Annotated in this window: 57 protein-coding genes and 3 pseudogenes; 49 read left to right on the top strand and 11 right to left on the bottom strand. The window is 46.9% G+C overall.

What is annotated here, in order from left to right; genetic code table 11:
* Positions 1 to 1,186 (top strand): Tn3 family transposase (locus ACQG0S_RS24205; RefSeq protein ID WP_426750914.1); only part of this gene is annotated, 1,186 nt, incomplete at its 5' end.
* Between the two features lie 290 nt (positions 1,187 to 1,476).
* Here the strand turns inward: ACQG0S_RS24205 and ACQG0S_RS24200 are convergent.
* Positions 1,477 to 2,457, bottom strand: coding sequence for an IS5-like element IS5 family transposase (locus ACQG0S_RS24200; RefSeq protein WP_000019402.1), 981 nt, complete (start codon positions 2,455 to 2,457; stop codon positions 1,477 to 1,479).
* Positions 2,458 to 2,691: 234 nt separating this feature from the next.
* On the opposite strand from ACQG0S_RS24200, the gene ACQG0S_RS24195 reads away from it, so the two are divergent.
* Genes ACQG0S_RS24195 through ACQG0S_RS24185 form a run of 3 tightly spaced genes read left to right on the top strand, consistent with a single transcriptional unit; the run spans position 2,692 to position 4,516 of the window.
* On the top strand, positions 2,692 to 3,504 hold the full coding sequence (locus tag ACQG0S_RS24195) for a subclass B1 metallo-beta-lactamase NDM-7 (RefSeq protein ID WP_032495622.1): 813 nt from the start codon (positions 2,692 to 2,694) through the stop codon (positions 3,502 to 3,504).
* 3 nt (positions 3,505 to 3,507) lie between these two features.
* A complete protein-coding gene (ble, locus tag ACQG0S_RS24190) occupies positions 3,508 to 3,873 on the top strand; it encodes a bleomycin binding protein Ble-MBL (protein WP_004201167.1) in 366 nt (121 codons plus the stop codon).
* Between the two features lie 4 nt (positions 3,874 to 3,877).
* The gene (locus ACQG0S_RS24185; RefSeq protein WP_004201168.1) at positions 3,878 to 4,516 is read left to right on the top strand and encodes a phosphoribosylanthranilate isomerase; all 639 of its coding nucleotides are present in this window, start codon (positions 3,878 to 3,880) and stop codon (positions 4,514 to 4,516) included.
* Positions 4,517 to 4,526: 10 nt separating this feature from the next.
* Here ACQG0S_RS24185 and ACQG0S_RS24180 read toward each other — a convergent pair whose 3' ends face one another.
* On the bottom strand, positions 4,527 to 5,558 hold the full coding sequence (locus ACQG0S_RS24180) for a protein-disulfide reductase DsbD domain-containing protein (protein WP_004201169.1): 1,032 nt from the start codon (positions 5,556 to 5,558) through the stop codon (positions 4,527 to 4,529).
* Between the two features lie 4 nt (positions 5,559 to 5,562).
* Positions 5,563 to 5,697: a divalent cation tolerance protein CutA gene (gene cutA, locus ACQG0S_RS24175; RefSeq protein WP_023408307.1), complete on the bottom strand. Its 135-nt coding sequence runs from the start codon at positions 5,695 to 5,697 to the stop codon at positions 5,563 to 5,565.
* 58 nt (positions 5,698 to 5,755) lie between these two features.
* Between cutA and ACQG0S_RS24170 the strand changes: the two genes are divergently transcribed.
* A complete protein-coding gene (locus tag ACQG0S_RS24170) occupies positions 5,756 to 6,460 on the top strand; it encodes an IS6-like element IS26 family transposase (protein ID WP_001067834.1) in 705 nt (234 codons plus the stop codon).
* Between the two features lie 33 nt (positions 6,461 to 6,493).
* Here ACQG0S_RS24170 and ACQG0S_RS24165 read toward each other — a convergent pair whose 3' ends face one another.
* A complete protein-coding gene (locus ACQG0S_RS24165) occupies positions 6,494 to 6,850 on the bottom strand; it encodes a S24 family peptidase (RefSeq protein ID WP_004199403.1) in 357 nt (118 codons plus the stop codon).
* 2 nt (positions 6,851 to 6,852) lie between these two features.
* Complete coding sequence (locus tag ACQG0S_RS24160) at positions 6,853 to 7,092, bottom strand: hypothetical protein (protein ID WP_001549892.1); 240 nt, start codon at positions 7,090 to 7,092, stop codon at positions 6,853 to 6,855.
* A 101-nt stretch (positions 7,093 to 7,193) separates the two neighbouring features.
* Between ACQG0S_RS24160 and ACQG0S_RS24155 the strand changes: the two genes are divergently transcribed.
* Complete coding sequence (locus ACQG0S_RS24155) at positions 7,194 to 8,414, top strand: ISL3-like element ISKox3 family transposase (RefSeq protein ID WP_417645277.1); 1,221 nt, start codon at positions 7,194 to 7,196, stop codon at positions 8,412 to 8,414.
* Between the two features lie 88 nt (positions 8,415 to 8,502).
* On the opposite strand, the gene ACQG0S_RS24150 is transcribed toward ACQG0S_RS24155, so the two are convergent.
* Positions 8,503 to 9,165: a recombinase family protein gene (locus tag ACQG0S_RS24150; RefSeq protein ID WP_001549893.1), complete on the bottom strand. Its 663-nt coding sequence runs from the start codon at positions 9,163 to 9,165 to the stop codon at positions 8,503 to 8,505.
* A gap of 380 nt (positions 9,166 to 9,545) precedes the next feature.
* Between ACQG0S_RS24150 and ACQG0S_RS24145 the strand changes: the two genes are divergently transcribed.
* The 4 genes from ACQG0S_RS24145 (at position 9,546) to ACQG0S_RS24130 (ending at position 11,429) form a co-directional block, all read left to right on the top strand.
* A complete protein-coding gene (locus ACQG0S_RS24145; protein WP_000516402.1) occupies positions 9,546 to 10,208 on the top strand; it encodes a division plane positioning ATPase MipZ in 663 nt (220 codons plus the stop codon).
* A 99-nt stretch (positions 10,209 to 10,307) separates the two neighbouring features.
* Positions 10,308 to 10,592: a hypothetical protein gene (locus tag ACQG0S_RS24140; RefSeq protein ID WP_001185481.1), complete on the top strand. Its 285-nt coding sequence runs from the start codon at positions 10,308 to 10,310 to the stop codon at positions 10,590 to 10,592.
* Positions 10,593 to 10,797: 205 nt separating this feature from the next.
* Positions 10,798 to 11,109 carry a hypothetical protein gene (locus ACQG0S_RS24135; RefSeq protein ID WP_000469598.1) on the top strand — a complete coding sequence of 104 codons (312 nt, stop codon included), beginning with the start codon at positions 10,798 to 10,800 and terminating at the stop codon, positions 11,107 to 11,109.
* 35 nt (positions 11,110 to 11,144) lie between these two features.
* Entirely contained in the window at positions 11,145 to 11,429 is a 285-nt protein-coding gene (locus ACQG0S_RS24130) for a hypothetical protein (RefSeq protein WP_001043731.1), read from the top strand.
* Between the two features lie 20 nt (positions 11,430 to 11,449).
* Here the strand turns inward: ACQG0S_RS24130 and ddp1 (ACQG0S_RS24125) are convergent, their stop codons facing one another.
* The 3 genes from ddp1 (ACQG0S_RS24125) to ACQG0S_RS24115 form a co-directional block, all read right to left on the bottom strand.
* Positions 11,450 to 11,803 (bottom strand): DNA distortion polypeptide 3, encoded by a 354-nt coding sequence (gene ddp1, locus ACQG0S_RS24125; protein ID WP_000877224.1) that lies wholly within the window; start codon positions 11,801 to 11,803, stop codon positions 11,450 to 11,452.
* A gap of 187 nt (positions 11,804 to 11,990) precedes the next feature.
* Complete coding sequence (locus tag ACQG0S_RS24120; protein ID WP_001074369.1) at positions 11,991 to 12,434, bottom strand: hypothetical protein; 444 nt, start codon at positions 12,432 to 12,434, stop codon at positions 11,991 to 11,993.
* Positions 12,435 to 12,442: 8 nt separating this feature from the next.
* Positions 12,443 to 13,456, bottom strand: a complete 1,014-nt coding sequence (locus tag ACQG0S_RS24115; RefSeq protein WP_001348704.1) for a replication initiation protein — start codon at positions 13,454 to 13,456, stop codon at positions 12,443 to 12,445.
* Between the two features lie 610 nt (positions 13,457 to 14,066).
* Between ACQG0S_RS24115 and ACQG0S_RS24110 the strand changes: the two are divergent.
* The 31 genes and pseudogenes from ACQG0S_RS24110 to ACQG0S_RS23960 form a co-directional block, all read left to right on the top strand.
* A pseudogene (locus ACQG0S_RS24110) lies at positions 14,067 to 14,219 on the top strand (DNA-binding protein); the annotation flags it as partial.
* Between the two features lie 589 nt (positions 14,220 to 14,808).
* Entirely contained in the window at positions 14,809 to 15,324 is a 516-nt protein-coding gene (locus ACQG0S_RS24105; protein WP_001025390.1) for a DnaJ domain-containing protein, read from the top strand.
* A gap of 58 nt (positions 15,325 to 15,382) precedes the next feature.
* A complete protein-coding gene (locus tag ACQG0S_RS24100; RefSeq protein ID WP_000792381.1) occupies positions 15,383 to 15,619 on the top strand; it encodes a hypothetical protein in 237 nt (78 codons plus the stop codon).
* Positions 15,620 to 15,678: 59 nt separating this feature from the next.
* On the top strand, positions 15,679 to 16,230 hold the full coding sequence (locus ACQG0S_RS24095; RefSeq protein WP_000662998.1) for a hypothetical protein: 552 nt from the start codon (positions 15,679 to 15,681) through the stop codon (positions 16,228 to 16,230).
* Between the two features lie 65 nt (positions 16,231 to 16,295).
* Positions 16,296 to 16,508 (top strand): hypothetical protein, encoded by a 213-nt coding sequence (locus ACQG0S_RS24090; RefSeq protein WP_004208549.1) that lies wholly within the window; start codon positions 16,296 to 16,298, stop codon positions 16,506 to 16,508.
* Positions 16,498 to 16,740, top strand: a complete 243-nt coding sequence (locus ACQG0S_RS24085) for a hypothetical protein (protein WP_000008707.1) — start codon at positions 16,498 to 16,500, stop codon at positions 16,738 to 16,740. The genes ACQG0S_RS24090 and ACQG0S_RS24085 overlap by 11 nt, the downstream gene beginning before the upstream one ends.
* 93 nt (positions 16,741 to 16,833) lie before the next feature.
* On the top strand, positions 16,834 to 17,172 hold the full coding sequence (locus ACQG0S_RS24080; RefSeq protein WP_001099725.1) for a hypothetical protein: 339 nt from the start codon (positions 16,834 to 16,836) through the stop codon (positions 17,170 to 17,172).
* A gap of 74 nt (positions 17,173 to 17,246) precedes the next feature.
* Positions 17,247 to 17,411 (top strand): hypothetical protein, encoded by a 165-nt coding sequence (locus ACQG0S_RS24075; RefSeq protein ID WP_000004083.1) that lies wholly within the window; start codon positions 17,247 to 17,249, stop codon positions 17,409 to 17,411.
* Positions 17,408 to 17,665 (top strand): hypothetical protein, encoded by a 258-nt coding sequence (locus tag ACQG0S_RS24070; RefSeq protein ID WP_004199355.1) that lies wholly within the window; start codon positions 17,408 to 17,410, stop codon positions 17,663 to 17,665. The genes ACQG0S_RS24075 and ACQG0S_RS24070 overlap by 4 nt, the downstream gene beginning before the upstream one ends.
* Positions 17,666 to 18,005: 340 nt before the next feature.
* Positions 18,006 to 18,551: a DNA distortion polypeptide 1 gene (gene ddp1, locus ACQG0S_RS24065; RefSeq protein ID WP_001348698.1), complete on the top strand. Its 546-nt coding sequence runs from the start codon at positions 18,006 to 18,008 to the stop codon at positions 18,549 to 18,551.
* A 2-nt stretch (positions 18,552 to 18,553) separates the two neighbouring features.
* On the top strand, positions 18,554 to 19,714 hold the full coding sequence (gene mobP1 / locus ACQG0S_RS24060; RefSeq protein ID WP_004199101.1) for a MobP1 family relaxase: 1,161 nt from the start codon (positions 18,554 to 18,556) through the stop codon (positions 19,712 to 19,714).
* A 352-nt stretch (positions 19,715 to 20,066) separates the two neighbouring features.
* Positions 20,067 to 20,576, top strand: a complete 510-nt coding sequence (locus ACQG0S_RS24055) for a transcription termination/antitermination NusG family protein (RefSeq protein ID WP_000455437.1) — start codon at positions 20,067 to 20,069, stop codon at positions 20,574 to 20,576.
* Between the two features lie 232 nt (positions 20,577 to 20,808).
* Entirely contained in the window at positions 20,809 to 21,453 is a 645-nt protein-coding gene (locus ACQG0S_RS24050; protein WP_000953538.1) for a lytic transglycosylase domain-containing protein, read from the top strand.
* A complete protein-coding gene (locus ACQG0S_RS24045) occupies positions 21,437 to 21,727 on the top strand; it encodes a TrbC/VirB2 family protein (RefSeq protein ID WP_000916156.1) in 291 nt (96 codons plus the stop codon). The genes ACQG0S_RS24050 and ACQG0S_RS24045 overlap by 17 nt, the downstream gene beginning before the upstream one ends.
* A 24-nt stretch (positions 21,728 to 21,751) precedes the next feature.
* Positions 21,752 to 24,505 carry a VirB3 family type IV secretion system protein gene (locus tag ACQG0S_RS24040; protein WP_015060057.1) on the top strand — a complete coding sequence of 918 codons (2,754 nt, stop codon included), beginning with the start codon at positions 21,752 to 21,754 and terminating at the stop codon, positions 24,503 to 24,505.
* Positions 24,506 to 24,514: 9 nt separating this feature from the next.
* Positions 24,515 to 25,285, top strand: coding sequence for a type IV secretion system protein (locus ACQG0S_RS24035; RefSeq protein WP_000716326.1), 771 nt, complete (start codon positions 24,515 to 24,517; stop codon positions 25,283 to 25,285).
* A 9-nt stretch (positions 25,286 to 25,294) separates the two neighbouring features.
* Positions 25,295 to 25,552 (top strand): EexN family lipoprotein, encoded by a 258-nt coding sequence (locus tag ACQG0S_RS24030; RefSeq protein WP_000759841.1) that lies wholly within the window; start codon positions 25,295 to 25,297, stop codon positions 25,550 to 25,552.
* 11 nt (positions 25,553 to 25,563) lie between these two features.
* Positions 25,564 to 26,619: a type IV secretion system protein gene (locus tag ACQG0S_RS24025; protein ID WP_000235886.1), complete on the top strand. Its 1,056-nt coding sequence runs from the start codon at positions 25,564 to 25,566 to the stop codon at positions 26,617 to 26,619.
* Between the two features lie 194 nt (positions 26,620 to 26,813).
* The gene (locus tag ACQG0S_RS24020) at positions 26,814 to 27,542 is read left to right on the top strand and encodes a virB8 family protein (protein ID WP_004199085.1); all 729 of its coding nucleotides are present in this window, start codon (positions 26,814 to 26,816) and stop codon (positions 27,540 to 27,542) included.
* Positions 27,543 to 27,547: 5 nt separating this feature from the next.
* Complete coding sequence (locus ACQG0S_RS24015) at positions 27,548 to 28,477, top strand: TrbG/VirB9 family P-type conjugative transfer protein (protein WP_000783386.1); 930 nt, start codon at positions 27,548 to 27,550, stop codon at positions 28,475 to 28,477.
* Positions 28,474 to 29,688, top strand: a complete 1,215-nt coding sequence (gene virB10 / locus ACQG0S_RS24010; protein ID WP_001295060.1) for a VirB10/TraB/TrbI family type IV secretion system protein — start codon at positions 28,474 to 28,476, stop codon at positions 29,686 to 29,688. Before ACQG0S_RS24015 ends, virB10 begins: the two co-directional genes overlap by 4 nt.
* Position 29,689: 1 nt before the next feature.
* The gene (locus ACQG0S_RS24005) at positions 29,690 to 29,887 is read left to right on the top strand and encodes a DNA-binding protein (RefSeq protein ID WP_000629109.1); all 198 of its coding nucleotides are present in this window, start codon (positions 29,690 to 29,692) and stop codon (positions 29,885 to 29,887) included.
* Positions 29,884 to 30,918, top strand: a complete 1,035-nt coding sequence (gene virB11 / locus ACQG0S_RS24000; protein ID WP_000650512.1) for a P-type DNA transfer ATPase VirB11 — start codon at positions 29,884 to 29,886, stop codon at positions 30,916 to 30,918. Before ACQG0S_RS24005 ends, virB11 begins: the two co-directional genes overlap by 4 nt.
* Positions 30,919 to 30,920: 2 nt before the next feature.
* Entirely contained in the window at positions 30,921 to 32,756 is a 1,836-nt protein-coding gene (locus ACQG0S_RS23995) for a type IV secretory system conjugative DNA transfer family protein (protein ID WP_000053822.1), read from the top strand.
* Positions 32,753 to 33,145 (top strand): cag pathogenicity island Cag12 family protein, encoded by a 393-nt coding sequence (locus tag ACQG0S_RS23990; protein WP_000738524.1) that lies wholly within the window; start codon positions 32,753 to 32,755, stop codon positions 33,143 to 33,145. The genes ACQG0S_RS23995 and ACQG0S_RS23990 overlap by 4 nt, the downstream gene beginning before the upstream one ends.
* Positions 33,146 to 33,232: 87 nt before the next feature.
* Positions 33,233 to 33,547: a TrbM/KikA/MpfK family conjugal transfer protein gene (locus ACQG0S_RS23985; RefSeq protein ID WP_000754496.1), complete on the top strand. Its 315-nt coding sequence runs from the start codon at positions 33,233 to 33,235 to the stop codon at positions 33,545 to 33,547.
* An 85-nt stretch (positions 33,548 to 33,632) separates the two neighbouring features.
* Positions 33,633 to 33,959 carry a hypothetical protein gene (locus tag ACQG0S_RS23980; protein WP_004208538.1) on the top strand — a complete coding sequence of 109 codons (327 nt, stop codon included), beginning with the start codon at positions 33,633 to 33,635 and terminating at the stop codon, positions 33,957 to 33,959.
* Positions 33,956 to 34,450, top strand: coding sequence for a thermonuclease family protein (locus ACQG0S_RS23975; RefSeq protein ID WP_001215543.1), 495 nt, complete (start codon positions 33,956 to 33,958; stop codon positions 34,448 to 34,450). Before ACQG0S_RS23980 ends, ACQG0S_RS23975 begins: the two co-directional genes overlap by 4 nt.
* Positions 34,451 to 34,532: 82 nt before the next feature.
* Positions 34,533 to 35,795 (top strand): AAA family ATPase, encoded by a 1,263-nt coding sequence (locus ACQG0S_RS23970; RefSeq protein ID WP_000517490.1) that lies wholly within the window; start codon positions 34,533 to 34,535, stop codon positions 35,793 to 35,795.
* Between the two features lie 3 nt (positions 35,796 to 35,798).
* On the top strand, positions 35,799 to 38,126 hold the full coding sequence (gene topB, locus ACQG0S_RS23965; RefSeq protein WP_004199098.1) for a type IA DNA topoisomerase: 2,328 nt from the start codon (positions 35,799 to 35,801) through the stop codon (positions 38,124 to 38,126).
* 11 nt (positions 38,127 to 38,137) lie between these two features.
* The gene (locus ACQG0S_RS23960; RefSeq protein ID WP_001293458.1) at positions 38,138 to 38,593 is read left to right on the top strand and encodes an H-NS family nucleoid-associated regulatory protein; all 456 of its coding nucleotides are present in this window, start codon (positions 38,138 to 38,140) and stop codon (positions 38,591 to 38,593) included.
* 37 nt (positions 38,594 to 38,630) lie between these two features.
* Here ACQG0S_RS23960 and ACQG0S_RS23955 read toward each other — a convergent pair whose 3' ends face one another.
* Positions 38,631 to 39,281: a YkgJ family cysteine cluster protein gene (locus ACQG0S_RS23955; protein ID WP_000351937.1), complete on the bottom strand. Its 651-nt coding sequence runs from the start codon at positions 39,279 to 39,281 to the stop codon at positions 38,631 to 38,633.
* Here ACQG0S_RS23955 and ACQG0S_RS23950 point away from each other — a divergent pair.
* The 7 genes from ACQG0S_RS23950 (at position 39,271) to dqlB (ending at position 42,383) form a co-directional block, all read left to right on the top strand.
* Positions 39,271 to 39,537: a hypothetical protein gene (locus ACQG0S_RS23950; protein ID WP_032072053.1), complete on the top strand. Its 267-nt coding sequence runs from the start codon at positions 39,271 to 39,273 to the stop codon at positions 39,535 to 39,537. The genes ACQG0S_RS23955 and ACQG0S_RS23950 overlap by 11 nt on opposite strands.
* Before the next feature lie 16 nt (positions 39,538 to 39,553).
* Positions 39,554 to 39,733, top strand: coding sequence for a hypothetical protein (locus tag ACQG0S_RS23945; protein WP_023408316.1), 180 nt, complete (start codon positions 39,554 to 39,556; stop codon positions 39,731 to 39,733).
* Complete coding sequence (locus ACQG0S_RS23940) at positions 39,730 to 40,551, top strand: SprT-like domain-containing protein (RefSeq protein WP_000196235.1); 822 nt, start codon at positions 39,730 to 39,732, stop codon at positions 40,549 to 40,551. The genes ACQG0S_RS23945 and ACQG0S_RS23940 overlap by 4 nt, the downstream gene beginning before the upstream one ends.
* Before the next feature lie 109 nt (positions 40,552 to 40,660).
* Positions 40,661 to 40,915, top strand: coding sequence for a hypothetical protein (locus tag ACQG0S_RS23935; RefSeq protein ID WP_000510385.1), 255 nt, complete (start codon positions 40,661 to 40,663; stop codon positions 40,913 to 40,915).
* Positions 40,916 to 40,932: 17 nt separating this feature from the next.
* Positions 40,933 to 41,208, top strand: a complete 276-nt coding sequence (locus ACQG0S_RS23930; protein WP_000557557.1) for a hypothetical protein — start codon at positions 40,933 to 40,935, stop codon at positions 41,206 to 41,208.
* Positions 41,205 to 41,483: a hypothetical protein gene (locus tag ACQG0S_RS23925; protein WP_001093608.1), complete on the top strand. Its 279-nt coding sequence runs from the start codon at positions 41,205 to 41,207 to the stop codon at positions 41,481 to 41,483. The genes ACQG0S_RS23930 and ACQG0S_RS23925 overlap by 4 nt, the downstream gene beginning before the upstream one ends.
* 804 nt (positions 41,484 to 42,287) lie before the next feature.
* On the top strand, positions 42,288 to 42,383 hold the full coding sequence (gene dqlB / locus ACQG0S_RS23920) for a DinQ-like type I toxin DqlB (RefSeq protein WP_000609145.1): 96 nt from the start codon (positions 42,288 to 42,290) through the stop codon (positions 42,381 to 42,383).
* A 251-nt stretch (positions 42,384 to 42,634) separates the two neighbouring features.
* On the opposite strand, the pseudogene ACQG0S_RS23915 reads toward dqlB, so the two are convergent.
* Positions 42,635 to 43,147, bottom strand: a pseudogene (locus tag ACQG0S_RS23915) (Tn3 family transposase); the annotation flags it as partial.
* Positions 43,148 to 43,290: 143 nt separating this feature from the next.
* Here ACQG0S_RS23915 and ACQG0S_RS23910 point away from each other — a divergent pair.
* Positions 43,291 to 45,122: pseudogene (locus ACQG0S_RS23910) on the top strand (Tn3-like element IS3000 family transposase); the annotation flags it as partial.

Raw genomic sequence — 45,122 nt, 5'->3', positions numbered from 1 at the left:
CAGAAGCCGTTCCCATGAATATGACCTGTTGGCAATTCTGGTCGGCAATGCAACCAATCAAGGCATTTACGGCATGGCACAGATCTCTGATCGTACCTATGATCAGCTCAGCACTATCCAGGCGAACTATCTTCGCCTGGAAACATTGAATGCTGCTAACGACAACATCAATAACGCGACAGCCAAGCTACCCATCTTCCGGTACTACAACATCCAGGAAGATGTGATCCACGCCAGTGCCGATGGTCAAAAGTTCGAAGCCCGGCGCGAGACCTTCAAAACCCGTTATTCGTCGAAGTACTTTGGCACTCAAAAAGGTGTTTCTGCCATGACCTTGATCGCCAATCACGCTGCGATCAACGCCAGAGTGATCGGCGCCAACGAACATGAATCGCACTACATCTTTGATTTGTTGATGAGCAATACGTCAGACATCATTCCGGATGTGCTCTCAACCGATACCCATGGGGTGAACCATGTGAACTTCGCGTTACTGGATCTGTTCGGATACCAGTTTGCCCCACGCTATGCCCAGGTTGGCAAAGTGATCAATGACATGTTTGATGTCAAGGAAGACAAAGAACACCGAATTCAGCTGTGCTTAAAAAAGCCAATCAATACCCATCGTATTGCGCAGCACTGGGATACCATCCAACGGATTGCAGTATCACTTAAGCAGCGGAAAACAACGCAAGCCACCTTGGTGAGAAAGCTCTCGGAGTACAAGCGCAATCACCCGCTGCTGGAAGCCCTGACGGAATACAATCGCCTGGTGAAAGCGAATTATCTACTGTGCTACATCGATGATGCCAGTTTAAGAAACTATGTTCAGCGCGCGCTGAACCGGGGAGAGGCCTATCACCAACTGCGTCGGGCCGTGAGCAGCGTCAATGGGGATCAGTTCCGGGGCAGTTCAGACGAAGAAATCCAGCTATGGAATGAGTGCGCTCGCCTGGTCACCAATGCCATCGTTTACTTCAACTCCAGGATACTCAGCCAGCTGTTGACCAGCTTCGAATACCAAGGAGATACCAAGAGAATAGATATCGTCAAACAGGCATCCCCTGTGGCCTGGCACAACATTAACCTCAAGGGGACTTACCACTTCGAATTGAGCGAAAAATTGCCAGATCTGGAGGAGCTTATGCGCTCAATCGAGGGATATTTACCCGTCAGCGAAAAGTAATACCCCTCTGGAGGCCACGGACGGCGCGGCCTCCAGAGCACTTTGTCGTTTTTGGACGGAAAATCCCTAGAACCCCATTATCTAAAAATACTTAATTGTCTTTTAACGTCGCTAAATTTTAAATAAATAAGTGAAGAGTGTTAGGGAAGGTGCGAATAAGCGGGGAAATTCTTCTCGGCTGACTCAGTCATTTCATTTCTTCATGTTTGAGCCGATTTTTTCTCCCGTAAATGCCTTGAATCAGCCTATTTAGACCGTTTCTTCGCCATTTAAGGCGTTATCCCCAGTTTTTAGTGAGATCTCTCCCACTGACGTATCATTTGGTCCGCCCGAAACAGGTTGGCCAGCGTGAATAACATCGCCAGTTGGTTATCGTTTTTCAGCAACCCCTTGTATCTGGCTTTCACGAAGCCGAACTGTCGCTTGATGATGCGAAATGGGTGCTCCACCTTGGCCCGGATGCTGGCTTTCATGTATTCGATGTTGATGGCCGTTTTGTTCTTGCGTGGATGCTGTTTCAAGGTTCTTACCTTGCCGGGGCGCTCGGCGATCAGCCAGTCCACATCCACCTCGGCCAGCTCCTCGCGCTGTGGCGCCCCTTGGTAGCCGGCATCGGCTGAGACAAATTGCTCCTCTCCATGCAGCAGATTACCCAGCTGATTGAGGTCATGCTCGTTGGCCGCGGTGGTGACTAGGCTGTGGGTCAGGCCACTCTTGGCATCGACACCAATGTGGGCCTTCATGCCAAAGTGCCATTGATTGCCTTTCTTGGTCTGATGCATCTCCGGATCGCGTTGCTGCTCTTTGTTCTTGGTCGAGCTGGGTGCCTCAATGATGGTGGCATCGACCAAGGTGCCTTGAGTCATCATGACGCCTGCTTCGGCCAGCCAGCGATTGATGGTCTTGAACAATTGGCGGGCCAGTTGATGCTGCTCCAGCAGGTGGCGGAAATTCATGATGGTGGTGCGGTCAGGCAAGGCGCTATCCAGGGATAACCGGGCAAACAGACGCATGGAGGCGATTTCGTACAGAGCATCTTCCATCGCGCCATCGCTCAGGTTGTACCAATGCTGCATGCAGTGAATGCGTAGCATGGTTTCCAGCGGATAAGGTCGCCGGCCATTACCAGCCTTGGGGTAAAACGGCTCGATGACTTCCACCATGTTTTGCCATGGCAGAATCTGCTCCATGCGGGACAAGAAAATCTCTTTTCTGGTCTGACGGCGCTTACTGCTGAATTCACTGTCGGCGAAGGTAAGTTGATGACTCATGATGAACCCTGTTCCATGGCTCCAGATGACAAACATGATCTCATATCAGGGACTTGTTCGCACCTTCCTTAGAGAAATTTGCTCAGCTTGTTGATTATCATATGGCTTTTGAAACTGTCGCACCTCATGTTTGAATTCGCCCCATATTTTTGCTACAGTGAACCAAATTAAGATCATCTATTTACTAGGCCTCGCATTTGCGGGGTTTTTAATGCTGAATAAAAGGAAAACTTGATGGAATTGCCCAATATTATGCACCCGGTCGCGAAGCTGAGCACCGCATTAGCCGCTGCATTGATGCTGAGCGGGTGCATGCCCGGTGAAATCCGCCCGACGATTGGCCAGCAAATGGAAACTGGCGACCAACGGTTTGGCGATCTGGTTTTCCGCCAGCTCGCACCGAATGTCTGGCAGCACACTTCCTATCTCGACATGCCGGGTTTCGGGGCAGTCGCTTCCAACGGTTTGATCGTCAGGGATGGCGGCCGCGTGCTGGTGGTCGATACCGCCTGGACCGATGACCAGACCGCCCAGATCCTCAACTGGATCAAGCAGGAGATCAACCTGCCGGTCGCGCTGGCGGTGGTGACTCACGCGCATCAGGACAAGATGGGCGGTATGAACGCGCTGCATGCGGCGGGGATTGCGACTTATGCCAATGCGTTGTCGAACCAGCTTGCCCCGCAAGAGGGGCTGGTTGCGGCGCAACACAGCCTGACTTTCGCCGCCAATGGCTGGGTCGAACCAGCAACCGCGCCCAACTTTGGCCCGCTCAAGGTATTTTACCCCGGCCCCGGCCACACCAGTGACAATATCACCGTTGGGATCGACGGCACCGACATCGCTTTTGGTGGCTGCCTGATCAAGGACAGCAAGGCCAAGTCGCTCGGCAATCTCGGTGATGCCGACACTGAGCACTACGCCGCGTCAGCGCGCGCGTTTGGTGCGGCGTTCCCCAAGGCCAGCATGATCGTGATGAGCCATTCCGCCCCCGATAGCCGCGCCGCAATCACTCATACGGCCCGCATGGCCGACAAGCTGCGCTGAGCCATGGCTGACCACGTCACCCCCAATCTGCCATCGCGCGATTTCGATGTGACAGAGGCGTTTTATGCGAAGCTGGGCTTTGCGACGAGTTGGAAGGATCGCGGCTGGATGATCCTGCAGCGCGGCGGTTTGCAGCTCGAATTCTTCCCCTATCCTGACCTCGACCCAGCTACGAGCTCGTTCGGCTGTTGCCTGCGGTTGGATGATCTCGATGCCATGGTGGCATTGGTGAACGCGGCGGGAGCCGAGGAAAAAAGCACCGGCTGGCCGCGCTTCAAAGCTCCGCAACTGGAGGCGAGCGGCCTGAGGATCGGCTACCTGATCGATCCCGACTGCACGCTGGTGCGGCTGATCCAGAACCCCGACTGACCGCATGCCCGCGAAAATCAAGATTTGCGGGATCAGCACACCCGAGGCGCTCGATGCGACCATCGCGGCGCGGGCGGACTATGCCGGGTTGGTGTTCTATCCAGCGTCGCCCCGTGCGGTTACGTCGAATGTCGCGGGCGCTTTGACATCGCGCGCAGCTGGCCAGATCGCCATGGTCGGTTTGTTCGTCGATGCGGATGATGCTGTCATCGCCGACGCACTGGTGGCAGCCAAGCTGAACGCGCTGCAGCTGCACGGTTCGGAATCGCCCGAACGCGTGGCCCAGTTGCGCGCGCGGTTTGGCAAGCCGGTGTGGAAGGCGCTGCCCGTCGCCAGCGCCAGCGATGTCGCACGCGCCGCAGCCTATGCCGGGGCGGCGGACTTGATCTTGTTCGACGCCAAGACCCCCAAAGGCGCGCTGCCCGGCGGCATGGGGTTGGCGTTCGACTGGTCGCTGCTGGCCGGATATCGCGGTGCCTTGCCGTGGGGGCTGGCAGGCGGGCTAAATCCGACGAATGTTGCCGAGGCGATTGCGCGCACCGGAGCGCCGCTGGTCGATACCTCCAGCGGCGTCGAAAGCGCGCCGGGCGTCAAGGATACCGACAAGATTACCAATTTCGCCTTTGCGGTGCGCTTGGCCTAAATCGCGTCGATCAATAGGCGTCGTTCAGCGCAAAGATCGGCTTGCGGGTGCGCCACTGCCCTCGGGTGAAGTCGGGAAAATCTAACGTGCGATTGCCCTCAGCAATCGATTGTTCCGACAGAGGCGTGATCGCGCTCCAGGCCAGCGCGTCGTAAATGTCGATTGGCATCGGGGCCTTGGCCTTCAGCGCCTCGACAAAAGCGTGGATCACGAACCAGTCCATCCCGCCATGCCCGGCCCCTGCCGCCAGATCGGCGTAGCGTTTCCATAGCGGGTGATCGTATTTCGCAAACCAGCCCTCGGCAGGCTCCCAGCGGTGCGGCTGTGGGCTCTTGCCCTCCAGATAGATCGACTTGTTGACGTCCATCCACAGCCCCTCGGTGCCTTGCACCCGAAAGCCGAGAGAATAGGGGCGCGGCAGCGAGGTGTCGTGGCACAGCATGATCGTTTCACCATTAGTGCAGCCGATCATGGTGTTGACCACATCACCCAGTGCGAATTTCACCTCGGCGTTGGGATGATCGGCAGAGCCGTTCTTGACGACATAATCATGCAGCCCGCGCGCCTTACAGCCGAAGCCGCCAGCGCCCGCTTCGCCCGGCAACGCGACCTTCAGGGTGCGGGTCTGCGGCGGGTAGCACACGCCGGCATCGGCGCAGCCCTGGTACTTCACGGTCAGGGTGGTCGCGCTCGCGCCGGCCGCGGGCGTGCCGGTGAGGGTGCCGAGCAATTCCTTGCGGTAGGTTTCGACGTCGCCGAAGAATTCGTCGCGGTAGGCCTTGCCCTTCGGCAGCGCCATGGTCGCGCCGGTGAAGGCGGCATCGGCCTTGACCGAGGTGCGGTGCCGGTACAGGTAATAGCCGTCGGCGATCCGCCAGCGCACCTCGATGCGGTCCGGCGCGGTGGCCTGCGCGGACAGGACGAAGACCTCGTCGACCGGCGGCAGTTCGAAGTCCTGGGCGACGGCCGAGGTCGCGGGCAGCGCAAGCAGCAGGGCGAGCCCGGCCAGCCAGCGGCGCAGGCGGATCGTGGATGCGGTCATTGGCTCAGTTTACCGGTCGGCTCTCGGCGGCCAGCCATTGCAGGTATTCGGGCAGGCCGGACGCGGCTTCGACCGCGAGCAGCTCCGGGAGTTCGTAGGGATGCAGTTGGCGCAGGCGTTCCTGCAGGGCGGGGGGCACTGTTGCAAATAGTCGGTGGTGATAAACTTATCATCCCCTTTTGCTGATGGAGCTGCACATGAACCCATTCAAAGGCCGGCATTTTCAGCGTGACATCATTCTGTGGGCCGTACGCTGGTACTGCAAATACGGCATCAGTTACCGTGAGCTGCAGGAGATGCTGGCTGAACGCGGAGTGAATGTCGATCACTCCACGATTTACCGCTGGGTTCAGCGTTATGCGCCTGAAATGGAAAAACGGCTGCGCTGGTACTGGCGTAACCCTTCCGATCTTTGCCCGTGGCACATGGATGAAACCTACGTGAAGGTCAATGGCCGCTGGGCGTATCTGTACCGGGCCGTCGACAGCCGGGGCCGCACTGTCGATTTTTATATCTCCTCCCGTCGTAACAGCAAAGCTGCATACCGGTTTCTGGGTAAAATCCTCAACAACGTGAAGAAGTGGCAGATCCCGCGATTCATCAACACGGATAAAGCGCCCGCCTATGGTCGCGCGCTTGCTCTGCTCAAACGCGAAGGCCGGTGCCCGTCTGACGTTGAACACCGACAGATTAAGTACCGGAACAACGTGATTGAATGCGATCATGGCAAACTGAAACGGATAATCGGCGCCACGCTGGGATTTAAATCCATGAAGACGGCTTACGCCACCATCAAAGGTATTGAGGTGATGCGTGCACTACGCAAAGGCCAGGCCTCAGCATTTTATTATGGTGATCCCCTGGGCGAAATGCGCCTGGTAAGCAGAGTTTTTGAAATGTAAGGCCTTTGAATAAGACAAAAGGCTGCCTCATCGCTAACTTTGCAACAGTGCCACAATGTGCGTAATGACCCCCCTGACCTCCAACCCGTCCTCATCGTCATCAGGTATAGCCCTGAAGTTATCCAGCTTATCGAGTTCCTGGAGACACCGCTTGGGGTGTAGTCGCAATCGCATGATCCTGAATTCTTGTTCCAGGACACAGAGCACCAAAGACCCGTCAACGGGCGTGCCCCCAAAATCTACTATGAGCAGCGCACCAGGCTTTATCCCTTCCCGGAAAGAGTAGGTATCACTTCGAAAAAAGAATACTCCCGGCGCTCCTGTATTACAGTGCTGATCGAGTGACAGCCTGTTTTCCTGGTAGTCGGTTGCTGGCGATGGAAAACCCATTTTTAACGGCCTCCGTTGGGGTTAAAAAGCATGAATGTCCGGTTCTCTCCTTCCTGAGTGGAAATGTCTTTAAAAACGGTCACGTAGGTTTCAATCCACTGATTTGCTTGGCGACAACTCCAGTGAAAATTAATCAGCGCAAGCTGGCTGACAAAGGCTTCTGTCGTAACTGTCTGACGACCGTTCGGCTCACGCTTAATGCTCGCACGCCAGGCTGAGTCAATTTCATAGTGTCTAGGCATGAAAAACCTCCGATCAATATAGCTGTATGCATATGGGTCTTCCCTTGTTGTGGTGGCTGAAGGCATGATAATGGTGTATTTAATCGCCAGAGGTCACCGCCATGGACGAAAAGTCCCTCTACGCTCATATTCTCAACCTGTCCGATCCGTGGCAGGTAAAGTCCCTTTCTCTCGATGAAAATGCCGGTTCTGTTACTGTCACTATTGAGATCGCTGAAAACACCCGGCTAGCCTGTCCGACCTGCGGTAAATCCTGTTCTGTTCACGATCACCGTCATCGTAAATGGCGCCATCTTGATACCTACCAGTTCACCACTATTGTTGAAGCCGATGTTCCACGAATTATGTGTCCGGAGCATGGCTGCCTGACGTTGCCTGTTCCGTGGGCTGGCCCCGGAAGCCGGTATACGTTGCTATTCGAATCGTTCGTTCTCTCATGGCTGAAAATCAGCACCGTTGATGCTGTCAGGAAGCAACTTAAGCTCAGTTGGAATGCGGTTGACGGCATTATGACCCGGGCAGTTAAGCGAGGTCTTGCCCGGATAAAAAAGCCATTATCCGCCCGTCATATGAATGTGGATGAGGTCGCCTTTAAAAAAGGACATCGTTACATAACGGTGATCTCCGATCGCGATGGTCGGGCGCTGGCCTTAACGGATGATCGCGGCACAGAGAGTCTTGCCGGCTATCTTCGCACGCTCACTGATGGGCAGTTGCTGGCTATCAAAACGCTCTCAATGGACATGAACGCGGGCTATATAAGAGCAGCGCGTATCCACTTACCCAGTGCGGTTGAGAAAATCGCCTTTGACCGCTTCCATGTGGCGAAGCAACTGGGCGAGGTAGTTGATAAAACCCGTCAGAATGAACATCCGCACCTCCCTGTTGAAAGCCGACACCAGGCAAAAGGAACCCGCTTCCTGTGGCAGTACAGCGATAAGTGGATGACCGAATCCCGGCAGGAAAAGCTGATGTGGCTGCGTGCACAGATGAAGCTGACGAGCCAGTGCTGGGCGCTGAAAGAGCTGGCAAAGGATATCTGGAACAGGCCATGGAGCGAGGAAAGACGGAGTGACTGGCAGAGATGGTTGGCGCTGGCGGCTAACAGTGACGTTCCCATGATGAAAAATGCCGCGAAAACGATAGGAAAAAGGCTGTACGGGATCCTGAATGCGATGCGACACAGTGTCTCAAACGGAAATGCGGAGGCACTTAACAGCAAGATCAGGCTGCTGAGGATAAAAGCCAGGGGATACCGAAACCGGGAGCGCTTTAAACTGGGGGTGATGTTCCACTACGGAAAGCTGAATATGGCGTTCTGAGCCTTCCCACCATGATCGGGGAAGACCCATGCATATACAGTATAAAGAATCAGTTTTATTCTTCAACACACTGTTTATTATGTTGTAACTACTCCCTACCTTCAGGTTCATGGTTCATTTTGTTAACGGTCTGTTGCTTCACAGCTTTGCTGATAGTCGCCCGGCTACAACCCAGCACTTTTTGAATCTGGCTCCAGGAGCTGCCGCTCGCAATCAGCCTGTTTATGGCGTCATAGCGAGACTGATTAACCTGGCGGCCTTTATACTTCCCTTCCCTTTTCGCCCTGGCGATCCCCTGCTGCTGCCGTTCCCGGCGCTGTTCATAGTCTCGCCTGGCGACGGCGGCCAGCATATCCAGCAACATATCGTTTATGGCCGAAAACATTCGGCTGTCAAAATCATTGTGACCCGATGCGAGCCAGGTTGTCGGAACGTTGACGGCCACAACCCGGATATCTTTCTGCCGGATCATTTTCTTCAGTGTGTTCCAGTCCTCCCCTACCAGGCGTGAAAGCCTGTCCACATCCTCTACCAGCAAGATATCGTTTTGCTGACAATCTTTCAGGAGCCGGAACAACTCAGGGCGTTCAAGCTTAGAACCTGATTCATTTTCAATGTAGTAGTTACAGATGCTCAGGCCGCGCTCGATGGCGAAGGTATTTATCGTGTCCAGGGCGCGTGTTGCATCCTGTTCAGTCGTGGATGCGCGTAAGTAAGCTCTGACAAAGCCTTTCGGTACTGTTTGAGTCATTATAGGGAACCAGTTCATTTTGAGTTAACCAGACACACCCATACAGTACCCATTTCAGTTGGTTCAGGGAAGGCACACTCAAAAAGAACCAGCAAACAGACCCCAGCCCTATAGTGACAACGTCACACTAAAAATTTACAACATAAAGATGATGTAAAGACACACCAAGATTTACACCATAAAGCGCACATAAAGACACAGCAACATTTACCATGTAAAGACACCATAAAGATAAATATATCTTTATTTGTGCTTTACATGGTAAAGCCATTGCATTATAAAGACACTGTAAAGACAAAAGTATCTTTACGAAAAACACACCATGTAAAGACATTCATATCTTTACATGAGCTTTACAACATAAAGAGAGGGATTCTGAAATGGGTAAAATCTTGCTTGTCGTATCAGATAAAGGTGGGGTAGGCAAAAGCACCTACGTGGCTAACACAGGCTCAATGCTGGTCAACAAAGGTAAGTCGGTAATTATCCTGAAGACAGATAAAAACCACGATCTGTTGAGCTGGAACGAAAAGCGGACAGATAACGGCTTACTCACTATCCCGGTTCACGCAGCTTACGGAAACGTCAGCAACGAAATTAAGCGCCTTAGTAAGCTGTGTGAAGTTCTCATTGTCGATTGCCCCGGCCACGACAGCCAGGAGTTCCGTAGCGCCCTGACAGTATCAGATATCGTGGTGACACTGGTTAAGCCGTCCTCTGATTTCGAAAGCGAAACACTGACCAGTGTTACAGAGAAAATCCGCACCGCTCAGAAAGCTAACGCAGCTCTGGAACCGTGGGTGCTGTTCACCAGAATCAACTCAGCGAAACCCCGCCACAGAAAAGCGGCCATTGATCTGGATAAATTACTGCGTTCGGACAACATCTGGATTCAACCTCTGAAAACCCGGATATCCGAGCTGGATGTGTATGAAAGCGCCTGTAATGAAGGGGCAGGGGTACATGACGTTAGCCGGGCATCGAGCCTTTCAACAGCGAAAGCACAGATTGAACTTGTGGCACAGGAAATTGGCATTTTATAGAAATATCAACAATATTCATCGAAATCTTTACATTGTAAATACACCATAAAGATACTATGATATTTACAATTAATGCATACCGTACAAGGGGAAATTTTCATGGCTTTAAAACTAAACCGCCCGAACATCGATGAATCTCAGCAACCAGCAACAAACGCAGAAACCGCGCGTTTTATCTCCGGCGCTACCAGAGCGCCTGTAGCGGGTAAACCAAAGTTGATGAACTTCAGACTGCCAGCGTACTTTGAGGAGATCCTGGAAGCGGAGGCGCAGAGAACAGGCCAGAGCAAGACAACCGTTCTAAAGGCAGCGCTGGCCGCATTCGATAACCTGGACGAGAACCTGAAAAACCACTGGCTGCTTGAATCTGCAAAATTAGGGTAGCGTTATGGCTAAGAAAAAGAGATATGTTGTGATGGTTAGAGATAAACCAAATACAGCGGCAATCAGCGATTATTAGCCTGGTTAGTATGGTTCGCTAACAGGCATAATAAGGCCGTTGCCTATGACTGCGGAGAATGGATTGTCGAACCATCACATTGGTTAAGAATTGGAAATCCAAAATAGAAAGAAACCTAAGGAAAGAAAAATGTTCATATTCAGATATATTAAAACTCTTATTAATATCTACTTGTTATACATCCAACCGATATTGGGGATGTTCCTTATAGGTATAGGCTTATGGGGGTTCTATGCACCTGATGAGGGAACTTGTACTAATCTCAATATTGAGTTATGCGCTGTATCAGCTATTGATGTTCTGAAGCCTGCTATTTTTGTATTTTTAGGCATTATTACCGTTGCCGGATGGTACTTTACCGAACTTCAGCCGAAGCTAAGGGGGGAGGGCAAGTATATGAAGGTAAAAACAGGTGTAAAACCGGAAGATTTCGTTAAGTAAAAACCGAGCCTAAAGACGTTAACCGTGGGGGATTTATGAATAAATCATGGCTTGAACAACAGGTGCAAAATGAAAAATTAAAAAAAGTACAGGAAGAGAAAAAAGATGGCACTATCCAAAAAGGATTGTACAGGGTTCGTATAAAAGACAAATACAGGTGGGATTTGTGGGAAAATGATTTCAGAGTTGTTATTGCTTATTCGAAAGATGATGCAGAGCTAAAATTTACAGAAATGACAGGTTTTAATGAGCATTACTATATAGAAAGCATTGAAAAAATAGTGCTTTCAGATATAGAAAAAATCTTACTGGAAAACTGAAAAGATAGTTATCCAGAGGTTTAGTTAAATAATGGCGTCAGTTTTTCAACCAGTAGCAGATCGCTTAAACCGTCTAAAGAAACAACTTCTATACCAGAATCAACAAGTGAATCAACTCCACATACTTCACCGAAGCCGATAACCATAATCGGCTTTCGGTCTATCAAATCAAAAATCACCAAAGGCAATATTACACTGTTAATCGCTTCAAACTCCTGAAAAAACATTTCAGAGCCGTATTCGCTGGCAGGAAAAAGAATCTCACTTAATCTCAAACCATAAAAAATATGGTAGTGTTCTTTAAGGTTATCCTTTAAAATATTAACAGCCTTAGAATATTTTTCGTTAATAAACTCTTTAACCTGATATTTCATAACTCTCTCCAACAAGAACCGACTGTAGGTCACCGGGCAAACGTTGCGGAATGGCGTCAGAGACGTCATTTTGCGGCGTTTGCCCTATCCTGCATCGCAGTGAAAAGAACTCGCCTCGTGCGCTATGATTAACCGATGATAAAAGGCTGAAAGAAGCACTGCAAGCCGACTGGATAACATTGTTGCTTCACGGCTGATCATCATTGGTTGCCTCAGTGCTAGTGTGCTTTGCATCAGGAACCAGAAGACGATACCACGGCATTTTTTTGTTAAGCAGCTCCATCAGGGGAGTGGCAAACAAACTCAATCCCCACAGCGTTACGATTACTGGAATCGTGAAATTTTGCGGCGTCCAGAACTGGCGCTCAAGGTGGAACCATGTAACAACACAGAGCATTCCACCAATCCAGAAAATAGCTTTACTGAAAGCCCCCAGGACTGCCAGAGAAATAACAGAGACTAAATGCAGTGCGCCAGCCGTAGCAAGACGTAGATAAAACCAGAACCATTTAGCGTGCCGGATAACCGGGTTACCGTTCGTTTCTCGCAATCGTTTTTTACGTTCCCGGATGATTTCTTTTTTCAGCTTACTTCGTTCGGCTCCCTGCGGAAACTCATATATTTTAGCCATGTTTTGCCTCACTTATTCTTTTTTGGTGGAACGACTTTGTCAAACTCCTCTAAAAATGCCATATCATCTTCCGAAAAGGATGAGGATTTTTCATTTATACTAAACTCAAATCTAAGCATGTGAGCCATTCTCCCTTTTTTCCCAACAACAGAGAAAGATAACTGATTTATTTCCGTTTTCTCAATTATCTCATTAATGCTTTTATTGATAACATCACGAACAAAAAATGAGTATTTAGGATACTTATATTTCTTCTCCCCTTCCTCAATAGTATAAAGTCCCATTTCCTCTTTTAAATCATCCACGGATATATCAAAAGATTTTTTTGAACTATTCTGACTGTAATATTTCCTAATGACTTGATAAAGGTTTGTTGAGTTTACACTGTTCAACAACACAACTGATTTCAATACCTGAGTGGTATATCTATTTTCAGAACCAATCAACTTAGAAAAATATCGCTTAGCTGTATTTGTGAATTTTATCCGTACAGTTGCAAGATGATCGTAATAGGCACAGAATTCTGTTAAGTTTAAATCCAAGCGATCAGGTATTTTATTCTTAGATGATAGTATCCCAAGTTCATCAGCCAAATTTTTTAAATCATCTCTGTTTAAAACTAACGTAGTTGAAGAAAGAACTTTAGCTCCCTCTTTCAGAGCTGCATAAGAGGCATATTTATCTAAAGAAGTAGCTTTTGAAAAAAAGTCAGCATCAACCTCCAAAATATCATCATCTAACATTTCCTTTGTATCAATCTGGCAAAGAGCCAGAAAAAGCACTCTTTTTGCTGAAAGGGAAAGGGATGCAAGAGTTACCCCAACTTCATTTCTATGTCTAACTTTCGTTAATCCCGTTACTGTCTTCACGATAAGCCTCATATAACCTTTCCTATGTAGGCAAATCATAACCCCACAAAGGTTGTAATTCAAGACAACAATACAACCTTTAATTAAAAAACCTCTCACCTTTAGATATGAAGATCTGAGGATCTTCATATCTAAAGATAGCAACAACCGCATGTTTCACTTGATGTTCAGTCAAACTGTGGAAACCGTTAAAAATCTTCTCACCTTACGTGAAAAATCCTCTCATCTTTAGTGAAAAATCTAACTACCTTAACTTAAAAATCTTCTCACCTTACGTGAAAAATCCTCTCACCTTACGTGAAAAATCCTCTCACCTTTAGCAATTTTTTTCCATAATTTTCAGGTAATTGAAGCGAGCTAAGTTTTTAAGTTTTTAAGATCAAGAAGAAAATATAAGGCTTTTAATGCACAGCGTCTGTGGATAACTCAGCATAAATCCAGAGGATAGATCCGTCTGGCCTCCCTGAGCACTGCACCACCAAAAATTGAGCAAATATTAACCTTAGCGCGTAAGTGCTCTATTGAAACCCCGTGGAAATTCCGCTTCCTCGCTCACTCGCGGGCTTCGCCCTGTCGTTCGGCTGCGGCGAGCGGTGTAATCTCTCTAAAAGATCCAGACGGGATCCTTTTCCGATCCAATTCTTAAATGCTCTCAAAAGCCCTCAGAGGCGTTTTAACCGCTTTAACCCGGTCATGGTTCAACGGAGCGGGTAAAATGCGCTTAGAACGTCATACAGCTCGTTTTTAACCTGATCCCTAATCAGGGGGTATAACAGAGGCGGCCAAAAAATCCGGCCTTGCTCGTCAGAGTATCTACCGCGCATTATCCCCGAACGGAAACCCGACCATCACAACACTTGCACAGCTTGCAGCAGTAGCCGGGTTACAGTTCACTCTCAGTAAGCCCAACCACTAACCTTTCAGACAAGCCCCTCATACCGGGGGGATTATTTCTTATGCCAGCAAAATTTCACGACCGGCGAGGATGGCCAAGTGTTTTTTGCTGGCAATTTTCGTGCAGCAGCTGGCGCCCGGATTCATTTTTTGCTGTCAGGCATCAATCGGTTTCAGCAACCCGCCCCGTAATTCGCTGCTAACGCATCTCATAACGCGCAGATACAGCGCCCCGCGCCAGTGTTTCACACTGACCCGGCGTACCGTTCGCAAGCTCACGCGCTAACTGCGACAGGCTAAACATCGTCTGATAGTCAGAAATTGGCCTGGCAGGGGTGAGGGGGGTTATCGCTCTCATTCGGGCTTGTTGGTTCGCCAGTCCTGGCGAACGTCTCCGGCGCGATGTTACGACAGCGCATTATGTAACTACAGTTCGCGCCTCTTTCGGAAATCCCTTCATGCGCGGTAAAGCAATATACATCTTTATGTAATCTTTACAATGTAAAGCATTAAAAATGATTCCATAACCATCATTTGATGGTATAATGAATTTGTTGGTTGGGAATGGTTCCCTGCCAGATTCCAGAAGCCCACACGGGCGGGAGCGAAAAATGAATATTCAGGAAGCATTAAACGTTTTTGGTTTATCCGGTGATCTGACTGAAAAGGACATCAAGGCGGCATACAAAAAAGCGGCTTTAAAATATCATCCAGACCGCAATCCATTGGGTGCCGAGCTGATGAAAGCAGTAAATGCTGCGTTTGATTTTCTCATGGCTAACATTGATAAAATCAATCAGTTTCAAAGCACTGATGAAAACGCACGTTACAACTACGGTGAAGATCTGGAAAAAGTTCTGAATACGCTTTCCGGCCTTACAGGGATTGTCTATGAAGTTATTGGTAATTGGGTCTGGATTAGCGGAGAAACTAAAGAACACAAAGACATTTTAAAGGAAATGGGCTGTAAGTGGGCATCTAAGAAAAAACAATGGTTTTACCGTCCTGAAGAACACAAAAGCCGCTGGAACCGTAAAGAACACAGCATTGAAGAAATTCGTGAAATGTATGGTACAGCGGGTAAACGTAAGGCGTCAGGCTGGACACGTGTAGAAGCAAGCGCATAACCGGAATGGGGGCGAAAGCCCCCTAGAACATGGCAAAGATTGATTCGGAGACACGTTGATGAAAAACAAGACCATAACGGAAGCGGAGCTGATAAACATTTTTGAAAGTTACGGAGCCTACATTTGCCCGGATGAGATCGAAGTTACAGCCAAAGAATGCAATGAAAATGGTTCAGTCTTGCACCGTGGCTTAAACGCAGAAGGATGGGCGCATCTTTTTGCGAAGGAAGAAGCATATCAGCAGGAATGCGAAGCCCAGGAAGCTGCAAGTGATGATGGACACTTTGATGAATAGTCTTAAAACTGCCGTAATTCGATTTACGGCTTTTTTATTGAGTTCAAAAGGCTGAATCGATGAAAGAACAGAAAAATTTCTTTGAACGGTATAAACCGGTGTTTGAAATCGTTTGTCGAATCCTGGGGAACGGCTGGCGTGTAAATCTGCTCGATGATTGCCAGTACAGGATTAAGCTAACCTCACCTGATTTTAAAAATTACTCTATACATATTCGAATGGAGAAAGGAAGGTTAGTTATCATTGGAAGCGTAGATAGTCGCAGCTGGAGAAGTCCTTACCATACTTGCACAGTATCGCCAGAGCGTAACCCTGTAGAAATCGCCGCCGATATTGAAAAGAAAATCCTGTCGGATGCTTTAGATAATGTAGATATGGCGCGAGAGTATGAACAACAGTTACAGCAAAAACGCGAGAAAAAACTGATCCTGAAAGGAATGCTATCTCGTTTAGTGCATCTTGAAAGCTGGCATGGGACATTGACCGGGTTTAAAGTTGAGAATGGGTTAGATGGTAACGTATCAGAACGGGGCGACGGATATGAAATGGTAATTCGTGGCCTGAGTGTAGATCAGCTCATAAAGGTAGCGGGGTTTATTAAACAGCTATGAGGCAAAAAATGAATGAAGTCCTGAGCGACAGGAAAAACAAAGGTAATGTAACATACAGGATTGTTGTGTCTGAAGATGCAACACGTTTGTTTATTGAACTTGAAAAACTGATGAAGGTACGCTCTAAAGAAGCGGATAAAAAAACAACTAAAAAGATTGTTTTCCAAAAATCATTTTATTACGAAGAATTCTCGAACGTTAAAGATGAAATTGATGATCCAATTTTATTGAAATTCTATACAGATACTATTGTGAAGGTACAAAATCATGAGTTTTAAGCCAACACCTGAAGAGGTGAAACAAGCACGTATTAAAGCTGGCTTTACGCAGCAGGAAGCCGCTGAACGGTTTGGTTTTACGTTATCAGCCTGGCAAGCCAAAGAAACATCCGGTAAAACGTCTCGTGGTTTAGCCGCTGGTACGTATGAATTACTTTTGCTCCTGGCTGATGAACATCCAGATTACCAGCTCGTTAAGAGAGAAAAAAATCAGGATAAAGTGACTAAATAAATTGCATTACCATCATATGATGGTATAATTTATTTGTAGGTCGGGAATAGTTCCTTACCATGATCCAGTAGCCCAAACGGGCGGGAGACTAAAATGAACACGTATGTTATCACTTTCCAGGCTTTAAACACTAAGAAAGAAAAAATCACCTGCTCTGCTTTTGTCCATTCAGAAACTCTCTTCCTTGCCGTTCATTCTTTCGAAGATAAAAATCGCGGTCGTGGTTATGTTATCACGTCTGTTAGTGAATTGTTGTCCGAGGAACTGACGGCGAAAAATTCCCTCAAGAAAAATATTAACTTTTGGTTTAATGAGTGTGGTTTAAGTAAATCTGAGGTTATAAACGAAGTAATTAACTGGAAGAATTTCGCATATACCCTTAAAGAACTGGAGGAAGCCAAAAATGAAGCGATAAGAGAACTGCGGAGTTAATCAATTAGGGGTGGTATCAGGTTGTGGAGGCAACCTGATACCGTGACACTCAATTCCCTCGCGAGGAATATAAAATGTCGGAACGCATGTTATCAGCAATACAGACTGTTGAAAAGGGTGGGCGTCCGGTTTTTCCCTTGATGCCATTCTCTGCTTTTCCTGAGTACATGGCATTACTCAGAAAAGCCCTGGAAAAGAAAGAAACAAAAGCACTGATAGAAAAACAGGAGGTGCTATGAAAAAACAGGAGTTTTTAGATTTTATCAGTGCAGAACAGAGGCGGGGAGCTGTCCGGTTTTCGCTGGGATTTAACAGCAAAGGGGAAATTGTATTGCACTGGACTAACGAGGCCGGGTTAAGAGTCTGGAGTATACTAAGCGGTAACAGGGGAAAAAGTCCCAGCCGGGCAAACCGGGAAAGAATGAGTAACCTCCGCCGCTGGCTCCATGATGCCCGGCAGGGCATGGAAGGCGACACACCAGAGGCAGAATAAAATTCCCGTTCCTGAATCGCCGAAGCCCTCCCGTTTACGGGAGGTGCTTTTTTTGTATATTCCGTAAAACAGCGCTCGCGCCCCCTGCCAGGCCATTCGCGTAGCGAATTTATTTCCGCCCAAGTTAGCCGCGAATCCGTTGTCTCCGGTCGCAGACGCACCAGATCACAGCCACGATAGCCTTTCATTTTTTGCATTTCGATGGACGCTGAAGCACAATTTATGTGTGGAGGTAGTTCACTGCGATGCAGGATAGGGCAAACGCCGCAAAATGACGTCTCTGACGCCATTCCGCAACGTTTGCCCGGTGACCTACAGTCGGTTCTTGTTGGAGAGTTTTATGAAAAAAGTTCAATTCAGGATTGAAGAAAGCCAACATGATGATCTACTTGATTGTCTTAAAACACTTTATCCAGATGAACCGGGTTTAACCGTGGCAAAAGGAATGAAGCTGCTTGCCAATGCTTTACTGAAAAGCAAGGTTAAAAATGAAGATGTTAATGTGTCAAAAGACAATGATGATTTTATCAAAACCACAATGTATTTGACAGGGAAACAAAGAACTTTAATAGAGAAAGCGGCTCATCGTCATGGCTGGAATTTATCCAGAGAATGTCGTTATCGAATCCAGACGACACTTGAAAATGAACTTGATTTTTTCGATCAGGAACTTCTGGTGATGAATCGTTGCCGTAATGCAATAGATAAAATAGGGCGAAACTTTCATTATATTATCGTTAATGATAATGCCAGAGTACTTGATAAAGATGGGTTCTATCAGGACGCTGAGCGGTTGAGTTCAGAGATAATGAGTCTCAAAAGTGAGTTTGAAAACTACATTATGTTATGCAAAGGGCGAACTGTTTCTAACAAGGTTGAGGTGTAATCATGGGCGTTTATGTTGACAAGGAATTCAGGGTTAAGCGTAAGTCCTCTGAAGCTGGCCGCAAGTCTGCTTTCGCCCATAAAGTTAAAAATGGTGGTAAAAACTATCAACGCAACGTTCAGGAACGTATCAACCGCAAGGGTGCCAGTAAGGAGGTTGTTGTCAAAATCTCAGGAGGTGCGATTACCCGGCAGGGAGTTCGAAACAGTATTGACTATATGAGCCGGGAGTCAGAGCTGCCAGTGATGAGTGAAAGCGGTCAGGTATGGAAAGGTGATGAGATTCAGGAGGCTAAAGAGCACATGATAGATCGTGCTAATGACCCTCAAAATGTTTTCGATGATAAAGGTAAGGAAAATAAAAAAGTAACCCAAAATATTGTGTTTTCACCGCCTGTATCAGCAAAGGTAAAACCTGAAGATCTGCTTGAGTCTGTCAGGAAAACGATGAACAAGAAGTACCCAAATCATCGTTTTGTGCTTGGCTATCATAACGACAAAAAAGAACATCCACACGTGCATGTCGTTTTTCGTATTCGTGATAATGACGGTAAACGAGCTGATATCAGGAAAAAAGATTTACGGGAAATTCGTACAGGTTTTTGTGAAGAGCTGAAGATGAAGGGCTATGACGTTAAAGCCACTCATAAGCAGCAGCATGGACTTAACCAGTCTATTAAAGATGCGCACAAAACAGCGCCAAAACGACAGAAGGGCGTTTATGAGGTTGTTGATGTTGGCTACGACCATTATCAGAACGATAAAACCAAACCAAAGCAGCATTTCATAAAGCTTAAGACACTGAACAAGGGCGTGGAGAAAACATATTGGGGGGCTGATTTTGGTGAGTTAACCACTCGCGAGAACGTTAAGAAAGGTGATCTTGTTAAGCTGAAGAAGTTAGGACAAAAGGAGGTGAAAATCCCTGCACTTGATAAGAACGGTGTACAGCATGGCTGGAAGACTGCACACAGGAATGAGTGGCAGCTAGAGAACCTGGGGGTTAAGGGCATAGACAGAATCTCTTCATCCAGTAAAGAGCTGGTGCTGAACAGCGCGGAGATGATTAAGAAACAGCAACTCCAGATGAGAAATTTCTCGCAAATAAAACAGTCGATGATTCAAAGCGAACAGAAAGTGAAAATCGGAATTCGTTTAGGATAATTCATACTCTCCGGTAACTTATTGATTAAGATCGATTTATTTATCTTGTTAGCAGAGTTTTTGTAAAAAGTAACTAGCGGTAAAAAATTTAGTTAACTTGACTATAAAATAAGCGCATGGTGATCAATCGATCTGCTTTTTTGTTATCAAATAGCATATGTATCTAGATATAAATAAAATACAAGCACAAACAAAATGAAATGTGTCGTAAATGCGATCTAAAGATCTGCTTGTGTGGTTGAACGCAGCACATGTAGCTGATAAAGTTTTTATGAGATGTAAATTTGTCCTTTTGTTTTTTTTCTCTGATTCGGGGTCATCCGAGTCGAGAGAGCGCCTGAAAGGAAAAACTATGGAATGGTATGTTTTGCAATTCACCACTACGAGATTTGCAGCAGTTTTTGCTCATCTCGAACGCCTGAACTTCTCTTACTTCTGTCCTATGGAGACTGAAAGGTATCGTCGCCCGGATAAGATAATTTCATATCGAGAAAGACGTTTGCCGCTTTTTCCCGGTTATCTTTTTATCCAGGCAGATTTTGAAGAGGTTCATTCCACTACAATAACTGCTATCCCTTACGTACAACGCTTTATCTCATTTGGCGGTGAGCCTTTACCTGTACCAGAAGATGTGATGGCGGAGCTTTTGTACAGACAATCACATACAACAGCTCAGGCAAATCTTTTAAGGAAATCAATTCCACACGATTTTGCTGAAATTCTACTCATGGATAATCCGCAGCAAAGAAGTATGGCTTTCATCCACTACATCACAGAGAGAAGCTTAACCCACAAAATGAAACGGAAGAAAAATGACTGCTACCCGAAAAAAAACCGCAACGAGACGCAAGCCCCAACGTAATACACTCTACCTGCCCTCAGCTTCTCGTGAGGAACTGGATAAAATTGCTCTGGAGATTGGCTATCGCAGGGGGCGACGTATTTCAAGCTCTGGTGTTGTCCAGTACCTCATAAAAAAATATTCCAGCCAGGCTATTGAGGAGCTGATAAACGAAGACGATGAAGACGATGACGACTTCGATGACTAACCATTCAGTCTAAACTTTCCGCGCTGTTCTGGCCGGGAGAAAATCATGTTATCTACTACTGCTTTTGCGGCGCTTGCTTTGCAATGCGCGGCCAGCGTTCATCCCGATACTGCGCATGAAGTTGCAAGGGTTGAATCTGGTTTTAACCCATATGCTATTGCCGAGATAATACCGAAGGTTGAACGTAAGCCCGGTGACAAAGGCGTAGTGTCCTACTTTCCCAAAACTAAGGAGGCTGCACTCCAGATCGTAAATCAAATTGAATCACGAAATCATCGTTACTCAGTCGGTCTTATGCAAATAACGAGTACGAATTTTGCAAACTTCAATACAACCGCTGAGAAAATGTTTGACCCCTGCGAAAATCTCAAGGTTTCAGAGCAAATTTTGGTGGATTGTTATAAACGTGGTGGCGATATTTTACGTGGCCTGAGTTGCTATTATTCCGGCAATCCAGAAACAGGAACTAAACCTGAATCAGATTTTAATAACACCAGTTATATACAGCGCATAGGGTTTAATCCGCCTGATAACAAAAAAAACTGGGTGGTTCCTTCAGTTAAAGATGCAATCAGAAAGGAGAATGTAACACAGAGTATCAAACCTAAAGAAGTTACCGTATATCCCCAATATGCCATGCGTGGCACTGTTTTAGATGAAAAGGAAACAAACGATGTTAAAACTCAATAAACGTTATTTAACTCTTTCTGTATTTATGGCTGCATTGATGCTTTGTGTAGCAGAACCCGCCTTTGCTGATGATGTATCCACTAAAACAACTGGCTTCTTGCAGAAGATTATCGATTTTCTGACGGATATCCGTAAGCCAGCAATCACCATCATTGCGCTGGTAATTGGTTATATCGCTATCTTCTCACGCCAGCATGCAGCGTGGATTACGCCTTTAATTATCGGGATTATCATCTTTATTGTTGCGCCATATCTGCCTGACTGGTTAGCGTAATATGTAATAAAAGGGGGCGTAAAAATGAGTACCGTTTTTAAAGGGCTGACACGCCCCGCTTTGATTAGGGGGCTGGGCGTTCCGCTCTACCCCTTTCTTGGAATGTGCGTTATCTGCGTTTTGCTTGGTGTCTGGATTCATGAGGCTATGTATGCCCTCATCCTCCCTGGCTGGTATGCCATCAAGCGAGTTACGAAGATAGATGAACGCTTTTTTGACCTGCTTTATCTGCGAATGCAAATCAAAGGTAATCCTCTGGCAAACAAGCGCTTCAATGCCGTCCATTATGCGGGGAGTTCGTACGACGCAGTCGATATATCGAAAGTGGACAATTTTATGAAGCTTAAAGACCAGTCTTCTCTTGAAGAGTTAATCCCGTATTCATCACACATCACTGATAACCTCATTGTTACCAGAAACCATGATCTACTGGCGACCTGGCAGATTGACGGAGCTTATTTTGAATGTGTAGATGAAGCGGATCTAGCCTTGCTTACTGACCAGCTCAATACGCTGATACGTAGTTTTGATGGGAAACCCGTTACCTTTTATACGCATCGTATTCGGGTTAGAAAAGAAGTGCGACCTGTATTTGACAGCAAGATCCCATTCGTCAACAGAGTGATGAACGATTATTACGAATCGCTTTCGGCGGCTGAGTATTTTGAAAACAAATTATACTTAACCGTATGCTATAAACCGTTCAGCGCTGAAGATAAAGTGACGCATTTTCTTTCAAGGAAAAAGGGTAATAAAAATATCTTCGAAGAACCCATTAATGATATGAATGAAATATGTGGCAGATTGAGCACCTATCTCTCCCGGTTTCATTCCCGTCGTCTTGGGTTATATGAAGAAAATAATATAGTTTATTCAGAACAGCTTACGCTGTTCCAGAAACTGCTATCCGGGCGCTGGCAGAAAGTCAGAGTCACCAATAGTCCGTTTTATACATACCTGGGTGGTAAAGACCTGTTCTTTGGTAACGATGCTGGACAAATCACTGCCTCTGACCATGCCCGGTACTTTCGTTGCATCGAGATCAAGGACTACTTTCAGGAAACGGATGCCGGAATTTTTGATGCACTGATGTATCTCCCGGTTGAGTATGTACAGACTTCCTCTTTAACTCCGATAGACAAGCAGTCTGCAATCAAGGCGCTGGATGATCAGATCGACAAACTCGAAATGACCGATGATGCCGCTAAATCCTTGCTCGCTGATTTGAAAGTTGGTCTCGATATGGTCTCCAGCGGCTATATTTCTTTCGGGAAAAGTCACCAGACACTGATTGTTTACGCAGATTCGCCGGAGCGTCTGGTGAAGGACACCAATATTGTAACGACGACCCTGGAGGATTTAGGGCTGATCGTAACCTATTCAACCTTGAGTCTTGGCGCAGCGTATTTTGCTCAGTTACCTGGTAACTACACGTTACGGCCACGCCTGAGTTCTATCAGCAGTCTGAACTTTGCCGAAATGGAAAGCTTCCATAATTTCTTTACGGGCAAGGAGAAAGGAAATACCTGGGGTAACAACCTTATCACCCTGGGCGGCTCAGGAAATGATATTTATAACCTGAACTATCACATGACTACCGAGCATCAAAATTACTTCGGTAAAAACCCCACGCTGGGGCATACCGAAATTCTTGGTACGTCAAACGTGGGTAAAACGGTAGTGATGATGACTAAGGCTTTCGCCGCCCAGCAGTTCGGAACGCCGGAGTCTTTTCCACCTGAGAGGAAATTAAAGAAGTTAACTACAGTATTTTTCGACAAAGATCGGGCAGCGGAACCCGGTATACGTTCAATGGGAGGTGCTTACTTTCGGGTGAAAGAAGGAGAGCCGACTGGCTGGAACCCTGCGGCTTTGCCACCAACCAAACGAAATATTTCCTTTATGAAAGACCTGGTGAGGCTACTTTGTACGCTTAACAGTGAGCCGCTTGATGATTACCAGAACCGCCTGATTTCTGATGCCGTTGAGCGCCTGATGCAGAGGTCAAACCGCTCTTATCCGATCAGTAAGTTGCGACCACTCATTCTGGAGCCTGATGATACTGAAACCCGGCGGCATGGGCTTAAAGCACGCCTGAATGCCTGGGTGCAGGGAGGGGAATTTGGCTGGGTGTTTGATAACCCGGACGATACGTTTGATGTGGACAACCTGGACGTTTTCGGTATAGACGGAACGGAGTTTCTGGATAACAAAGTACTTTCCAGCGCCGCTTCATTCTATCTCATCTACCGTGTCACCATGCTGGCTGATGGCCGCCGACTCCTTATCTACATGGATGAGTTCTGGCAATGGATTAACAACGAAGCGTTCAGAGATTTTGTTTATAACAAACTCAAAACCGCGCGTAAGCTGGATATGGTGCTTGTCGTAGCGACACAATCGCCGGATGAACTAATTAAATCACCTATCGCGGCTGCCGTTCGTGAGCAGTGCGCAACACATATTTATCTGGCGAACCCCAAAGCGAAACGTAGTGAGTACGTAGACGAGTTGGAAGTGAGAGAACTTTATTTTGACAAAATTAAAGCCATTGACCCGTTATCTCGTCAGTTCCTGGTCGTCAAAAACCCACAGAGGAAGGGGGAAAGTGATGATTTTGCGGCTTTCGCAAGACTGGATTTGGGAAAAGCGGCGTATTACCTACCGGTTCTCAGCGCATCGAAACCCCAGCTTGAACTGTTCGATGAAATCTGGAAAGAGGGTATGAAGCCGGAAGAGTGGCTTGATACCTATCTGGAACGTGCAAACCTGATTTAAGGAATCCCTATGAAAAAGCATATCGTTGCGGCACTTATCGCCTCTGTTACGGTTATTTCTGGTGCTCAGGCTGGTGTTCCCGTTGCCATTGATGCAAACCCTGAATGGGCTGTCGAAGCGCAGCGCTGGACAGAACGCCTCAAACAGTGGCAGGACACCGTGAACCACTACCAGAAACAGATTAATGCCTATAAGCAGGAGCTGCTGACCAAAACGGGCATTCGTGATGTTCAGGGACTGGTGCAGTCTGCGCAATCTGTCAGTAAGGAGCTGGAGAATATTTACGACCAGGGGAACTCCTTCATTGATGATTACATTAAGAACCCGGAAGCCACCCTGTCTGAGCAAGCCAGATCACTACTGGCCGATTATAAGGTGACAAACACCTGTAAGGGGCTGGGATATACGGGCGACCTGGTGCGGGGCTGTGAAGCCTCGTTCCTGTCCCAACTGGCGGGGATCGAGTACGGCAATAAGCTGGAAAGTAAACTGCGTGAAGATAATCAGGAAATGGCCGACCTTATCGACCAGGTGAAGAACGCCCAGGACACGAAAGCCACGCAGGACGCGACAAACGCTGTATCTCTGGCAAGCCTGAAATTTAACAAGCTCAAATTTCAGTATGAAATGTATCGCGATAAGCAGCGCGATCTTGCAGAATACAAGGAGAAAATGTTACAGGCTGCTTTCCAGGAGAAACAATTAGGGGCTGTTAATAAAGAAACTCCAGTTGTTGATTATAAGGCAGCATTTGAGCAGCAGAGTTATGAAATGAACTGAGGGGGCATTTTGAAAAAATATGGATTAGTTGCGGCGTTGGGGCTTACATTCTTTCTTACCGGGTGTGAAGAGGTTAAATCTGTAGACTGGTGGCAGTCTCACGTAGACGATGCAACGAAAAAAGTAGCTGAATGCAAAAAGTCTGGGAGTGATAGCGAAAATTGTAAAAACGCTAAGGAAGGTTTGTTTAGGTATAAGCAATTACATCCTAAGCATGTTGACTATAAAGATGCATTCAAAAATGTATTGGGTAAAGATGGAAGTTAAAAGGAGCCACTATGGCAACTTCTAGGTATTTCCAGGCCGCTCATGACGTTATTGTTAAAACTCTTGACCAGTCTTTGACTGGTCAGTTAGATAACTTTTCTTCAATAGCGTCTCAGTTGGGTAAGTATGGTATTTCCATTTATATATTGTGGTATGCTTATACCACAATAGTTGGGAAGCAAAAAACCGCAGTGCAGGATTTTTTATGGAATCTATGTCGATTCTGGTTAATTCTTGTTTTTGTCAAAAATATGGGGGGGTGGTTAGATAGTGCAACTCAGGCCATTGATGGGCTGAAGGAAACATTTGCAGGAGGTGATCCTTGGAAATGGGTTGACGAGCTTTGGGAGAAAGTTCAGCAGGTAGCTGCATATCTTATGTCCAAAGATACTTCGAAGTATGTGAAAACAGATGGGGCAATCGCATCTTTATTAACATATGCTGGAGGGATAATTGCATTATTGCTAACTTCAATAGTTTATCTCGCCGCCGAAGTTACTATTAAGATACTTACTATTACCGCGCCGTTGTTTATTATTTGTCTTTCATTTGGTTTTTTAAGGCAGATGTTTAATAGCTGGCTTCAGTTAATATTTAGCTCATGCTTCATATTCTTGTTTTGTGGACTGGCAATTAAAGCGGGAATGACGTTCCTTAATGGCATTCTGACAATCTCGATAGCTAACGCAGATGAATTAAATCTGATATCAACAGGTGCTCAGGCCGGGGTTGCAGGTGCATTTATGGCCTGGATTATCTGGCAAGCCAAAACCTATGCTTCCCAGCTCGCAGGGGTAGGTGTTGAAGGCGCGATGCAAGGGGCAGCCGCAATGGGGATTGGTGCTGGCGTGTTCGGCGCTTCCCGTATGGGGCGTAATCTGCTTGGTATGGGTAAAAATGCAGGGATTGGCGCATGGAAAGGCGTTCGCCGTCAGGATGGAGGGTTCAACCAGTCTCCTGGTGTATCCGGTAAGTTGGGGAATCTGACCGGGCAGGGCGTTAATATTGGCGCTAAGAGGCTTCGCCAGGCTGCGATAGATGCGGCGAAAAAGAAATATGGAGGTTAACCGATTTATTATTTAAATCTGTCAACTCTGAGTATTCCGCAGTAAATATTCACTCCTCTATTTAGGTTCTCACATTATGAAACTACTTATCACGGCTATCGTGACGCTTTGCCTTGTCGGATGCCAGGCGTCACATAAACAACCTCCGGTATCCGGAAAAAGCGAACCTGTTAATTCAGCAGAGGTAATGCGCAATGGGGTTTAAACTCTCAGGATTAAAACTTCCCGGTTTTAACAAGAAAAAAGAAGTAACAGACTCTTCAACTACTTTTGAAGAGAAAAATGTATTGATGCAGGAGAAAATGAACCGCATTTATAAATTCGGTGGTATTGCAGGAATTGCCGTAGGTGTGTTGTCTCTGCTGGCACTGAATGGAGCGCTACCGTTAAAGAGTACGGTTGTCGAAGCTTATCTTATTAATGGTGTCACTGGCGTTGCTGAAAGACTGACTTCTGTTAAAAAAGAAAACCTCTCTGAAAATGAAGCGCTGGCGAAATACTTCATTACTCAGTATGTGAAGCGTCGTGAAGGGTATAACTATTTCAGTCTCCAGCATGATTATGATTATGTTCTGTTATACAGCGCTGAGAATGTGGCGACGGATTACAACGCTTTAATCAACGGCAACCAGTCACCAAAGGTTATTTATAATAAAGCGGAAAAAACCGCATCTGTTCAGGATAATCCGTCCGTGATTATCAGTCCGTCATCCCGGCGCGATGATAAGGATATGGGAGCATATATCCGGTTTAAATTAACCATTCGAAATGTCGCGACAGGCCAGGATGATTATGAATACTGGAACGTCCGGTTGACCTACCGTATTGAACCACAGGTCGAAATGGCATCGGGTGACCGAAACAATAACCCGCTTAAATTCGTTGTAACGAGCTATGTACGCGATAAAGAAGTGAAAGGGTGAAAACTATGAAAATGAATAAAGGAGCGCTAATTGTGGCGCTTCTGTTGGTGTCGCACGTCTGCCATGCAGCCGTTACGCCAGCAGCCAGCCGTTTTGATCCCCGTAATCAGATTGTCAGTTATAACCCGCAAAACACGACAGTCATAAACAGTGCGGTTGGCTATACAACCACACTGGTATTTGACGAGGATGAAACGGTCATCAGTGCCAGAACCGGCTTTCCCCAGGGCTGGGAAGTGAACAAAGAAGATAACCTGGTGTATCTCGAAGTGAAGCCCGTCAAACAGACCGTACAGAAGAACAGTACCGATGACAATGGCAACCAGTCTTCAGAGGTGGTCAGTGTAGCCCTTGATCCTGAAAACGACCTGGAACGCTGGCGAACAAACCTGTTTGTTCGCACAACAAAACGTAATTACAGCATGGAGCTGAACGCCCGAACGTTCCGGCAGCCGGATAAGATCGCGTTTGTTGTTAATTACCAGTACCCGCAGGAACGCCGGAAGGAGCAAGCCGAAATCGAGAAGAAACGGATTGAGGCTCTTAACAAGCGGCAGGAGGAGCAGGCAATCAACCGTTCTCTTGAAAATGCGAAGTCGCCCAAGAACTGGGATTACTGGAAGCGGGTAGCTGACGGCAGCCAGTCAATCAGCCCGGATTATGCGTATGACGATGGCCGCTATACCTGGTTTGGCTTCAGCCCCCTGAAGAAAATCCCCAGCGTCTTTGTTATGAGCGGCGAACAGGAAACGCTGACTAACCCGGTAGTCAAAAACAGCGGTAGTTTCACCGTTGTTGGTGTTCCTGTAGACCAGCGCTTTGTTTTGCGTATGGGAAATCAGGTTGTTGGGGTTGAAAACCGGGGCTTTGGCAAAGTCCGTCTTCCGGCAGGAGATACCGTTTCCCCGAACGTTGAGAAAGAGGTGATCCAGTGAGCGAACAGGAAAATAAAATCCCGACCGCTGTAGAAATTGAACAGGCACTACGGGAACGGCATCAGAAAGAAATTGAGCAAAACGATAAAACGGATAAGGGAGATGAAGATGACGGTAAATCAGTAAAACGCCTGGGTATCGAGAAGCTTAAAAAATCGCGTAAGGGGCTGGTGATTATTGTGGCCGCTTTCCTTCTGCTGGCCGCCGGGGTGTCTGTCTACTATATCCCGTCGATTATTCGTGCAATGTCCAGCGGTGATGATAAGCCTGCCAGTAATGCGGTATCTACTGGTTCAGTAAAACGCGCGACAGGACTCAGCGATGATGTTGATCCATTCAACACCAGGGAAGAACCGGCTAAGACGGAAGAACGGAAGGAAAGCAGCGGCAAAGCGGAAACGCCACCGGAAAAAGTACAACAAAACTTCAGTCGTGCGCTGGATGTGGCCTATGGGGGGAGCAGCTCTGCTTCCTCAAATTCCGGTGGTAGCTCATCAACGGCCAGCAATACCAGGAACGAGGGGGACGGCAGTGACAAACAGGCAGAGGTTCAGCCTGTTAATGCAGGGCAACCCGCGCAGCTTTCTAAAATTACGCGCGTTCCTTATGACCCTAACCTTTTCATTCCTGAAAATACCGCGATTAAGTGCTCGCTGGACAGACGATTTATTTCTGATCTGGCTGGCAAGCTGGTCTGTACGATTAATGAGGACGTATACAGTGCAAACAGGAATGTAAAGCTAATTGAAAAGGGAACAGCCGCATATCTGATGTATAAAACGGGCACGTTCAATCATGGTCAGGGAGCCGTGTTTATCGCTGCTACGAAGCTTAGAACACGTAAGGAACCTTTCATTGATATTCCGCTGATTGATACACAGGCGGCGGGAGCGCTGGGTGAGGCCGGGGCTTCAGGCTGGATTGACACACATTTTGCAGATCGCTTTATGGGCGCGATGATGGTTGGCATGATCCCCGATGTGGCACAGGCCGCAAGTGGAGCGGCTAAAAGTAATAAAGACAATCAGACCGACTATACAGCTAACAGTCGCCAGGCTTTTGCTGATATAGCACGCGAAGCGTTTGCAAACAGCGTAAATATCCCTCCAACGCTTTATAAAAACCAGGGGGAAATCATTACTCTGATCGTTGGTCAGGATTTGGATTTCTCCAGCATCTACAAATTAAAAATGGTGGGTACCCGGAGGTAATTTGATAACGCTGGATATCAAAGAGTTTTCAATGCTGTTAGGAATAAGGGAAAGCGAAATATACCATCATATTCGTAAGGGCATACCAATAAATGGCGTTCCTTTCCCCAAACCACTGAAACAAATCAAAACGCATCGATTTAATTACGAAGAAGTCATGCGTTTTATTGAAGATCTTAAAGGAAAAGGTGAATTATGAAGGATGCAGAGAACAGACATATTGTTTATGAAATAATAGATGAATACTTCCACCACTGGCTTAATGAAGTCGATGGTTTAACTGAAATCGCGGTAAATCGGCCTGATGAACTGTTTGTTAAAGTGAGTGGGAAATGGCAGCAGCATGAATTAAAAATGGATTTTAAAGATTGTATGTCATTTGCAGGGGCAATTTCTGATTATCATGATGGTGGGTCGGTTACGCCAGAATATCCCTTACGTTCTGTTACGCTCCCCGGAGGGGAGCGTGTACAAATAGTTATTCCCCCGGCAACGGAACGGGAAACGGTGTCTATTACAATCCGTAAGCCGTCCAGTGTGTTTATCGACCATGATACCTTTGTTAAACAAGGGTTTTACTCAAGGCTAAATCAAGGGGGGAAATTCAGGGATAAAGAAGATGAATTATCTTCAATGTTTAAAGATAATTGTTTTGAACAATTTGTCCCTGAATGCCTGGTTAAGGGTAAAACGATGGTATTTTGTGCCGGAACGGGGGCGGGTAAAACCACCTTTGCAAATGCCTGTCTTCAGTACATACCCCATCATTTACGATGTATTTCAATTGAAGATACAGATGAAGCAAAGTTCAGGTTCCACAAAAATCATGTGAAATTGTATTACCCGTCAGAAGGGGAAAGTAGCACTGTCAGTTCCGCTTCTCTTTTACGTTCTGGTTTTCGTATGAACCCGGACAGAATCCTCATGACTGAGGTTCGCGGCGCGGAAGCCTGGGATTTTCTCAAAGGCTCAAGTTCCGGCCATGCAGGGAACCTTACAACCGTCCATGAGAGCACCCCTGAAGATGCTGTGCTTGGACTGGTTCAACGGTGCTATATGAACCCTGAATGTCAGAATTTGCCTTATAACATTATATTGCGGAGGGTGTTAAGCAACGTCGATGTGATTATGAGTATTAAGTACATCGATGAGGAAGATAACCGATTTGCATCGGGTATTTACTATCGTGATATTCATTTTCAGGAATACTTTGAAAAGCTGAAGGAGTGATTATGTCTCTGAAACTACCCGATAAAGGCCAGTGGGCTTTTATCGGTCTGGTTATGTGTCTTGTGACGTATTATACTGGCTCAGTTGCTGTTTACTTCCTGAACGGAAAAACGCCGCTTTATATATGGAAGAATTTTGATTCCATGCTGCTGTGGCGGATAATAACAGAGAGTAATATACGGACAGATATCAGGTTAACCGCAATCCCCTCTCTTTTATCAGGTATGGTTTCGTCTCTCATTGTGCCTGTTTTTATTATCTGGCAACTGAATAAAACGGATGTTGCTCTTTATGGTGACGCGAAGTTTGCCAGTGATAATGATTTAAGAAAATCGAAACTTCTGAAATGGGAGAAAGAAAACGATACTGATATTCTTGTAGGTGCATATAAAGGTAAATACCTGTGGTATACCGCACCAGATTTTGTATCACTTGGCGCAGGAACCCGCGCAGGTAAAGGGGCTGCAATAGGTATTCCAAACCTGCTGGTCAGGAAACATTCCCTGATTGCATTAGATCCAAAACAGGAACTGTGGAAAATCACCAGTAAGGTACGTGAAAAACTGCTGGGTAATAAGGTCTATCTTCTTGACCCTTTCAACAGTAAAACGCATCAGTTTAACCCGCTTTTCTATATTGATTTAAAAGAAGAGAGCGGGGCTAAAGACCTGCTGAAGCTGATTGAGATCCTGTTCCCGTCTTACGGTCTGACCGGAGCGGAAGCACACTTTAATAACCTCGCGGGGCAGTACTGGACGGGGCTGGCAAAATTGCTTCATTTCTTTATTAACTACGACCCCTCCTGGCTTGGTGAGTTCGGGCTTAAACCTGTTTTCTCAATTGGTTCTGTAGTCGATTTGTACAGCAACATCGACCGGGAGCTGATACTCAGTAAGCGAGAAGACCTGGAGGGAACAAAAGGACTTGATGAAAACGCGCTGTATCATCTGCGCGATGCCCTGACCAAAATCAGGGAGTATCACGAAACCGAAGACGAACAACGTTCGAGTATTGATGGTTCGTTTCGTAAGAAAATGAGTCTGTTTTATCTTCCGACTGTTCGCAAATGTACAGACGGCAATGATTTCGACCTTCGCCAGTTGCGCCGGGAAGATATCACTGTTTATGTTGGCGTTAATGCTGAAGATATGTCCCTGGCCTATGACTTCCTCAACCTGTTCTTTAACTTCGTTGTGGAAGTCACGTTACGAGAAAACCCTGACTTTGACCCGACACTGAAACATGACTGTCTGATGTTCCTGGATGAGTTTCCGTCTATTGGTTACATGCCAATCATTAAAAAAGGTTCGGGTTATATTGCCGGGTTTAAACTCAAACTTCTGACGATTTACCAGAATATCAGTCAGCTTAATGAAATCTATGGTGTTGAAGGTGCCAAAACGCTGATGAGTGCGCATCCCTGCCGGATTATCTACGCTGTCAGTGAAGAAGATGACGCTAAAAAGATTTCGGAAAAGCTGGGCTATATCACCACCAAATCGACAGGTTCAAGCAAGACAAGCGGACGCTCAACGTCGAAAAGCAGTTCAGAAAGTGAGGCGCAGCGCGCCCTTGTGCTCCCGCAGGAGCTGGGAACGCTGGATTTTAAAGAAGAATTTATCATTCTTAAAGGTGAAAACCCGGTTAAAGCTGAGAAAGCCCTCTACTTCCTCGACCCGTATTTTATGGACAGGCTGATGATGGTAAGCCCCAAACTTACCGAGTTAACCGCCTCTCTGAATAAGACTAAAAAAGTATTGGGTGTTAAAGGGCTTAAATATCCTTCTAAAGAAAAAATGCTCTCCGTCGGTGAGCTGGAGTCAGAGGTTTTACTATGAAAAAAATGTTAATGGTCAGTGTCCTTTTTCTCTCTGCCTGTTCCTCTCCGCCTGAACCACCACAGGTTGACTGGGAACAGAATCCTGAAACGGTGAATACACAATTAATGGACTGGCAACCGACATACTCAGTTATTAAATCAGACAAGGTTAATTCATCGTGGGTTAAGGTTATCCATAATTTCAGGCCTGAAAACCGCCTTTACGATGATGCTGTTTTTTATTCTGTTGCACATTCTGATTCAGTGATTGTTGAAACCAGTAACGGAACAGACTTTTTCACAGCTAAAAACTGGTTGAGGGCGAACGGTGCAAACGGTGTCATACAGTATCGTTATAAAATGAACTGTTTTTCTTGCCGGACTACCAGTGTTTATTTATCACGATAACGCCGGATTAATAAAATTCTTGTAATTTTATTGAGCCGGGGTTGAACAACCGCAGGGCGTTAGTTGCCCGTTATCCATGAGGTGTATATGAAAAAGACCGTAACCACGGCAGTGCTGCTTTGTGCGTTCGCTGCCGGAACTGCTCATGCTGAGGAAAAGGCCGACCCGAACGATCCATGTGCAATGGTGTTATGCCTTGCCGGAAAACTTGACGGAAGTAGTCCGGCAGAATGTGACCCGATGTATAAAAGTTTTATGTCAATCAGGAAAAAGAATAAACATGGTTTTTTACCCGATCACACGGCAGATGCCAGAAAGAAAAAACTAAATGAATGTCCTGCGGCTGATGCAGGTACAGTAAGTAAAATTATTTCAAGCTTTGGCCGATTGAAAAACTTTTAATTCTGTTTGATTTAATTCTGATGTGAATACGCAAGTTTCAGGTTTGAGACTGGAACTTGCGAACATTTTTTACAGGGGTGGGAGGATGAAAATTATTAACGTACCTGATGCAAGAAGTGTGAGAATTGCCGGAATTGAAATTATCGATAGTGTCAAATCGGTCGCTTCTGTTTTTACTGAAATTTTGTTGTTTATGGTCTGGTTTCCGGCAATTGTCTATGGGCTTTATCGTTTTGTTATCGTTTTGTGGGATGCTTCCTTAAAGCCGCAATCGCTCATTGAGTTTATTAATTTCATGGTTGAGTTATACAGCTATGTACTTCCTTCGTTGGCTGTTATCGCAGTGGCTTTAGTCGTCGTTTTATCCATTTTTAAAAGACTCTCAGCAATATGGGAGGGAAGAAAGCAATGAGACATTTTTTTAATGTTCTTTCCTTTGCTGTTGCCCTGTTGCCAGCTACATTGTGTGCTGCTCAGATTCAGGGGAAAGTTATTCGCGTTCTCGATGGAGATACCATCGAAGTTAAAACACTACCCGCGAAAATTGTTGTGTATGAAGTTCCGATTCGAGTCCGATTGATAAATATCGATGCACCGGAAAAAAAACAACCCTTTGGTCGCTGGTCAACCAATCAACTTAAAGCCCTGCTGGCAGGGCAATCAGTTACCGTCTCTTATACGCAAACAGATCGCTACGGGCGAGTCCTGGGACGAGTGGTGACAGCGAACGGCACTGAGGCTAACCGCCAGCAAGTGCTAAAAGGGGCTGCATGGGTTTATGACAGGTACAACACCGATAACTCATTACCGGCTCTGCAACGGGAAGCTCAGACACAGAAGCGCGGCCTGTGGGCTGACAGTAATCCCGTTCCTCCGTGGGAGTGGCGTCATAAACAAAACTGACGCGCTTCGCTTGTCCAACCCCTCCTCTGCCTGAAGAAAATCTTCAGGCAACGTCACGGTTTTTAATATACATGGTGCGCATATGGGTAAATTAACTCTGGTAGAGCAGGCTTTACGGCTCCATAAAGAATATTACGGTGAAGATAATTTTGGTACTGTCGTAAAGGATTGTGATTACTATCCTAAAGTGGCAGAGATTTTTATAAACAGAAAGAATCGTAAAATTTATTCGAATCTTGATATCGAACCCGTTGCTTCAACCGTCGTTCATACGGGAAGTAGCCCTGTTATGGCTAAAGCCGGGAGGATTAAAAAGCTTATGTTTAAAGATGGTTCGGGAGCATACCGGATTCATCTTGGTCAAAATGAAGTGGTTCATATTATTCGCTTCATTCTTAACTCTAAAGTCAGAATGGAGTACGCAGTTGGCACAACCAAAAGTATGTCGATGCTTCATAATCTTTGCGAAGCTGGACGCGCTAAATTAAACCGCTCTTTACCCCGTAAAGGTATCTGGAAAATCGGGTGTTACGACGGCGTTTATTATCACGGTAAGGCAAGGAAGGAAGAAATAGAAAACGCTTTACGTTTTTCTGTTCATCCAAAGTTTAATGAGCTGGAGAATGACTTTAATCAGTTCTTTTCGGATATTGATTTCTACACCCGTTATGGTCAGTCAGGAATGCGAAAAGTGCTTTTTACTGGTCCTCCGGGCACAGGGAAAACGACTATCGCAAAAGCTTTGGGGGCAAAATATCAGGATAAATATGTATTTGTTTATGCTGATGATTACTTTAAAGATGTTTGCTATGCCGCAGCTCAAAAGAAAATACCCGTTATCATAATAGCTGAAGAGGTTGATGAACTTTATCGGGCTGATGCCGGAACGTTAAGTTTTCTTGATGGGGCTGATACACCGCGAAATCTTGCCGGGACATATGTTATTTTTTCAACGAACTATCCTAACCGGATTGATCCGCGCATCAGAAAACGCCCTGGCAGAATTGACAGAATCATATCTGTAGGTGCTTTTCGGACTAAAGCCGCTGCCGCTTGTGCCAAAATGTACTTACCAGACGATATAAATATTGACCTTAAAGAACTTGGCGCGGTGCTGGACAGAACGACTCCTGCTGAAATAAAGGAGATAATAAATATTGCTATTGGCATGATTCGCGGAACAAAAAACGAATTAACAGTAGATGTAATCAAGAATGCGCGTGCCTTTTTGAAAGGAACCCTTGACCTTAGTGTGCAGGAGGCAGAAGAAGACATAGAGGAAAGGGAAGAAATCTTTAAAAAGAATGGTGCGCAGCCTGACTATTCAAGTTACCTTGAGGATTGATTAATGAGACTTTTTATTGCAGAAAAACCGTCTTTAGCAAAGGCTATTTTTGAAGGACTGGGCGGAAATCCCAATACAGAAAAGAAAAACGGCTATTTTGAACACGGTTCTGATGTCGTTACCTGGTGTTATGGTCATATGCTGGAGCTTTACGACCCACAGGATTATGACGACAAATATTCCAACTGGCGTTATAGTGATTTACCCATTAAAGCGGTTTATCCGCCAAAATATAAAATCAAGCCTGAATCAGAAGCACAGACCCGCATTATTTTGTCTCTTATCGATAAAGCCGACAGCATCGTTCATTCAGGCGACCCCGATGATGAAGGATGTTTGCTGGTTGATGAGATTCTGGGTTATGCCGGAAACAAGAAACCCGTCCAGCGACTGCTTGTTGCCGACCTCAACCTTGCGCCAGTGCAAAAATCACTGTCGAATTTACAACCTAACGATAAATTTCGCGGTATGACGTTAAGCGCCCTGGCGCGTTCCCTGTGCGATCAGGGTTTTGGCTATAACATGACGCGGGGATGTACATTAAAAGGCCGTGAGAAGGGCTATGACGGCGTTCTGAACGTTGGCCGGGTACAAAGTGCCGTTCTTGGTCTGGTGAACATGCGCACGCTGGCGAACCAGAATCACACAGAAAGCTTTTATTACGATGTATTCGCCAGTCTGTCGATGAACGGGCATCAGATTAAGGCGAAATATCAGACAACAGACGACGATCAGATAGACGAGAAAAAACGCCTGATCTCCGAAGCTCAGGCCGCGCATATTGCCGGACGTGTTACGGGTAAGGATGCTATTGTTACTATCGCGACGACAAAGCCGGAAAATAGCAAGCCTCCGCTTCCGCTTAACCTTTCCACGCTTCAGCAGCTCTGCGCAAAGCGATTTGGTTATTCTGCAAAAGATACGCTCGATGTGATGCAGGGGCTGTATGAAACTCACAAGCTTCTGACCTATCCACGTTCTGACAATCGCTATCTTTCAGATGAGCATTATTACCAGGCCGGAGATATTGCCACTGCTATAGCGGCCACCGTACCCGAACTGGCGTCTGCGATCGTAGATATGGATAAAGGCCAGAAACACAAAGCCTTTAATGCCAGTAAGATTGAGGCGCACCACGCCATCATCCCGACGACAAAAAGCGGAGCCGGTATTCAGCTTAATGAAAAAGAGCGGAACGTTTATAACCTGGTGTCCGTCTACTTTATCGGGCTGTTCTACCCGGATGCGATCCGCAACAAGACGAAAATCCACTTTGATATTAAGGGGGATACCTTTACGGCCACACAGAGCGTTCTGGTACAAAAGGGCTGGGAAGCGCTGGGTAAGGATAGTGATGACGAGGACGAAACCGAAGATGCCGGAACGGACGGTTTTGACCTTTCATTGCTGAAATTTAATGACAGCGGCCTGTGTGAATCGGCAGACGTGGACAAGAAAAAGACTACACCACCTCGCTATTTCACAGAGTCAACGTTACTGGCCGCCATGACGAGTGCGGCAAAATTCATTGATGATCCGGCTCTCAGAAAGGCGCTGGAAGCGAAAGACGAGGGCAGCAGTGATCGTGGCAGTATCGGAACGGAAGCCACCCGCGCGGGTATTCTTGAGAAACTGGCGGCAAATACCGGGCTTATCTCCATCGAAAAAGAAAAGGGGTATTCGGAGCTGGTATGGAAAACCACAAAACAAGGCCAGGAGTTTTGCGCTGCACTGCCTCCTGAAATCACTAAACCGGATATCTCCGCTCTGTGGGCTGAAAAGCAGTCTCAGATCAAAGCCGGAGAGCTGACAGTTGAGGAGTTTATTAAGGAAAATGATGAGTACGTCCAGGGGTTAATCGACGAGCTGGACAGGAACGGAATTTCGATTTCTTCAAATGCCACGCCCTGCCCGGTTTGTAACAACGGTTTCCTGCGTAAGCGTAAGGGGCAAAATGGCTTTTTCTGGGGATGCTCCTGCTACCCTGAATGCAAGACAACATTCCCGGACAAAGACGGCAAACCGGATATGGAAGCAAAATCCAGATCAGAAGGTTCCATGTCCCGGCTCGAAGCCCCCTGCCCTTCATGCAGTAAAGAAATTATTATCCGGCCTAAAGGCTTTTTCTGTTCCGGGTGCGAGTTTAAAATCTGGTCTGAAGTGTCAGGAAAAAAACTGACACAAAATCAGGTTGAGACATTAATCAAAAAAGGTAAAACCGGAGAGATTAAAGGCTTTACCAGTAATAAAACCGGGAAAAAGTTTGACGCTGCAATTGTTTTGCAGGATAAAACTACGGGTAAACTTGGGTTTCAGTTCAGTAAAAAATAAGGATTAACTCGATGAGTGAAAATGAAACGTTTGACGCAACAAAAAAGCTACTCCTGAATATTCGCTCTGTTCGTGTTTTTGCGCGAGAAACCAGCTTTGAACAACTGCTGGAAATGCAGGAAAAGCTTAACGCCGTGATCGAAGAACGTCGTGAAGAAGCAGAGCGTGAGGCAGCAGAACGCGCAGAGCGCGAAAGAAAGCGCCAGGAACTGCTCCAGTTGATTGCCGGAGAAGGTTTTTCACCGGAAGAACTGCTTGGCCTGTCCGAAGATGCGCAAAAAACACGCAAAAAGACGTTGCCAAAAGCGCCGCCTAAATATCAGTTTGATGAAAACGGCGAAACGAAATACTGGTCTGGTCGTGGCCGGACACCAAAACCAATCGACGAAGCGTTAAAAGCTGGCCGTTCTCTTGATGAGTTTCTCATCAAAAAAGATGCTTCCAGCACTGCTGGTGACGAACAGTAATCTAACAAGCCTCTGACACTGCGTCAGAGGCTTTTTTTTAGCAAAAAGGGCGCGGGGGGTTATGGTGAAGAAATCTTTGGATATCTTCGCGGGGATAAGGGAAGTAGTCTCTGATATCTTTGGTTTCTAACTTACCAGTGCAGTGATACGTCTGAAAATAGATCCACTCTGCTATTGTTTTGTAGATGTGATTTCCCATGTTCGCGCTTTGAGAACCATACTGCATGACTTGTGCATCCAGGTCATTACACATCTCCGGCGGAGTGAGTACATGATATGTCCTGCATAACAGCGGGCGGTAATTGTAGATTGAGCATGTTCCCTTCTCAGACAAAAACGGACATTTTGACTCATGCCCGGTCGTAAGCGGGTTGTCTCTGGCAGTAAGTTTACTTGCTTGTGCAATATGTGTTGCCTCAAGCGCGGTTAAATGAACATCCATTTTACAGCACGAAGAGCACCCCTTTTGACAGGAGGTAAACGTGCTCACAAATTCTTTGTTAAAACGATCCAAAAAGGCGTACATCTGTTTTAACTTGAGGTAAATATTACCGGATTGAGTATTGAGTTTATTTATGAGTGCCTTTAACTCATCGAAATACTTATCAGGTACGGGTTTCAGATTGGTATAGCCGGGTAATGTTTCGCCTGGCTCCAGGTGGATCACTGAGTTAGGTTTGATATCCATTGCTTTTGCTTCCTATATTCTTCTCGCGCTGGTTGTTCATTTGACACTAAAACAAGCGTCATACAATGGCAAGGTGTCAAGCCCAGCAGTAAATCACGCTTGCCAGCAAACCAGTTTCCTGCAGCCGGTTTGGCCGTTGATTTTTGCCAGCAATATTACCCGCTCGATGCCCGCCCTGGGCGTGAAATTGCCAGCAAAAAAGATTGCCGCTATCAAAGGTGTGGTTTATATTATCTGTATCGTACGATACAGATAATGGAGAAGCTTAATAGATGACTGAAAAAATCACTGACGAGGAACTGGTAGATTTGTTGGAGGCGCTCAAAAGAGCACATGGTATGGGCGTTTGTTCAAAGGCGGTTAAGCTGGCACAGCGTTGCGCTGATGTGTTCCCTGCTATTGTTGCAGAGTTACAGGAATATCGGAACGCCGCTAAGCGAACTTCAGCATGACAAGAGCCACGGAACGCGCTTACAGCGAGCTACAACAGGCGTTTGATTTCTATAACCAGCGCCTTTTTGACGGCGAACTCCCTGACTGTCTGATTACGTTCCAGCGCGGCAAGAACACAATGGGCTATTTCAGTTACAGGCGCTTTGTTGCTGCTGACGGCAGCGGCAGGATGATTGATGAAATCGCCCTCAATCCTGAATACTTCCCGGTGTACCCGCTTATTGAAGTCATGCAAACGCTGGTTCATGAGCAGTGCCATATGTGGCAGTACCACTACGGCAACCCGTCGCGTAAGACGTACCACAATGCGCAGTGGGCGGCAAAAATGGAAAGTATCGGACTTATGCCCTCCTCCACCGGGAGACCTGGTGGTGCGAAAGTCGGCCAGAAGATTAATGACTATCCGATCCCTGGTGGCCGCTTCCAGCGCGTCACACTGGAACTGTTCCAGGGGCAATTTGCTTTGAGCTGGTTTGATCGCTTCCCTGTCCAGGTCGAACAACAAAAAGATATGACCGCCGTAATAGAGCAATGGCGCGAAACGCTTGCTCTGGCGCATCAAAATGCTGAGGCCGGGATTGATATAGAAGCGGTGCTTTCTATGGCTCTGCTGCCGTCAGTGTCACCGCAGAACGGGAGCCATTCAGATGATATGGCCGGGAGCAATGACAATGATTTGTCAGTTGCAGCATTTGAGGACAAGCCAAAACGAAATAAAGTTAAATATCAGTGTCGCGGGTGTGGCGCTGCCGTGTGGGGCAAAGCCGGACTGAATATTGAATGCGGCGATTGCGAGCTGGCTTTCATCGAAAATTAATTGCCAGCAAATTTTCCCGGTCACATCTGTTGGCCAGTGTTTTTTGCCAGCAAAGTTTCTTCCCGGGTTCGCGCCGGCAGCGCAAAAATGACAGCAAAAGAGGGGTATCATGGGGCATTACACAATCAGAACGAATGACGACGAAGATCAGGCCATTAAAAAGGCGCAGGAAGCGACCGGACAGGCATCAGCCAGCAAAACCTTTATGACGGCTATCCTTGAGCTTCAGCGTAACAGAGACGAGATGGCGCAGCTACGGCGTGAACTGGCGCAGGAAAAAGCGCGGAGTCAGGAGCTGGTATCATCGGTAAAACAATTCCGTTCCAGCCTGAACAATCTGTTTGATCTGGCTGACAACCCTTAAATAACAAGGAGCGAAACGTGCATACCACAAATGCGATTATCCTGTGCCTGGTGTCATATCCCTGCATCGTTGCATGGGTTATCTATAAAAACAGATTTGTCGATTACTTGTTTTTAACTCTGCTTGCTTGTTTGGGGAGCATTTTTTCAGTCGTATTGTATAAACAGCCCGACTACTCATTGACCATATATCAGGCCGTTGCTGTCGGCTATGCTGCCGTGATCATGCCAACGGTGTTAGTTTTGAGTGTCGTTAATATCTTCATGGGAAAAGCAGAGAGAACGTGCAAATGAATACACTGGCTGCACTGGAAAATACGTTTCGTGATATGAGAAAGCATGGCTGCCAAACAGTCATGGTCACGCAGTCTTTAGCTGATTTTGGCCGCTACAGCTATAAACCGCGCCCTGCATTTCAGGACTGGATCGAACGGCTGAAGACTGGCGAACGTCTGCCGCGAGGCCGTTACTTTGTTGGCAAGAAGCCTGGTGGCCGCCTGGTGCTCATTGATGAATTGGGGGGAACATGGACAGAAAAAGTAACAGTGATTCATACCAACGCTGGATGATAGAGAAGGCTGACAAAAGGGAAAGGACGCAAATCAGTATGTCGTTCGTAAAGATGAAGGACGTACTTTTTAACGTGCTGGCTATCGGTACTGTTTTAGCAGCCCTGGTGGTGATCTTTTATGAAGTGCAAAGCAGCTTATAAATTGATGGCCGTTGACAATGAATGTCATACTACCTGACCGGGCAATGCCGGAAGATTTCTTTCACGGGTGATGGTTTGTGATCCCGGCATTGTTCCGGCGCTCTCTCGTAAATTCTCGCGCCCAATCCCCCTCGCAAAACCTCAGAATTCACGTAACGCACCGCGATTTCGGCAACCATCAACCCTAACGTCCTTATGTTGTTGGGTTTGCCGCAGAACAATTTATTCATTTAAAATAGATTTAAACGAAGCGGGAAACCGCAGACGTAAAAAAACCGACTGGTGAGGTCGGCTTTTTTACGGTTCCGGTGCGAGCTGGTAACTCAGCCCGGAAGGGAAACTCTCTACAACTGACAATAGTATGATAATCCGTGAAGCCTGATTATGCAATATGACGGGCAGTGACTGTGCGTTAACGGTTTGCCTGAACGTTAGATAAACGTATAATCAGAGGGTTAGCTCTGTGGTGAGTCTCTCCCTGCATTCCGCTAAATGCGGCATGAACAGGTTCAAAGTCCTGACAGGTAATACAGGTGGTGCTGGTTATCTGTGCTCTGGCAGGAGTGAGACTCTCTACAACTGACAAGACGAAGAGAAGCCGTGGTGACAGGCAGTGTAAGAGCAAGCCACGGTGTCTTTACTCCATTTATGGAGAAAACGGATGATTAACCTGTTAATCATCGTTCTGAGGGCGGTAGCGGCGCTTGCAAACGCGCTGATTGCCATTCTGGAACTGATCCGCCAGTTCATCGACTAATGAACACGGAAACGTAATTAAGGCCGGAGGAACACCACCTCCGGCCTTTAATAAAAATATAGTTTAGTTACAACATTCACTAGTCTGTACTAACCACCACACACCTGACCTTCTGCGCACAAGTTACCTTTAATCACTCCTAAACAGGCATTTCATGAAACTCCCCTGTTCTTGCATCGGTAACAGGGGTCTGACGCTCAGTGGAACGAAAACTCACGTTAAGCAACGTTTTCTGCCTCTGACGCCTCTTTTAATGGTCTCAGATGTCCTTTGGTCACCAGTTCTGCCAGCGTGAAGGAATAATGGCCGAGCATATTGATATGTCCGTGGCAAAGCGGGGAGAGGCGTGCGATATCTTCATCATTCAGTGTTTCACCCTGCGCCCGGAGATGATCCAGGGCTGCCTGCATATAAATAGTGTTCCATAACACGACGGCGTTAGTGACCAGCCCCAGTGTGCCCAGTTGATCTTCCTGACCGTCGGTATATCGTTTTCTTATCTCACCTTTTTGACCGTGACAGATGGCTCTGGCAACGGCATGGCGACTTTCTCCCCGATTAAGCTGGGTCAGAATGCGCCGGCGGTAATCTTCATCATCAATATAATTAAGCAGATACAGCGTTTTGTTGATGCGCCCCACTTCAATGATTGCCTGAGTCAGTCCGGAAGGACGTTCACTTTTCAGCAATGAACGGACCAGCACTGAAACCTGTACTTTGCCCAGCTTCAGGGAGCCAGCGGTCCGGATCATTTCGTCCCACTGAGGGGTTCTAGGGATTTTCCGTCCAAAAACGACAAAGTGCTCTGGAGGCCCCGCCGTCTGTGGCCTCCAGAGGGGTATTACTTTTTTCGAGATCCCTATTTGGGCTCTGTTTGAGTAAGATTTAGTCTTTTTGGGCTAAATCCATGGCATTCGAAGAACGTGTCCAAATCTTGTCCGAGGCAGAACAAGATGAGTTATATGGACCCCCCGCTTTCACCTCCGCCGACCAACGCTTCTTTTTCTCGCTGAACGATAAGGAACTGGCGATCGCTAAAAGCCTCCGTCATCGGGGCCAGCGTTACATGCTGGTGGTACTGCTGGGCTATTTCAAAGCCAAGCCGGTGGTGCTGAATCCCGGCTTTCATCAGATCAAGCAGGACCTCAAATACGTTTATCAAACCGTTCTACCAGGCCCAGGCTGTAGACCCTTTAATCTCACGCCAAAAGAGAACGAACGGATTTACCAACGTGTTTTCCAGCTCTGCAACTACCAGCGCTGGAATGTCAAAGACCATGGAGCGGCGTTGAGAGATTACTTATCCCAGCAAGCCAGAGCCTGGACAGCGCCTAGGCACCTCTTCGATGCGGCCAATGAATATTGTTCGGGGCAGAAGATCGCAATCCCTGCCTACAGCACGCTGCAAAAGATCATCAGTCAGGTGGTGGGAGACGAACAGGAACACATGGCCGCGCACCTTGAGCGTGCAATGTCACGCGGTCTTAAGCAAGCACTGGCGGAGCTCGTGAACGGCACAGGTCCACTGCCGTTCCGACAGTTGCGACAATCGGCTCGTAACTTCACCGGAACCGAGTTGGAGAAAGAACTGATTGTCTATCGCCATATCCAGCATTGGATGCCGGAAGTGGATCTGCTGTTGAGCACGCTATCACTGTCGCAGAAAAATCTGCAACACCTGGCAGAGAAAGTCGACTACTACGGTGCCAAACTGAAACGTCAAACCGTAGGCAGCCAATGGCTGTATTTATTGTGCTATCTTCAAACGCGATGGCAGCAAGCGCTGGAACGTATTGCCGATGGCTTTGTGCATCATGTCAGACAGACCAAACAGAAGGCAAAGGATTATGCGCAGGAAGCGGTGTTTAAGGATTGGCAAAAAGCAGCTAAAAATGTCAGCAAGGCAGCTGAAGTACTGCACCTGTTCATTGATGACAGCATTGATCTGCAACTACCGTTTGCAACAGTAAGACAGCAAGCACTGAGCCTGCTGACCAAAAGGGATCTGGAATCTGTATGTCTCTTCCTGAACGAGCAGCGACGATCGGTCGATGAAGCCATGTGGCAGTACTGCGACGAGAAAGAAAGTCTGCGGAAAGGTTTGCTGCGAGAGTTGTTCCTATGTCTGCGCTTCGAAGGCTGCGACGGCACCCAGCACTTAGCGGCCGCCTTGGCGAAAACACAAAACGAACTCAACGGCCAGGACGCTCAGTTGCAAACTGCCGACACCAGACTCCTTTCCAAAAAATCACGTGAATTCCTGCTGGATGGTGAAGGGAATATCCTGATCGATCGTTATGAGTGGTTCCTCTATCAACAGATTCCTGATCGCCTGAATGGCCAGCTGACGCTGCCTGATATCACTAAATACCGGGCACTCGACGCCGACCTGATCGACGGGGAACATTGGCGAAAAAACAAATATACGCTGCTTCAACAGAGCCATTTTACAAAATTAGCGGAGGAGCCTGAAAAGCTGATCAAACAGATGGCCATGGAATTGGATACCCGTTTGTACGAAGTCGGCGAATATCTTGAACAGGAAGACAACCGGAATATCATCTTGCGTAATCCGCAGGGTAAACGCTTCTGGCGCCTGCCTTCGGCCAGCAAACATCATCTGGTCAACAATCCCTTCTTCCAGCAAATTCCCACAACGGGGATTGCGGATGTACTGCGCATGGTTGATCGTGACACCGGTTTCATTGACTGCTTCGCTCATGTGCTGGGTTCCCAATC

This window comes from Enterobacter cloacae complex sp. 418I7 (assembly GCF_050030705.1).
Taxonomy (GTDB): domain Bacteria; phylum Pseudomonadota; class Gammaproteobacteria; order Enterobacterales; family Enterobacteriaceae; genus Enterobacter; species Enterobacter intestinihominis.
Note: the sequence above shows the minus strand (reverse complement) of the source record. Positions and strands in the feature narration are given on the sequence as shown.

Bases quoted from the DNA above. Each gene is read 5' to 3' on its own strand.
- ACQG0S_RS24200 (WP_000019402.1), bottom strand. From the start codon at position 2,457: ATGAGTCATCAACTTACCTTCGCCGACAGTGAATTCAGCAGTAAGCGC.
- ACQG0S_RS24195 (WP_032495622.1), top strand. From the start codon at position 2,692: ATGGAATTGCCCAATATTATGCACCCGGTCGCGAAGCTGAGCACCGCA.
- ble (WP_004201167.1), top strand. From the start codon at position 3,508: ATGGCTGACCACGTCACCCCCAATCTGCCATCGCGCGATTTCGATGTG.
- ACQG0S_RS24185 (WP_004201168.1), top strand. From the start codon at position 3,878: ATGCCCGCGAAAATCAAGATTTGCGGGATCAGCACACCCGAGGCGCTC.
- ACQG0S_RS24180 (WP_004201169.1), bottom strand. From the start codon at position 5,558: ATGACCGCATCCACGATCCGCCTGCGCCGCTGGCTGGCCGGGCTCGCC.
- ACQG0S_RS24170 (WP_001067834.1), top strand. From the start codon at position 5,756: ATGAACCCATTCAAAGGCCGGCATTTTCAGCGTGACATCATTCTGTGG.
- ACQG0S_RS24165 (WP_004199403.1), bottom strand. From the start codon at position 6,850: ATGGGTTTTCCATCGCCAGCAACCGACTACCAGGAAAACAGGCTGTCA.
- ACQG0S_RS24160 (WP_001549892.1), bottom strand. From the start codon at position 7,092: ATGCCTAGACACTATGAAATTGACTCAGCCTGGCGTGCGAGCATTAAG.
- ACQG0S_RS24155 (WP_417645277.1), top strand. From the start codon at position 7,194: ATGGACGAAAAGTCCCTCTACGCTCATATTCTCAACCTGTCCGATCCG.
- ACQG0S_RS24150 (WP_001549893.1), bottom strand. From the start codon at position 9,165: ATGACTCAAACAGTACCGAAAGGCTTTGTCAGAGCTTACTTACGCGCA.
- ACQG0S_RS24145 (WP_000516402.1), top strand. From the start codon at position 9,546: ATGGGTAAAATCTTGCTTGTCGTATCAGATAAAGGTGGGGTAGGCAAA.
- ACQG0S_RS24140 (WP_001185481.1), top strand. From the start codon at position 10,308: ATGGCTTTAAAACTAAACCGCCCGAACATCGATGAATCTCAGCAACCA.
- ACQG0S_RS24135 (WP_000469598.1), top strand. From the start codon at position 10,798: ATGTTCATATTCAGATATATTAAAACTCTTATTAATATCTACTTGTTA.
- ACQG0S_RS24130 (WP_001043731.1), top strand. From the start codon at position 11,145: ATGAATAAATCATGGCTTGAACAACAGGTGCAAAATGAAAAATTAAAA.
- ddp1 (WP_000877224.1), bottom strand. From the start codon at position 11,803: ATGAAATATCAGGTTAAAGAGTTTATTAACGAAAAATATTCTAAGGCT.
- ACQG0S_RS24120 (WP_001074369.1), bottom strand. From the start codon at position 12,434: ATGGCTAAAATATATGAGTTTCCGCAGGGAGCCGAACGAAGTAAGCTG.
- ACQG0S_RS24115 (WP_001348704.1), bottom strand. From the start codon at position 13,456: ATGCGGTTGTTGCTATCTTTAGATATGAAGATCCTCAGATCTTCATAT.
- ACQG0S_RS24105 (WP_001025390.1), top strand. From the start codon at position 14,809: ATGAATATTCAGGAAGCATTAAACGTTTTTGGTTTATCCGGTGATCTG.
- ACQG0S_RS24100 (WP_000792381.1), top strand. From the start codon at position 15,383: ATGAAAAACAAGACCATAACGGAAGCGGAGCTGATAAACATTTTTGAA.
- ACQG0S_RS24095 (WP_000662998.1), top strand. From the start codon at position 15,679: ATGAAAGAACAGAAAAATTTCTTTGAACGGTATAAACCGGTGTTTGAA.
- ACQG0S_RS24085 (WP_000008707.1), top strand. From the start codon at position 16,498: ATGAGTTTTAAGCCAACACCTGAAGAGGTGAAACAAGCACGTATTAAA.
- ACQG0S_RS24080 (WP_001099725.1), top strand. From the start codon at position 16,834: ATGAACACGTATGTTATCACTTTCCAGGCTTTAAACACTAAGAAAGAA.
- ACQG0S_RS24075 (WP_000004083.1), top strand. From the start codon at position 17,247: ATGTCGGAACGCATGTTATCAGCAATACAGACTGTTGAAAAGGGTGGG.
- ACQG0S_RS24070 (WP_004199355.1), top strand. From the start codon at position 17,408: ATGAAAAAACAGGAGTTTTTAGATTTTATCAGTGCAGAACAGAGGCGG.
- ddp1 (WP_001348698.1), top strand. From the start codon at position 18,006: ATGAAAAAAGTTCAATTCAGGATTGAAGAAAGCCAACATGATGATCTA.
- mobP1 (WP_004199101.1), top strand. From the start codon at position 18,554: ATGGGCGTTTATGTTGACAAGGAATTCAGGGTTAAGCGTAAGTCCTCT.
- ACQG0S_RS24055 (WP_000455437.1), top strand. From the start codon at position 20,067: ATGGAATGGTATGTTTTGCAATTCACCACTACGAGATTTGCAGCAGTT.
- ACQG0S_RS24050 (WP_000953538.1), top strand. From the start codon at position 20,809: ATGTTATCTACTACTGCTTTTGCGGCGCTTGCTTTGCAATGCGCGGCC.
- ACQG0S_RS24045 (WP_000916156.1), top strand. From the start codon at position 21,437: ATGTTAAAACTCAATAAACGTTATTTAACTCTTTCTGTATTTATGGCT.
- ACQG0S_RS24040 (WP_015060057.1), top strand. From the start codon at position 21,752: ATGAGTACCGTTTTTAAAGGGCTGACACGCCCCGCTTTGATTAGGGGG.
- ACQG0S_RS24035 (WP_000716326.1), top strand. From the start codon at position 24,515: ATGAAAAAGCATATCGTTGCGGCACTTATCGCCTCTGTTACGGTTATT.
- ACQG0S_RS24025 (WP_000235886.1), top strand. From the start codon at position 25,564: ATGGCAACTTCTAGGTATTTCCAGGCCGCTCATGACGTTATTGTTAAA.
- ACQG0S_RS24020 (WP_004199085.1), top strand. From the start codon at position 26,814: ATGGGGTTTAAACTCTCAGGATTAAAACTTCCCGGTTTTAACAAGAAA.
- ACQG0S_RS24015 (WP_000783386.1), top strand. From the start codon at position 27,548: ATGAAAATGAATAAAGGAGCGCTAATTGTGGCGCTTCTGTTGGTGTCG.
- virB11 (WP_000650512.1), top strand. From the start codon at position 29,884: ATGAAGGATGCAGAGAACAGACATATTGTTTATGAAATAATAGATGAA.
- ACQG0S_RS23995 (WP_000053822.1), top strand. From the start codon at position 30,921: ATGTCTCTGAAACTACCCGATAAAGGCCAGTGGGCTTTTATCGGTCTG.
- ACQG0S_RS23990 (WP_000738524.1), top strand. From the start codon at position 32,753: ATGAAAAAAATGTTAATGGTCAGTGTCCTTTTTCTCTCTGCCTGTTCC.
- ACQG0S_RS23985 (WP_000754496.1), top strand. From the start codon at position 33,233: ATGAAAAAGACCGTAACCACGGCAGTGCTGCTTTGTGCGTTCGCTGCC.
- ACQG0S_RS23980 (WP_004208538.1), top strand. From the start codon at position 33,633: ATGAAAATTATTAACGTACCTGATGCAAGAAGTGTGAGAATTGCCGGA.
- ACQG0S_RS23975 (WP_001215543.1), top strand. From the start codon at position 33,956: ATGAGACATTTTTTTAATGTTCTTTCCTTTGCTGTTGCCCTGTTGCCA.
- ACQG0S_RS23970 (WP_000517490.1), top strand. From the start codon at position 34,533: ATGGGTAAATTAACTCTGGTAGAGCAGGCTTTACGGCTCCATAAAGAA.
- topB (WP_004199098.1), top strand. From the start codon at position 35,799: ATGAGACTTTTTATTGCAGAAAAACCGTCTTTAGCAAAGGCTATTTTT.
- ACQG0S_RS23960 (WP_001293458.1), top strand. From the start codon at position 38,138: ATGAGTGAAAATGAAACGTTTGACGCAACAAAAAAGCTACTCCTGAAT.
- ACQG0S_RS23955 (WP_000351937.1), bottom strand. From the start codon at position 39,281: ATGGATATCAAACCTAACTCAGTGATCCACCTGGAGCCAGGCGAAACA.
- ACQG0S_RS23945 (WP_023408316.1), top strand. From the start codon at position 39,554: ATGACTGAAAAAATCACTGACGAGGAACTGGTAGATTTGTTGGAGGCG.
- ACQG0S_RS23940 (WP_000196235.1), top strand. From the start codon at position 39,730: ATGACAAGAGCCACGGAACGCGCTTACAGCGAGCTACAACAGGCGTTT.
- ACQG0S_RS23935 (WP_000510385.1), top strand. From the start codon at position 40,661: ATGGGGCATTACACAATCAGAACGAATGACGACGAAGATCAGGCCATT.
- ACQG0S_RS23925 (WP_001093608.1), top strand. From the start codon at position 41,205: ATGAATACACTGGCTGCACTGGAAAATACGTTTCGTGATATGAGAAAG.
- dqlB (WP_000609145.1), top strand. From the start codon at position 42,288: ATGATTAACCTGTTAATCATCGTTCTGAGGGCGGTAGCGGCGCTTGCA.